Origin of the sequence: Morganella psychrotolerans (genome assembly GCF_965118875.1) — a bacterium.
Classification (GTDB): Bacteria; Pseudomonadota; Gammaproteobacteria; order Enterobacterales; family Enterobacteriaceae; genus Morganella; species Morganella psychrotolerans_C.
This window is the reverse complement of the sequence record NZ_CBCPJD010000006.1, coordinates 1-57,671: the sequence shown is the minus strand read 5'-3', so window position 1 is coordinate 57,671 and position 57,671 is coordinate 1. Positions and strand designations below refer to the sequence as shown.

The 57,671-nt window shown below is 49.4% G+C and carries 51 protein-coding genes (1 of these 51 running past the window's edge); 19 read left to right on the top strand and 32 right to left on the bottom strand.

Translation table 11 applies throughout. The features are described 5' to 3' along the window. From aceE to ampD, 3 genes are all read right to left on the bottom strand, one after another. Positions 1-408, bottom strand: the 5' portion of a protein-coding gene (gene aceE / locus ACMHKJ_RS07455; RefSeq protein WP_413492824.1) for a pyruvate dehydrogenase (acetyl-transferring), homodimeric type. The gene continues 2,256 nt to the left of window position 1, outside the view; the window shows 408 of its 2,664 coding nt (coding positions 1-408); its start codon is at positions 406-408; its stop codon lies off the left edge, out of view. Between the two features lie 168 nt (positions 409-576). Further along, entirely contained in the window at positions 577-1,341 is a 765-nt protein-coding gene (pdhR, locus tag ACMHKJ_RS07450) for a pyruvate dehydrogenase complex transcriptional repressor PdhR (protein ID WP_413492823.1), read from the bottom strand. Positions 1,342-1,900: 559 nt separating this feature from the next. Beyond that, positions 1,901-2,473 carry a 1,6-anhydro-N-acetylmuramyl-L-alanine amidase AmpD gene (ampD, locus tag ACMHKJ_RS07445; protein ID WP_413492822.1) on the bottom strand — a complete coding sequence of 191 codons (573 nt, stop codon included), beginning with the start codon at positions 2,471-2,473 and terminating at the stop codon, positions 1,901-1,903. 277 nt (positions 2,474-2,750) lie between these two features. Between ampD and ppdD the strand changes: the two genes are divergently transcribed. From ppdD to yacG, 6 genes are all read left to right on the top strand, one after another. Then, a complete protein-coding gene (ppdD, locus tag ACMHKJ_RS07440; protein WP_413492821.1) occupies positions 2,751-3,170 on the top strand; it encodes a prepilin peptidase-dependent pilin in 420 nt (139 codons plus the stop codon). A 26-nt stretch (positions 3,171-3,196) separates the two neighbouring features. Next, positions 3,197-4,768 (top strand): ATPase, T2SS/T4P/T4SS family, encoded by a 1,572-nt coding sequence (locus tag ACMHKJ_RS07435; protein ID WP_413492820.1) that lies wholly within the window; start codon positions 3,197-3,199, stop codon positions 4,766-4,768. Between the two features lie 27 nt (positions 4,769-4,795). Then, positions 4,796-5,995 (top strand): type II secretion system F family protein, encoded by a 1,200-nt coding sequence (locus ACMHKJ_RS07430; RefSeq protein WP_413492819.1) that lies wholly within the window; start codon positions 4,796-4,798, stop codon positions 5,993-5,995. Between the two features lie 127 nt (positions 5,996-6,122). Next, positions 6,123-6,728: a dephospho-CoA kinase gene (gene coaE, locus ACMHKJ_RS07425; protein ID WP_413492818.1), complete on the top strand. Its 606-nt coding sequence runs from the start codon at positions 6,123-6,125 to the stop codon at positions 6,726-6,728. A gap of 8 nt (positions 6,729-6,736) precedes the next feature. Beyond that, positions 6,737-7,489, top strand: a complete 753-nt coding sequence (gene zapD / locus ACMHKJ_RS07420) for a cell division protein ZapD (RefSeq protein ID WP_413492817.1) — start codon at positions 6,737-6,739, stop codon at positions 7,487-7,489. A 13-nt stretch (positions 7,490-7,502) separates the two neighbouring features. Next, complete coding sequence (gene yacG / locus ACMHKJ_RS07415; protein WP_067404620.1) at positions 7,503-7,709, top strand: DNA gyrase inhibitor YacG; 207 nt, start codon at positions 7,503-7,505, stop codon at positions 7,707-7,709. A 58-nt stretch (positions 7,710-7,767) separates the two neighbouring features. Here yacG and mutT read toward each other — a convergent pair whose 3' ends face one another. The 3 genes from mutT to secM form a co-directional block, all read right to left on the bottom strand. Continuing rightward, positions 7,768-8,160 carry an 8-oxo-dGTP diphosphatase MutT gene (gene mutT / locus ACMHKJ_RS07410; RefSeq protein ID WP_413492816.1) on the bottom strand — a complete coding sequence of 131 codons (393 nt, stop codon included), beginning with the start codon at positions 8,158-8,160 and terminating at the stop codon, positions 7,768-7,770. 76 nt (positions 8,161-8,236) lie between these two features. Next, on the bottom strand, positions 8,237-10,948 hold the full coding sequence (gene secA, locus ACMHKJ_RS07405; RefSeq protein ID WP_413492815.1) for a preprotein translocase subunit SecA: 2,712 nt from the start codon (positions 10,946-10,948) through the stop codon (positions 8,237-8,239). A 131-nt stretch (positions 10,949-11,079) separates the two neighbouring features. After that, complete coding sequence (gene secM, locus ACMHKJ_RS07400; protein ID WP_413492814.1) at positions 11,080-11,706, bottom strand: secA translation cis-regulator SecM; 627 nt, start codon at positions 11,704-11,706, stop codon at positions 11,080-11,082. Between secM and ACMHKJ_RS07395 the strand changes: the two genes are divergently transcribed. After that, positions 11,626-12,153, top strand: a complete 528-nt coding sequence (locus ACMHKJ_RS07395) for a DUF721 domain-containing protein (RefSeq protein ID WP_413492813.1) — start codon at positions 11,626-11,628, stop codon at positions 12,151-12,153. The two genes, secM and ACMHKJ_RS07395, sit on opposite strands and share 81 nt — an antisense overlap. 75 nt (positions 12,154-12,228) lie before the next feature. On the opposite strand, the gene lpxC is transcribed toward ACMHKJ_RS07395, so the two are convergent. The 21 genes from lpxC to leuO form a co-directional block, all read right to left on the bottom strand. Next, positions 12,229-13,146: a UDP-3-O-acyl-N-acetylglucosamine deacetylase gene (gene lpxC / locus ACMHKJ_RS07390; protein ID WP_067360536.1), complete on the bottom strand. Its 918-nt coding sequence runs from the start codon at positions 13,144-13,146 to the stop codon at positions 12,229-12,231. A gap of 100 nt (positions 13,147-13,246) precedes the next feature. Beyond that, positions 13,247-14,404: a cell division protein FtsZ gene (gene ftsZ, locus ACMHKJ_RS07385; RefSeq protein WP_413492812.1), complete on the bottom strand. Its 1,158-nt coding sequence runs from the start codon at positions 14,402-14,404 to the stop codon at positions 13,247-13,249. A 70-nt stretch (positions 14,405-14,474) separates the two neighbouring features. Continuing rightward, positions 14,475-15,731, bottom strand: a complete 1,257-nt coding sequence (ftsA, locus tag ACMHKJ_RS07380; protein ID WP_413492811.1) for a cell division protein FtsA — start codon at positions 15,729-15,731, stop codon at positions 14,475-14,477. After that, complete coding sequence (ftsQ, locus tag ACMHKJ_RS07375; RefSeq protein ID WP_413492810.1) at positions 15,712-16,563, bottom strand: cell division protein FtsQ; 852 nt, start codon at positions 16,561-16,563, stop codon at positions 15,712-15,714. The genes ftsA and ftsQ overlap by 20 nt, the downstream gene beginning before the upstream one ends. 1 nt (position 16,564) lies before the next feature. After that, a complete protein-coding gene (locus tag ACMHKJ_RS07370) occupies positions 16,565-17,482 on the bottom strand; it encodes a D-alanine--D-alanine ligase (protein ID WP_413492809.1) in 918 nt (305 codons plus the stop codon). 2 nt (positions 17,483-17,484) lie between these two features. Further along, complete coding sequence (gene murC / locus ACMHKJ_RS07365; protein WP_413492808.1) at positions 17,485-18,951, bottom strand: UDP-N-acetylmuramate--L-alanine ligase; 1,467 nt, start codon at positions 18,949-18,951, stop codon at positions 17,485-17,487. Between the two features lie 25 nt (positions 18,952-18,976). Next, entirely contained in the window at positions 18,977-20,050 is a 1,074-nt protein-coding gene (gene murG, locus ACMHKJ_RS07360) for an undecaprenyldiphospho-muramoylpentapeptide beta-N-acetylglucosaminyltransferase (RefSeq protein WP_413492807.1), read from the bottom strand. Next, positions 20,047-21,240 carry a cell division protein FtsW gene (gene ftsW, locus ACMHKJ_RS07355; protein ID WP_413492806.1) on the bottom strand — a complete coding sequence of 398 codons (1,194 nt, stop codon included), beginning with the start codon at positions 21,238-21,240 and terminating at the stop codon, positions 20,047-20,049. The genes murG and ftsW overlap by 4 nt, the downstream gene beginning before the upstream one ends. Then, entirely contained in the window at positions 21,237-22,553 is a 1,317-nt protein-coding gene (gene murD / locus ACMHKJ_RS07350; protein WP_413492805.1) for a UDP-N-acetylmuramoyl-L-alanine--D-glutamate ligase, read from the bottom strand. The genes ftsW and murD overlap by 4 nt, the downstream gene beginning before the upstream one ends. A 2-nt stretch (positions 22,554-22,555) precedes the next feature. After that, positions 22,556-23,638 (bottom strand): phospho-N-acetylmuramoyl-pentapeptide-transferase, encoded by a 1,083-nt coding sequence (gene mraY / locus ACMHKJ_RS07345; RefSeq protein ID WP_413483220.1) that lies wholly within the window; start codon positions 23,636-23,638, stop codon positions 22,556-22,558. Continuing rightward, positions 23,632-25,005, bottom strand: coding sequence for a UDP-N-acetylmuramoyl-tripeptide--D-alanyl-D-alanine ligase (gene murF / locus ACMHKJ_RS07340; RefSeq protein ID WP_413492804.1), 1,374 nt, complete (start codon positions 25,003-25,005; stop codon positions 23,632-23,634). The genes mraY and murF overlap by 7 nt, the downstream gene beginning before the upstream one ends. Further along, positions 25,002-26,489 carry a UDP-N-acetylmuramoyl-L-alanyl-D-glutamate--2,6-diaminopimelate ligase gene (gene murE / locus ACMHKJ_RS07335; protein ID WP_413492803.1) on the bottom strand — a complete coding sequence of 496 codons (1,488 nt, stop codon included), beginning with the start codon at positions 26,487-26,489 and terminating at the stop codon, positions 25,002-25,004. The genes murF and murE overlap by 4 nt, the downstream gene beginning before the upstream one ends. Further along, positions 26,476-28,269, bottom strand: a complete 1,794-nt coding sequence (gene ftsI, locus ACMHKJ_RS07330) for a peptidoglycan glycosyltransferase FtsI (RefSeq protein WP_413492802.1) — start codon at positions 28,267-28,269, stop codon at positions 26,476-26,478. Before ftsI ends, murE begins: the two co-directional genes overlap by 14 nt. Before the next feature lie 7 nt (positions 28,270-28,276). Further along, positions 28,277-28,594: a cell division protein FtsL gene (gene ftsL, locus ACMHKJ_RS07325; protein ID WP_067360495.1), complete on the bottom strand. Its 318-nt coding sequence runs from the start codon at positions 28,592-28,594 to the stop codon at positions 28,277-28,279. Then, entirely contained in the window at positions 28,591-29,541 is a 951-nt protein-coding gene (gene rsmH, locus ACMHKJ_RS07320) for a 16S rRNA (cytosine(1402)-N(4))-methyltransferase RsmH (protein WP_413492801.1), read from the bottom strand. Before rsmH ends, ftsL begins: the two co-directional genes overlap by 4 nt. After that, positions 29,542-30,000, bottom strand: coding sequence for a division/cell wall cluster transcriptional repressor MraZ (gene mraZ, locus ACMHKJ_RS07315; RefSeq protein ID WP_067360489.1), 459 nt, complete (start codon positions 29,998-30,000; stop codon positions 29,542-29,544). 670 nt (positions 30,001-30,670) lie between these two features. Next, entirely contained in the window at positions 30,671-31,675 is a 1,005-nt protein-coding gene (gene cra, locus ACMHKJ_RS07310) for a catabolite repressor/activator (protein WP_413492800.1), read from the bottom strand. 83 nt (positions 31,676-31,758) lie between these two features. Next, the gene (gene ilvN, locus ACMHKJ_RS07305) at positions 31,759-32,250 is read right to left on the bottom strand and encodes an acetolactate synthase small subunit (protein WP_067360484.1); all 492 of its coding nucleotides are present in this window, start codon (positions 32,248-32,250) and stop codon (positions 31,759-31,761) included. Between the two features lie 2 nt (positions 32,251-32,252). Continuing rightward, complete coding sequence (gene ilvI / locus ACMHKJ_RS07300; protein WP_413492799.1) at positions 32,253-33,974, bottom strand: acetolactate synthase 3 large subunit; 1,722 nt, start codon at positions 33,972-33,974, stop codon at positions 32,253-32,255. A gap of 285 nt (positions 33,975-34,259) precedes the next feature. Continuing rightward, on the bottom strand, positions 34,260-36,068 hold the full coding sequence (locus ACMHKJ_RS07295) for an AMP-dependent synthetase/ligase (RefSeq protein WP_413492798.1): 1,809 nt from the start codon (positions 36,066-36,068) through the stop codon (positions 34,260-34,262). Positions 36,069-36,281: 213 nt separating this feature from the next. Then, on the bottom strand, positions 36,282-37,229 hold the full coding sequence (gene leuO, locus ACMHKJ_RS07290; protein WP_413492797.1) for a transcriptional regulator LeuO: 948 nt from the start codon (positions 37,227-37,229) through the stop codon (positions 36,282-36,284). A gap of 933 nt (positions 37,230-38,162) precedes the next feature. Between leuO and leuA the strand changes: the two genes are divergently transcribed. The 8 genes from leuA (at position 38,163) to ACMHKJ_RS07250 (ending at position 48,856) form a co-directional block, all read left to right on the top strand. Next, entirely contained in the window at positions 38,163-39,749 is a 1,587-nt protein-coding gene (gene leuA / locus ACMHKJ_RS07285) for a 2-isopropylmalate synthase (protein ID WP_413492796.1), read from the top strand. A 2-nt stretch (positions 39,750-39,751) separates the two neighbouring features. Then, positions 39,752-40,867, top strand: a complete 1,116-nt coding sequence (gene leuB / locus ACMHKJ_RS07280) for a 3-isopropylmalate dehydrogenase (RefSeq protein ID WP_413492795.1) — start codon at positions 39,752-39,754, stop codon at positions 40,865-40,867. A gap of 1 nt (position 40,868) precedes the next feature. Continuing rightward, positions 40,869-42,281 (top strand): 3-isopropylmalate dehydratase large subunit, encoded by a 1,413-nt coding sequence (gene leuC, locus ACMHKJ_RS07275; protein WP_413492794.1) that lies wholly within the window; start codon positions 40,869-40,871, stop codon positions 42,279-42,281. 14 nt (positions 42,282-42,295) lie between these two features. After that, positions 42,296-42,898 carry a 3-isopropylmalate dehydratase small subunit gene (gene leuD / locus ACMHKJ_RS07270; protein WP_413492793.1) on the top strand — a complete coding sequence of 201 codons (603 nt, stop codon included), beginning with the start codon at positions 42,296-42,298 and terminating at the stop codon, positions 42,896-42,898. A gap of 369 nt (positions 42,899-43,267) precedes the next feature. Beyond that, a complete protein-coding gene (gene sgrR / locus ACMHKJ_RS07265) occupies positions 43,268-44,932 on the top strand; it encodes an HTH-type transcriptional regulator SgrR (protein WP_413492792.1) in 1,665 nt (554 codons plus the stop codon). Between the two features lie 577 nt (positions 44,933-45,509). Then, entirely contained in the window at positions 45,510-46,196 is a 687-nt protein-coding gene (gene mutH / locus ACMHKJ_RS07260; protein ID WP_413493311.1) for a DNA mismatch repair endonuclease MutH, read from the top strand. A gap of 225 nt (positions 46,197-46,421) precedes the next feature. Further along, positions 46,422-47,672: a bifunctional glucose-1-phosphatase/inositol phosphatase gene (gene agp / locus ACMHKJ_RS07255; RefSeq protein WP_413492791.1), complete on the top strand. Its 1,251-nt coding sequence runs from the start codon at positions 46,422-46,424 to the stop codon at positions 47,670-47,672. Between the two features lie 290 nt (positions 47,673-47,962). Then, entirely contained in the window at positions 47,963-48,856 is an 894-nt protein-coding gene (locus ACMHKJ_RS07250; RefSeq protein WP_413492790.1) for a RodZ family helix-turn-helix domain-containing protein, read from the top strand. 61 nt (positions 48,857-48,917) lie between these two features. On the opposite strand, the gene ACMHKJ_RS07245 is transcribed toward ACMHKJ_RS07250, so the two are convergent. Both ACMHKJ_RS07245 and ACMHKJ_RS07240 read right to left on the bottom strand, forming a co-directional pair. Further along, entirely contained in the window at positions 48,918-49,280 is a 363-nt protein-coding gene (locus ACMHKJ_RS07245; protein WP_413492789.1) for a DUF6122 family protein, read from the bottom strand. Positions 49,281-49,458: 178 nt separating this feature from the next. Further along, the gene (locus ACMHKJ_RS07240; protein WP_413492788.1) at positions 49,459-49,941 is read right to left on the bottom strand and encodes a glutathione peroxidase; all 483 of its coding nucleotides are present in this window, start codon (positions 49,939-49,941) and stop codon (positions 49,459-49,461) included. 1,083 nt (positions 49,942-51,024) lie between these two features. Here ACMHKJ_RS07240 and ACMHKJ_RS07235 point away from each other — a divergent pair. Continuing rightward, positions 51,025-51,483, top strand: a complete 459-nt coding sequence (locus ACMHKJ_RS07235) for a tetratricopeptide repeat protein (protein ID WP_413492787.1) — start codon at positions 51,025-51,027, stop codon at positions 51,481-51,483. A gap of 142 nt (positions 51,484-51,625) precedes the next feature. Here ACMHKJ_RS07235 and ACMHKJ_RS07230 read toward each other — a convergent pair whose 3' ends face one another. Both ACMHKJ_RS07230 and ACMHKJ_RS07225 read right to left on the bottom strand, forming a co-directional pair. Further along, on the bottom strand, positions 51,626-52,174 hold the full coding sequence (locus ACMHKJ_RS07230; protein ID WP_413492786.1) for a GNAT family N-acetyltransferase: 549 nt from the start codon (positions 52,172-52,174) through the stop codon (positions 51,626-51,628). Between the two features lie 155 nt (positions 52,175-52,329). Then, positions 52,330-52,824 (bottom strand): YbaK/EbsC family protein, encoded by a 495-nt coding sequence (locus tag ACMHKJ_RS07225; RefSeq protein WP_413492785.1) that lies wholly within the window; start codon positions 52,822-52,824, stop codon positions 52,330-52,332. Positions 52,825-52,923: 99 nt separating this feature from the next. Between ACMHKJ_RS07225 and ACMHKJ_RS07220 the strand changes: the two genes are divergently transcribed. The 3 genes from ACMHKJ_RS07220 to ACMHKJ_RS07210 all read left to right on the top strand — a co-directional run bounded on the left by ACMHKJ_RS07220 (position 52,924) and on the right by ACMHKJ_RS07210 (position 56,369). After that, positions 52,924-54,351 (top strand): aminotransferase-like domain-containing protein, encoded by a 1,428-nt coding sequence (locus ACMHKJ_RS07220; protein ID WP_413492784.1) that lies wholly within the window; start codon positions 52,924-52,926, stop codon positions 54,349-54,351. A 283-nt stretch (positions 54,352-54,634) separates the two neighbouring features. Further along, positions 54,635-55,507, top strand: coding sequence for a pirin family protein (locus ACMHKJ_RS07215; RefSeq protein WP_413492783.1), 873 nt, complete (start codon positions 54,635-54,637; stop codon positions 55,505-55,507). A gap of 178 nt (positions 55,508-55,685) precedes the next feature. Continuing rightward, a complete protein-coding gene (locus tag ACMHKJ_RS07210) occupies positions 55,686-56,369 on the top strand; it encodes a phosphoribosyltransferase (protein ID WP_413492782.1) in 684 nt (227 codons plus the stop codon). Positions 56,370-56,575: 206 nt separating this feature from the next. Here ACMHKJ_RS07210 and ACMHKJ_RS07205 read toward each other — a convergent pair whose 3' ends face one another. After that, on the bottom strand, positions 56,576-57,517 hold the full coding sequence (locus ACMHKJ_RS07205) for a LysR substrate-binding domain-containing protein (RefSeq protein WP_413492781.1): 942 nt from the start codon (positions 57,515-57,517) through the stop codon (positions 56,576-56,578). Positions 57,518-57,671 lie beyond the last annotated feature (154 nt).

Here is a 57,671-nt window from a genome sequence, read left to right as displayed (position 1 = left end):
ATCACCGCCGTCTTTCGCGTTCTGCGCACGGAAGAAGTGGTTAAAGCACACTTCATACATGGTTGCAGCAGACTGGTAAGATGCCATATGGCCGCCCAGATCCAGGTCTTTCTTGGATGCACGCAGAACCATCATGACCGCATTCCAGCGGATAGCAGAACGAATCCGGCGCTCCAGCTCAAGGTTGCCCGGGTAAGCTGGTTCATCCTCAACAGGAATCGTGTTGATGTAGTTACGGTTTACAGCACCTGCTGCAACACTAACACCGCCCTGACGTGCAGTATTCAGAACCTGATCGATCAGGAACTGTGCACGCTCAACACCTTCTTCACGGATGACCGATTCGATCGCCTGTAACCAGTCGCGAGTTTCGATCGGATCCACGTCATTGTTCAAAATGTCTGACATGGTGTATTCCTTATAGTTTATTTGTTTCTGATGTATTCGGAGCCTATCTTCACGTTTCACGCCATCCGTGACGGGCGACGTGAAGATAGGCCCGGCTATATATTGCCGCTGATGCTAAGGTCAGCTTACAGACGCAGCATTCGGATCTGTAAACCCCAAAAATGTTACTTATTCCATGTACTGCTGAAGACGGCGCAATGAACGTTCCCGTCGGGTATGTTCACGGCTCATATCCAGCAATACATCTTCCAGGAACGCCAGATGACGGTGGGATGCTTCCCTCGCCTTCTCCGGCGACCGTCCCATGATGGCCTGGAAAACCTGCTCCCGGTGCTCACTGACCATCGTCAGCATCTCTTTCCGGGTATAAAGAAATTCAAAATTCTGCCGGATATTTTTTTCCAGCATCGGCACCATACTGCGTAATAAATGCAGAAGCACAACATTATGTGCCGCTTCAGTCACAATCAGCTGATATTGGAGTACCGCGTGAGATTCGGTATCCACATTGCCTTCATTACTGGCATCAATAATCGCCTGATGGCTGCTGCGGATACGGATAAAATCGGCTTCAGTTCCGCGCAGTGCCGCATAATAAGCAGCAATACCCTCGAGGGCATGACGGGTTTCAAGCAGATCAAACTGGGATTCAGGATGCCCTTCAAGCAATTGGACCAACGGGTCGCTGAAGCTTTGCCAGAGATTATTCTGTACAAATGTGCCGCCGCCTTGTCTGCGCAGCAAAAAGCCTTTCGCTTCAAGTTTTTGAATTGCTTCGCGCAGTGAGGGACGTGAGACATCGAACTGTTTGGCCAGCTCGCGTTCAGGCGGAAGCTTCTCCCCCGGGCTTAAAGAGCCATCGAGGATTAAGTGTTCCAGACGCCGTTCGATCACGTCGGCTAATTTAGGTTGGCGGATTTTGCTGTAAGCCATAATTGCATCAGAACCATCGGTATGGATAAATAGTGCTTAATGGGTTTGTAGTCAATTGGTAATACCAATTCCTTTTTACAGGCACTTAAAGTAACAAAGTATTCACCTACTGTCTATAAAGACCTTGAGCTAAATCATAAAAACCTGCAAGTTTTAACAATTTATTTTAAAAATTAGCATAAATTGATAACCGATACGGCTACATGTCGCATCGCAAATGTTACGAAATTTAACGTTTAAAAATCAGATAAATACGCAAACTGAACCGTTACAGTAACCAATCAAATGAATATTTAATCTTTTATTGTGCATTTTTAGCTGTCCGAAATAAGCACCGATATCACCGGTTGTTATACTTACTTACCTGCAACGCCCGCAACTATCATTAATCAAAATATATACCCAACGTCATTCAAGATGCAGGCCGGGTGCAGCCAACGAACCTGCAGTTTGAATGAATAAGGGTATAAATCTGACAATATGTTGCCGCAGTAATGATATTAGCCGGAAATACATAAACAGGTAGTTTTTCACTTCTCCTTTTTTACCCGTCTCTGCGCTATTTTACCGGCAATGTGGCAGGCGTATCTGTCTGTACCAATGACTTCCGGTATCGATTCCAGTCAAAATACGGGCCCGGATCCGTCTTACGCCCGGGGGCAATATCACTGTGTCCGGTAATGTGACCTTTTATTTGCGGATAGTAAGATAAAAGCACCCGTGTCACCTGCGCCAGCGACTGATACTGCTCATCCGTAAACGCCTGTGTATCCGTCCCTTCCAGTTCAATTCCGACAGAAAAATCATTACACTTTTCGGCTCCCCGGTAACAGGAAAGCCCCGCATGCCAGGCGCGCTTATGAAACGGAACATACTGAACAATCTCCCCGGTACGACGGATAAGACAGTGTGCTGATACCCGCAGAGCCTGAATTTCAGCAAAAAACGGATGCGCATCCGGGTCCAGTTTTCCCTGAAAAAGCTGATCAATATACGGGCCGCCGAATTGCCCCGGCGGCAGACTGATATTGTGGATAACCAACAGACGGGGAACCGTATCTGCCGGGCGGGTATCACAGTGCGGTGAAATAACCTGCCGGGCGGCTGTCAGTCTGCCTTCCTGAATCTCCATCTGCTCTCCTGTGAATAGCGTCGGTCTGCTGAACCGGATAGTAAGTACAAATTTGTGCTGCTCAGTATACGCAACGGATCAGCCGTCAGGAATATCCTGAATTTCCCGCGCTTTTTTCTGCGGCTCAGAACGCAAAAATTTTTGCTGAATTTCATTATTACATCACAGTTTTCCATCAGCACCGAAAAAAACATATACCTCTCTTTTTTGCTGATCCGTCATTGAATAAAGTGCATCACGCTAATTAAGTAACCCGTTCACATACAAAGGAGCCAATATGAATCAACATGGATTTACCTTAATTGAAGTGATGGTCGTTATTGCCATTGTCGCTGTTCTCAGTGCAATAGCCGTTCCCGGCTATCAAAACTATATTCGCAAAGCCGCACTTATCGATGTTTTACGCACAATCACTGCATTTAAAACCGGCATTGAGCTGTGCAGTTTTGACAGCCCGTTATTTGCCGGATGCAACAGTGGTCAGGGAACGATTCCTGAGGATTCTCCGGGACGTTACCTCAGGACGATTAAAGCTGAAAACGGGGTTATCTCAGCGGAGGGAAACAGTTCACTCGCGTCACTCACACTTACCGCAACACCTGCCGGAAACAACGCAAACGGGGTCACCCGCTGGACAACTGCCTGTGAATCCTCTCAGGAAAGCCTGAAAAAACTTTGTCTCGATGTCATAAAATAACATACTGATATGAAAAGGAATTCATTATGCAACCGGGCACTGTATCTCCTGTTACCCACTTGTACGGGGAAGACCAGCTCTTATTTGCTGAGGTTCATGCTCTCTGTGAGCGGAATGAGCTGATGCTGATTGACTATAATCCGGATGCGGTCCGGATAGCCGCCGCACAACAACCCCGCAGGGATGTTGTTTCCGCCATCCGTTTCCTTGCGGGGAAACGCGTGGATATTGAATTATGGCACAGTGAAAAACTGGCCTACTGCCGGCAGAATACGCCATTGCCGGAACCGGTACTTTTTCCGGGCGTATCACCGGTGACAGGTTCTCCGGCAAACCGGCACCGGTCACAACCTGTCCCCGTCGTTGCGTTGTCACCGACCGCAGGCTCACCATCCGCAGAGCCCGCCCCCCGGCCTGATGCTGATTATTATCCCGCAGAGCAACAATCTGCGGCAGTCCGCTTTGTGAATCAGCTGGTGACACATGCCATTGCCAAACGAGCCTCTGATATCCATATAGAACCAATACAGCAAGGCTACCGGATCCGCGCGCGGATAGACGGACAACTGCATACACTGAACTCGCCACCGCCGGAAATCAGCAGTGAAATATCTATCAGACTGAAAATTATTGCAGGTCTTGATATTGCCGAAAAAAGGTTACCCCAGGATGGTCAGTTTGAATGGCTGGAAAGGGATGTCCGTTATGCCGTGCGTATCGCCACACTGCCGACTATTTATGGTGAAAAAATCGTACTTCGCCTGCTGAGCACATCACAAAACCTGGCACTGGAAAAATCCGGACTGACCACGGCACAGTTGACAACACTTCACACGCAGTTGAATGGTTCTCAGGGCATTATTCTGCTGACAGGCCCGACCGGCAGTGGTAAAACCGCCACGCTTTATGGCTGCCTGCAATATCTTAATCAAAATAACCGGAATATTTGCAGTGTTGAGGACCCGGTAGAAATTCCGCTGCGGGGGATAACGCAAACACAAATAAACCCGAAAATTGAGCTGGGTTTTGCCACTATACTGCGCGCACTTCTGCGTCAGGATCCTGACGTCATCATGGTTGGTGAGATAAGGGATAAAGCCACCGCAGAGATGGCGATTAAAGCGGCTCATACCGGGCATCTTGTACTGTCCACACTGCATACCAATTCGCCGGAAGATACCTTTTCCCGTTTACAACAACTGGGTATTGATGACTATTTTATCCGGACCTGCATCAAACTGGTTATCGCTCAGCGGTTAGTCAGGGTTCTGTGCCCCCACTGCAAAACACCGGTATCAGAGCCGGTGCCCATAACACGGCACAACGGGGAAACCCGTAATATCACCGTATGGCAGGCAAACGGATGCGGGGACTGTTTTTCCGGTTTTTACGGACGCACCGCATGCTTCGCCTTCCTGACACCAGAAAATTGCCCGCCCGCAGGGAGAGCAATGTTCTACGCGCGGGAACCAGAATGTACTGAGAATATATCCCCCGCTCTCCGCACTACTCCTGACTCCCTGTTTGATGCAGGTATCAAACTGGCGGAGGCAGGCATAACTACACTCAGTGAAATTCATTATATGCAGGATATCTGAGGAAATCTGACAAACAGGAGTGATGCTATGCGTATTTTCCGGCTTTATCACTGGTCCGGTCTGACACAACTTAATCAGATCCTGTCCGGTACTATTATCTCACGTACAGAAAATGAAGCCGTACACCAGTTAATTTCGCAGAGTATCACACCTGTTTCACTCCGTTGTCACAGGCGTATGGCATATTCACACAAAGAAAAATTGTATTTACCCCATTTCACACAACAACTGGCAACACTACTTATTTCCGGGTTGCCATTGTTAAGGGCGCTGGTATTACTTCACAATGAATGTCGCCTGCCACTCTGGAAACAGGTGATTGATGACCTGACGCGGCAATTACAACAGGGGAAAACATTCACTCAGGGAGTTAGTCTGTATCCTGATATATTTAATTCTTTTTATTGCCGGATGATTACTGTCGGTGAAGAAACAGGTAAATTACCTGAATGTTTACACCATATTTCAAAGCATATTCATGATCAGCAACATCACCGCACATCACTAATAACAGCAATCCGCTATCCTGTTACTTTATTAATAGCCAGCACACTCATGATAACACTTATGTTTCTCTTTGTTATTCCGGAATTCGCACAAATATATCAGTCATTTAATGCAGAATTACCTTTACTGACACAAAAATTGATCTTTCTCTCTGACATAATAGCTGACAACTTATTACTCCTTTTAGGTTTAATCGTTATTTTTTTATCCCTTTACCGTGTATTACGGAACAAATATACATATATAAAAACGAAAGAATCCTGCTTTTTTTTATCTTTTCCCTTTTTTGGAAACATTATTATTTATACTCAAACCGCACAAATATTTCAGATGCTGGCAATAACACAACGAGCCGGAATTACGCTGATAGCGGGTATAGACATCCTGATTATGACTACTGAACACCCGCTTTACAAACACGCCTTAACCACAATCAGAGCTGAATTACTAAGAGGACAATCATTCAGTAAATCAATTAAACAGTCCGGGCTGTTTCCTGAATTATGCTGTGAATTCATTGCGACAGGTGAAGCTACCGGAAAATTTGACCATTTTTTTACCTATACATCAGATTGGTTTAAATCTCTCGCCTTAAATCAAATTCAACATTTTTTTAAGTTACTTAAACCTGCCTTATTTCTTCTGCTGGCAATTATCGTCGCACTATTATTAATTTCCATGTATTTACCATTATTCAAACTAGGTGAAATTTTAGTCTGAACAAACTATTGTGAGTTATTAAATATCAATCCTGTGAAATACATCTGTATTAATTTATTTTTACCATAGGCGAAATTAAATTCATCAGGTACAATTTATCTATAGCTGCAATTAATACAGGAACACAATGGCTTATATCGTTGCGTTAACCGGTGGGATCGGAAGCGGAAAAAGTACCGTTGCCGATATGTTTGCCCGTCTCGGCGTCCCCGTCATTGATGCGGATATTATTGCCCGCCGGGTCGTTGAACCCGGAACGTCCGCTTTGCAAGCCATAGTCCGGCACTTTGGTCATGACATACTGACTGCGGATAATCATCTCGACAGAGCGGCCCTGCGCCGGAAAATTTTTGATAATCCTGCAGATAAAACATGGATTAACCAGTTATTACACCCGATAATCCATCAGGAAACACAGCAGCAATTGCATAATGTCACTGCACCCTATGCCCTCTGGGTTGTGCCTTTGCTGGCTGAAAATAATTTAGCACCACTTGCTGACCGTGTACTGGTTGTGGATGTATACCCACATGAGCAAATAGCCCGGACAATGCGCCGTGATGCCATCACCGCAGAGCTTGCTGAAAAAATGTTGCAGGCACAGGCATCCCGCGCACAACGCCTGGCGATTGCTGACGATATACTGACGAATCATGATAATGATGATTCCCTGATGCCCCGCGTCTGCGCATTACATGAACAATATTTAGCTTTGGCCTGTCAGCCAAAATAGGGATCACTATGAATGAAACTTGTCAGTCAGTCATTTTTGAACATCCGTTAAACGAACGAACCCGTTCATGGCTGCGTATCGAAACGTCGCTGCAACAGATGCATACACTGACACCACTGGATTCACTCCCTGCCAGCCTCGCCTTTTTTCGCGCTGCCGCTGAATTTATTGAAGTGACCGATCGCGGGGAAGTCCGCTCCGAAATATTAAAAGAGCTGGAAAAACAGCAGAAGAAACTCATGAAGTGGGCCGAAGCACCTAATGCTGATCCGGCGCTTATTCAGGGTTTATCTGATGATTTAAAACAACAGTCCGCTGCACTGAGCAACGCTCCCCGCATAGCACAACACCTGAAAGACGATAAAATTATTGCTATCGTCCGCCAGCGGCTGAGTATACCGGGTGGCTGCTGTGGTTTTGATTTACCCTACCTTCATTTGTGGCTTAATTTATCACAGGATGTGCGGGACACCACGCTTGCCGGCTGGCTGGAAGGCTTACAGCCACTGAAGAACGCACTCGGCAGCCTGTTGACACTGCTGCGCCAGTCAACCCGTTTCAATGCGGTCGAAAGTCATAACGGGTTTTATCAGGATAATGCGGAAGGTGCAGATTTACTGCGTCTGCGTATTCCGGTGGACTACCGGATCTACCCGCAGGTTTCAGGACATAAATCGCGATTTGCAATACGTTTTCTGCATATGGACAGCGAACACGGTATAATACCAACTCAGTTACCGTTTGAAATCGCCTGTTGTTAAAAGGAAATCCGTTATGTCTGAAGCCGTTATTGTCAATTGCCCCACCTGTAAAAAAGAGGTGGTCTGGGAGCCGGAGAGTGCTTATCGCCCATTTTGCTGCAAACGCTGCCAGTTAATTGATTTAGGGGAATGGGCGGCAGAAGAGAAGCGGATAGCGAGTCAGAGTGATCTTTCTGATACTGAAGCCTGGAGTGAGCCGGAAGATACATCTCCGTACTGAGGCCGGCGGGCGGCTGTTCAACAGCCGCCATCATCGGTCTGTAATACAGTTAAACGTGTTATTTCGTCAGCAATGCCACAATACCGCGGTTAGCCGGCGGAAACTCATCTGCAATAAGATCCTGCTGTTTTACCCAGCGTGTTGCCTGCCCTTCCCGTCCGTATGGTGTATTCTGCCACTCTTCAACCAGAAAAAAATAAATCGTTATCAGGCGTTCAGGAAATTCGTGCTCTACTGTCTGTAACCGAACACCCGGTGTTGCGATAATTCCCAGCTCTTCATCCAGTTCACGGACAAGTGCCTGTTCCGGTGACTCACCGTCTTCCAGCTTACCACCGGGAAATTCCCAGTATCCGCCCATATGTGAATCAGCCGGACGCTGAGCAATAAAAATGTCACCTTCCGGGTTACGGATAACACCGGCGGCAATGAATAAGTGCTGTTTTTCCATGATTACCAATCCGTTTTACTGACATAAAAAAGACGGGTTTCCCCGTCTTCCTGTTTTAACCTTTACCGGGAGCTGATTATTTCAGCGCACCGTGACATTGCTTATATTTCTTACCGGAGCCACATGGACATGGGTCGTTACGACCTACTTTACGGACACCAGAGGCAACTTCTGCTTCCTCTTTTGTCATCAGTGCCGCATTGTCATTTCCGTGGCTGAATTGCTGGCGCTGTGCCAGACGTTCTGCTTCCTCCCGGCGGCGCTGCTCCAGAATTTCCACTTCTTCCGGCATGCGAACCTGAACTTTTGAAATCGTACTAACGACTTCATATTTCAGTGATTCCAGCATGTTAGAAAACATAGAGAACGATTCGCGCTTATATTCCTGCTTAGGATCTTTCTGCGCATAACCACGCAGGTGGATACCCTGGCGCAGATAATCCATCGCCGCCAGATGCTCTTTCCACAGTGTATCCAGAGTTTGCAGCATCACGCCTTTCTCAAAGTGGCGCATCATCTCTGCACCCACAACCTCTTCTTTCGCCTTGTATACCTCAATGGCTTGCTCAAGGATACGCTCACGTAATGTTTCTTCGTGCAGCTCAGGCTCTTTATCCAGCCATTCTTTGATTGGCAGATGTAAATCAAAATCCTGTTCCAGGCGTTTTTCCAGTCCGTCGATATCCCACATTTCTTCCAGAGACTGCGGCGGAATATAAGAATCAAGCACTGTTGTATACACATCACCACGGATGCTGTCGATAGTTTCGCTGATATCCTGGCTGTCCAACAGATCATTACGCTGGGTATAAATGGCACGGCGCTGGTCACTTGCCACATCATCGTATTCAAGAAGCTGTTTACGAATGTCAAAGTTGCGGCTTTCCACTTTACGCTGTGCGTTGGCGATAGCTTTTGTCACCCACGGGTGCTCAATTGCCTCACCTTCTTTCATTCCCAGTTTACGCATCATGCCGGTTACGCGGTCTGACGCAAAAATACGCATCAGTGAATCTTCCATGGAGAGATAAAAACGGGATGACCCCGCATCCCCCTGACGACCGGAACGACCACGCAGCTGATTATCGATACGACGGGATTCATGGCGCTCAGTACCGATGATATGCAGACCACCGGAAACCAGTACGGCATCATGACGTGCCTGCCATTGCACTTTTGCAGCAGCAATATTTTCTTCTGTCGGCTCATCCAGGGCATTGAGATCGGCCTGCAAGCTCCCGCCCAGCACGATATCCGTACCACGACCTGCCATATTGGTGGCGATTGTGACGTGACCTGCACGACCGGCCTGTTCAACGATATCCGCTTCCATAGCATGGAATTTAGCGTTCAGTACGCTGTGTTCAATTTTCGCTTTTTTCAGTGCATTGGAAATAAGCTCTGATTTTTCGATAGAAATAGTACCGACCAGTACCGGCTGCCCGCCGGCTGTACGCTCACGGATATCTTCAATAATGGCAGCAAATTTATCCGCTTCATTCATATAAACCAGATCCGGTAAATCTTTACGGATCATCGGGCGGTTTGTCGGAATAACAATGGTATCGAGTTTATAAATTGAACTGAATTCAAAGGCTTCCGTATCCGCTGTACCTGTCATACCGGCCAGTTTGGTGTATAAACGGAAATAGTTCTGGAATGTGATGGACGCCAGGGTCTGGTTTTCATTCTGAATATCCACCCCTTCTTTCGCTTCCACTGCCTGATGAAGACCATCAGACCAGCGGCGGCCCTGCATGGTACGTCCGGTGTGTTCATCAACGATGATAACTTCACCTTCGCTGACAATATAATCCACATCGCGGACAAACAGAGAGTGCGCGCGCAGACCCGCCATTACATGGTGCATCAGCATAATATTGGCCGGTGAGTAGAGGGATTCCCCTTCATTCATCAGACCTGCTTCTGACAGTAATTCTTCCACCAGCACCAGACCGCGTTCAGTCAGTGTGACCTGGCGGCTTTTCTCATCCACAGAGAAGTGACCTTCACCTTTAAATGTGTCTGAGTCATCTTTTTCCTGGCGTACAAGGTGCGGGATCAGTTTATCGACTTTCATATACAGCTCAGAGCTGTCTTCTGCCGGACCGGAGATAATCAGCGGGGTACGTGCTTCATCGATTAAGATGGAGTCAACTTCATCCACCAGCGCATAGTTCAGTTTACGCTGGACACGCTCTTCCGGGCTGAACGCCATGTTGTCACGCAGGTAGTCAAAACCGTACTCATTATTAGTACCGTAAGTAATATCTGCTGCATAGGCTTCACGTTTTGCTACAGCCGGCATATTCGGCAGGTTTATACCAACCGTCATCCCTAAAAATTCAAACAGCGGACGGTTATTTTCGGCATCGCGCTGTGCCAGATAGTCATTCACGGTTACGACGTGAACCCCTTTGCCGGACAGTGCATTGAGATAGGCAGGCAGTGTTGCGGTCAGGGTTTTACCCTCACCTGTACGCATTTCTGCAATGCAGCGCTCATTGAGAACCATACCGCCGACTAACTGCACATCAAAGTGACGCATACCGAATACACGTTTACTGGCTTCACGCACAGTGGCAAACGCATCCGGTAAAATACGCTCTTCTGATTCGCCTTTTTCCAGACGTGCCCGGAATTCCTGTGTTTTTGCTTTTAATTCATCATCGCTGAGTTTTTCAAACTCAGGTTCCATGCGTGTGATTGCTTCAACTGACTTGCTCAGGCGGCGTAAAGTACGGTCATTACGGCTGCCGAAGATTTTGGTTAGTAATTTAACTAGCATATTTAAACATCTCTGTTCAGGCTCAATCAGGCCCGGTAAATAAAATGGTTATACCCTCATTCATTCAAACCACAGGTTCGTTAGCTGCATCCTGAATGACGTTCGGTATACAAAGCAGGTAAAAAAAGGAATTATACTGATTGTGAGGGACCGGCGCGGATCCCGCCCGTACGGGCTATCCACTGAACAGAAAAAGAAGGAACCGGATTATCGGCAAGGATTTCCTGTGGCATAGCTGCCGGATGGTAAACAGGCAGTGCCGGAGATTTGGTTAAAATAGCGTGCAGTGCCGCCAGCATATTCTGAGCAGAAGCGGCGTGACGGTTTTTTACCGGAAAATTATCTTCAGATGCGTCTTCCTGTCCGGAAAAGGCAAACGAGATCTGACGGATAGCATTACGCACTGCATGCTGCTGCCAGTAATTAACACTCTGTGATGTTCTGGCCGGTGATGTGGTTTGCAGAAAAATGCTGTCAAAGGCGGATAATGCCTGGCTCTGGCGGTTTTGTGTTGTCCCTGCGCCGGCTGTGGTAACATCACCACCAGTCAGTACAGCAGGCAGGCCAAAACCGGTCGCCACAATCCCTATAAAGAGATGGCACCAGAAATAACGCCTGCCAAGTTGCCGCCAAAGATTTAAAATAGTGTTTCCCTCACGAGATCCGGAGTATATGTGATGCGCGATAGTCAGCCAGTTTCCCTTGAAAGCCTGCTTGAAAAAGGCACTCAGGATAATAATACGCTTAAAAACATTCAACAGCGCGCGGTCACTTTACTGAAACTCAACCGTACAGTGATTGCGCTTTTGCCTGCACAACTGCAACAACAATGCCGTATTGCTAATTATCGCAAGCAACTGTTAATACTGGAAGTAGCAAATGCAAGCTGGATGACCCGCCTGCGTTACGAACTTCCTGCACTGCGTTCCGCATTACGTCAGCAGATTTTACCATCATTATCGTCCATCGACATCAAAATCAATCCGTCATTGATGAAATCAGAGTCAATATCATCATCAACCGGAGAAAAAAACAGCAATTTGCAGGGTGGAAGCGGAAAAAGAGAGGAACCGGGGCGTCAGTTAAGTACTGAAAGTGCCAATGCACTGAAAGCGCTGGCGCAGAGAAGCCCGGAAAAACTGAGAAAAAGACTGGAAAGATTAGCTGCACTGGCCGGAGAGAGTACCGGTGCAGCTGATAAATAGACGGTTATTTAGTCAATAACGTCAGTGACAAGAGTGTCAGTGTGAGAGCAACAAGTTGTGGTGCCATTACACTGATTATGCCAGTACAGTTGACGGCGCACGGAATGCAACCGGCATCTGAGCTTCGTCTTCAAATGTGACGAGTTCCCAGGCACTTTCTTTTGCCAGAACCGCCTGCAATAACTTGTTGTTCAGTGCATGGCCGGATTTGAATGCGGTAAACGCACCAATAATATTATGGCCGCACATAAACAGGTCACCAATTGCATCCAGCATTTTGTGACGAACGAATTCGTCTTCAAAACGCAGCCCGTCTTCGTTCAGTACGCGGTAATCGTCAACGACGATTGCGCAATCAAAACTTCCGCCCAGGCATAACCCTTTGGACTGGAGATATTCGATATCCCGCATAAACCCGAAAGTACGCGCACGGCTGATGTCTTTCACAAAGTTTTCCGCGGAAAAATTCATCGCGTAACGCTGTGTGCTGGCATCAATCGCCGGATGGTTAAAGTCGATTGTGAAATCTAAGCTGAAACCGTTAAACGGAGAGAGCTCAGCCCACTTATCGCCATCTTCAATACGGACGGTTTCTTTCAGACGAAGGAATTTCTTGGCGCTGTTCAGCTCCTCGATACCCGCATCCAGTAACAGAAACACAAACGGACTCGCGCTGCCATCCATAATAGGAATTTCAGCCGCGTCGACTTCGATAACAATGTTATCAATGCCAAGCCCCGCAAGTGCTGCATTTAAATGTTCAACCGTGGATATACGTACATTATCTTCATTTACAAGACATGTACATAACATCGTATCACGCACGGATTTCGCATCTGCCGGAAAATCGACAGGCGGATTAAGATCAGTACGGCGATAGATGACCCCGGTGTTTGCCGCAGCCGGACGCATTGTCAGCGTAACTTTTTTGCCGGTATGTAAGCCTACACCCGTAGCCTGAACAATACGCTTTAATGTTCTTTGTTTGATCATCGTGTCTGTCCCGTTTGATTAACTGTCTCACCTGCCATTATAAACTAACGGCAGGGGAGATAGTTTAGCACAAAAAGCGGAGATGCAAACCTTTTCGCAATTAATCAGCCTGCTTACGTAAAAAGGCAGGAATATCTAAATAGTCCGGCTCTTTATTACTTTGCGTTGATGAATCGTTTACAACCTGTGCGACGGATTTGCTTTCATCCATTGTTGTCATGCTGTTTTGCATCTGAGCATAACGATGTTCCATGTTATTGGTCTGGACAGCTTTATTGGTTACCAGCGTAATTTCAGGACGTTTGTCCATGCCGATACCTGTTGCCACCACAGTCACACGCAGTTCATCGTTCATTTCAGGATCCAAAGATGTCCCGATTACCACGGTCGCGTTATCCGATGCGAATGCACGGATAGTATTACCCACCGTTTCAAACTCATCCAGACGCAGGTCAAAGCCCGCTGTGATATTAACCAGCACACCACGTGCACCTGACAGGTCAATATCTTCCAGAAGCGGACTGGAGATCGCCATTTCAGCGGCCTCTTCAGCACGGTCTTCACCGCGTGCCGCACCGGAACCCATCATTGCGTAACCCATTTCTGACATTACCGTGCGGACATCCGCAAAGTCAACGTTCATCAGACCCGGGCGGGTAATCAGTTCTGCAATACCCTGTACTGCGCCACGTAATACATCATTCGCTGCACCAAATGCATCCAGCAGTGAAATACCACGACCCAGCACTTTCAGCAGCTTATCGTTCGGGATGGTAATCAGTGAGTCAACGTGTTTGGATAACTCGGTGATCCCCAGCTCAGCAAACGCCATGCGCTTTTTACCTTCGAAGTTGAACGGCTTGGTCACGACCGCAACGGTCAGAATACCCAGCTCTTTTGCAACTTCAGCCACAACCGGTGCAGCACCTGTTCCTGTACCACCGCCCATACCTGCGGCGATAAATACCATATCTGCGCCATCCAGGGCGCTGCGCAGAGCTTCACGATCTTCTTCTGCCGCATTACGGCCGACTTCCGGATTAGCACCGGCGCCCAGCCCTTTGGTAATCCCGTTACCAATCTGAATAGTCTGCCCGACGGCGGTTTTACGAAGCGCCTGAGCGTCCGTATTCACAGCGAAGAACTCAACGCCTTCAATGCGTTCGCGGACCATGTGCTCAACAGCGTTACCGCCGCCCCCACCGACGCCGATGACTTTAATCACCGCATCGTTGGTCAATTCCATCGGTTCAAACATAATCTCTCTCCGTTTTGTGCCTTTCTTTAATAGCGGCAATAGCGGCTATTATCGCCAGCCTTAATGCAAATTAAAATTCTTTTCTGAGCCAGCCCGTTAATTTTTTAAACCAACTGCCAACCGAGGCACGTTTTTCCGTCTCGGTATCGCCGACCAGGTGAGATTCTTTTCCGTAATGCAGTAACCCTACTGCTGTAGAATAATACGGTTCCTGCGCATAATCCGTTAAGCCGGTTATATTCAGCGGTTGTCCGATACGAACCTGAGTATGGAAAACCCGCTGGGCGCACTCAACTAATCCGTTAATCTGAGCCGCACCACCAGTCAGCACGATACCAGCGGCCAAATGGTGTTTGACACCCTGCTGACGTAATTGTTCCTGTACTTTCAAAATTTCATCATTAACCAGATTGAGTAATTCCGTATAACGCGGCTCAATCACTTCAGCTAATGTCTGACGCTGAAGACTGCGCGGCGGACGCCCGCCGACACTCGGGACTTCCAGCGTTTCGTCTTTACTGACCAGCGACCCTAACGCACAGCCGTGGCGGACTTTGATCGCTTCCGCGTCATTCGGCGGTGTGCCGAATGCGTAAGCGATATCCCCGGTCACCACATTCCCTGCATAAGGGATAACTTTGGTGTGACGTAACGCACCACCGGTGTAAATTGCAATATCCATTGTGCCGCCGCCGATATCGACCACACAGACGCCCAGTTCACGCTCATCTTCTGTCAGCACGGCAAAGCTTGATGCCAGTCCCGCAAAAATCAGCTGATCCACTTTCAGTCCGCAACGTTCAACGGCTTTCACAATATTTTTTGCCATATCATTATGGCAGGTAATCAAATGGACTTTTGCCTGCATCCGCACGCCGGATAATCCGACCGGGTTTTTGATACCTTCCTGATAATCGATGGCATATTCCTGCGGGATAACATGCAGGACACGGTGGTCATCACGGACACGGACAGATTTTGCCGTATGCACGACATTTTCCACATCTTCCTGTGTCACTTCTTCTTCTGAAATCGGCACCATACCGATTTCGTTCTGGCAACTGATGTGCTTACCGGACAGCGCCAGATAGACAGACGAAATCTGGCAGTCGGCCATCAGTTCTGCCTGGTCGATGGTGCGCTGAACGCATTTCACCACCGACTCCAAATCATTGACGCCGCCTTTATCCATGCCGCGTGACGGGCAGTTTCCCGCCCCGATAATGTTCACCACACCGTCCGGCAGAATTTCACCAACAAGCGCAGATACTTTGGCGGTGCCTATTTCAAGGCCGACGACTAATTTTCTATCCGTTGCTTTTATCATTGTTATTCTGCCTGCCTTCTTTACCTGTAAAGTCCTGATTTCCGTTTGCGAAAGGATCTATCTGTAATGGTGCCCAGCCAACCGCAGCGCCGCTGTCATAGCGGAGATCGACATAATCGACCCGTTTATCCTGAACCTGGGTCAGCGTCGGATACAGCTCAATAAACCGCCGTAACCGCTCTTCTGTATCCAGGCGCCCCAGTTCAACCCGGATATCATTATCCAGAACCAACTGCCAGGCATGGCGTGGTGACATTGAGGCTGATTTCAGCTTCAGTTGCGCGCCTGCCAGTTGCTGCGCTATCTCACGATACCCTTTCAATACATCCTTTTCACTGCCCTGTGCCCCGTACAGCATGGGAAAGGATTCTTTTTCAGTCAGTTGCACCGGCAGGCTGAAAACCCGTCCGGCGTCATCTATCATCTGGGCGTCGTTCCAACGTGCATAAGGCACATACTCCACCAGATGTATTTTCAGTTCGTCAGGCCACTGTTTACGCACAGTCACCTGACGTAACCACGGGATCCGCTCCAGTTGCTGCTGCACTTCACTGACATCCAGTGTCATAAAGGTGCCGGGCGTCCCGAGGGATAATACCGCTTTGCGCACATCATCATTTTTCGTGTAATGACGCTCACCGGTTAAAACCAGTTTTGACATAGGCAGACGGTCTGCATCTTTCATCCAGTTCAGCACCATCAGACCACCCCAGACCAGTGTTCCCAATACAATCAGGAAAAACAACAGGCCGGAGAGATAAGTGCCGTTACTGGGACGTGAACCGTCGAACTCCGGCTCCGGTTCACGCATATTCAGTGCAGCCTGTGACATATCAGTCCGCCAGTGCCAGGACGTTGGCCACAAACACGGAGAAACTCATGCCTGCCTCGCGTGCCGCCTGCGGCACTAAACTGTGGTTAGTCATACCCGGTGAGGTATTGACTTCCAGCAGATAAAATTGTCCGTCGCTGTCGAGCATAACATCCACACGTCCCCAGCCTTCACAGCCGACTGCTTTATACGCCGCTTTTGCTAGGTCACGGATTTCAGTTTCCCGCGCGCCTTCAAGACCCGGACAGAAATACTGCGTGTCATCCGAGATATATTTGGCTTCATAATCATAAAAAACAGCAGCAGGCTGAATGCGGATAGACGGCAGCATTTGCTCACCGAGGAACCCGACGGTAAATTCAGGGCCGCTCAGCCATTTTTCAATCAGAACATCTTTGTCATGTTTGAATGCCAGTTCCAGTGCCGGACGCAGTGTATCCGCGCTGTCTACTTTGGACATTCCCACACTGGAGCCTTCCAGGCTTGGCTTTACAATGACAGGAAAACCTAAGGGTGCAACACCCTGCTGTAATTCATCATCACTGATAACCGCAAAACGGGCGGCATTGATGGCAAAATAAGGGGCAATCGGCAGACCGGCCCCCGCCCACAGTTGCTTGGTGCGCAGTTTATCCATTGAGAGTGCGGATGCCATGACACCACTGCCGGTATAAGGAATACCGAGTTGTTCCAGACAGCCCTGTAATGTACCGTCTTCACCACCGCGGCCATGCAGCGCAATAAATACACGGGTGAAACCATCTTCTTTCAGACGGGTAACCGCGTACTCTTTTGTATCCACACCAAACGCATTAATACCGGCTTCTTTTAACCCGGCAAGTACAGCTGCACCTGACGCCAGGGAAACTTCACGCTCTGCGGATGTACCGCCCATCAGTACCGCGACTTTATCAGTCATTCTTAGTTATCCTCACTCAAAACCGGCCGCAATTTTGTGTCAGCCAATGTACGCGCTATTTTACCGATATTTCCGGCGCCCTGAACCAATATTAAATCATTATCTTCAAGAACCTGTGCTAATACGGATGAAATTTTGCCGGGATCGGTGGCTAAAATAGGATCCAGCTTGCCGCGCTGACGAATTGTCCGGCACAATGAGCGGCTGTCCGCGCCCGGAATGGCGGGTTCACCGGCAGAATACACATCCAGCATCAGCAGAACATCCACCTGATCCAGCGTATTGGCAAAATCTTCGTATAAGTCACGCGTACGGGTATAACGGTGCGGCTGGAAAATCATCACAATGCGTTTATCCGGCCAGCCTGCGCGTGCAGCTTTAATTGTTGCGTCAACTTCTGTCGGGTGATGCCCGTAGTCATCCACCAGCATCACACTGCCCGGTTTTTGGTTGACATGTTCCAGCGGGAAATTCCCGAGGAAATCAAACCGGCGACCGGTTCCCTGGAATTCACGCAGTGATGCAAGGATATCTTCATCCGCAATGCCTTCCTCAGACGCCACGGCGATCGCGGCAGTCGCGTTCAGCACATTATGACGACCCGGTGCATTCAGTTCCACATGCAAATCAGGCATATTTTCACGATAAACCGTGAAGAAACACTGAGCGCCACGCTGTTCAAAATCACCGATTCTGACATCTGCATCTTCATGAAAACCATAGGTAATTACATAACGCCCGATACGCGGAACAAGCTCACGGATAACCGGGTCATCCATGCATACCACAGCAAGACCATAAAACGGCAGGTTGTGCAGAAACGTAATGAACGTATCTTTCAGCGTTTCAAAATCGCCGTGATAAGTGTCCATGTGATCCGGTTCAATATTAGTAACGACAGCCACCATCGGTTGCAGATGCAGGAAAGAGGCATCGCTTTCATCTGCTTCCGCGATCAGGTAACGGCTTGATCCCAGACGCGCATGAACACCCGCCGCTTTAACCAGCCCGCCATTAACAAAAGTCGGGTCCAGACCGCCGCGCCCGTAAATACCGGAGATCATCGCTGTGGTTGTCGTTTTTCCGTGAGTTCCGGCAATTGCCACGCCGTGACGGAACCGCATCAGTTCTGCCAGCATTTCCGCGCGGCGGATAACCGGAATACGGGCTTCACGCGCCGCGACAAGTTCAGGATTATCCTGTGAAATCGCCGTGGAGACCACGACAACACTGGCATCTGTAATATTTTCAGGACGATGATTAAAGAAAATAGTCGCCCCCAGATAAGTCAGTTGCTTTGTCACTGCATTAGGCGCCAGGTCAGACCCGCTTATCTCATAGCCTTCATTCGCCAATACTTCCGCTATCCCGCCCATACCGGCGCCGCCGATACCGACAAAGTGGATGTGCCGGACGCGTTTCATTTCCGGAATGAAGGATCGTAATTTCGCCAGTTGCTGTATATTCACGTTAGTTCTTCGCTATATCAATTCGTTAGTGTTTTTTTGCAGCCGCAATAATTGCATCTGCCACTCGTTTGGTGGCATCGGTAATGGCCACACTATTTGCCTGCTCTGCCATTTTCAGCAGGCGCGGTCTGTCCCATTCCTGTAAGTATCCCGTCACCGCCTGCGCCGTGAATGCAGGCTGCTCAAGGATAACCGCGGCACCGGCATTTTCCAGCGGCAGCGCGTTCCTGTACTGCTGACGATCTTTATGCTGAAACGGCACAAAAACAGCGCCGAGGCCCACCGCGGAAATTTCACTGACAGTCAGTGCACCGGAGCGGCAGATAACAACATCCGCCCAGGTATAAGCATCCGCCATATCATCAATAAATTCAGTGACAGTGACATTATCCGCTGAATTGTGTTCGTTATACAGTGCCTGAGTACTTTCCATACTGCCTTTTCCCGCCTGATGGCGGATACAGACGGCATCACCCATTAATTCCGCCACTTCCGGCACTGTCTGATTCAGAATTCGTGCGCCCTGACTACCGCCGATTACCAGTATCCGGATTGGCCCTTCGCGCCCGGCAAAGCGTTGTGCCGGCGCCGGCAACACCAGCAGGTCTTCACGCACAGGGTTTCCGACTACCGGTGCGTCCGGAAATGCGCCCGGAAATGCCTGTAACACGGTTGTGGCAATTTTGGATAACCAGCCGTTGGTCAAACCCGCTACGCCGTTCTGTTCGTGCAGAATAACCGGTATCCCGCAGCGCCATGCAGCAACACCACCGGGACCGGAAACAAACCCGCCCATGCCGAGTACGGCATCGGGCTGATAGTTCTGCATAATTGTTTTCGCCTGTTTTATCGCTTTTGCAATACGAAACGGCGCGGTCAGCATGGCTTTTATACCTTTACCACGCAACCCGGTAATTTCAATAAAATCAATATCAATGCCGTGTTTCGGCACAAGCTGAGCTTCCATCCGGTCGCGTGTTCCCAACCAGCGGATCTCCCAGCCCTGAGTCTGCAAATAGTGCGCAACCGCAAGCCCCGGAAATACATGTCCGCCGCTTCCGCCGGCCATAACCATCAGACGGGGGGCTTTATTACTCATCGCGCTCTCCTTGAGAATGCCTGGGCTTTTGCCAGACGGGTTTCAAAATCAATCCGCAGCAACAACGCGATGGCTACGGTCATAATCACTAAACTGGAGCCGCCGTAACTGATAAGCGGCAGTGTCAGACCTTTGGTCGGCAACATACCGGAGGCGGCACCCACATTCACCAGCGACTGAAAACTGAACCAGATCCCGATAGCACACGCCAGAAAACCGGCAAAACGCTGGTCAAGCTGCAATGCGCGGCGACCAATCACCATGGCGCGGAATGCTACAAAAAAGACCATCAGCAGCACGAGGATCACGCCCACATACCCCAGTTCTTCCCCGAGGATGGCAAAAATAAAGTCAGTATGTGCTTCCGGCAGGTATTCCATTTTCTGGATGGAGTTACCCAGCCCCTGCCCGAGATAATCACCGCGCCCGAACGCCATCAGTGACTGTGTTAACTGATAACCGCTGCCGAACGGATCTTCCCACGGGTCAAGAAAAGAAGTTACGCGGCGCATACGGTAAGGCTCGGCAATAATCAGCGACACAACTGCCGCAGCACCAATGCCGATGATAGAGATAAACTGCCACATCTTTGCGCCTGCCAGAAACAGCAGCGCCAGTGTGGTAACAAACAGCACAACTACGGTACCTAAGTCAGGCTGTAACAGCAGTAATACCGCCAGTATAAACATCACGCCCATCGGCTTGCAGAATCCCCAGAAATTATTTCTGACCTCTTCCACTTTGCGCACCAGATAGCTTGCCAGATAGACAAACAGCGCCAGTTTGGAAACTTCCGCAGGCTGAATACGCATCGGCCCGATAGCAATCCAGCGTGATGCCCCGTTAACTGAGCTGCCCACACCGAGCACAATAATCAGCCCGGCGACTGTGCCAATCAGCAGTAATGTGCTGTAACGCTGCCACATTTCCAGCGGAAAGCGCATGACGACAACAGCAACAATAAAAGAGAAAATTAAAAACCCGCCGTCACGTTTGGCGAAATAAAACGGATCTTCCGCCAGCCGCTGCCCGACAGGCATTGAGGCGGATGTCACCATCACAAAACCGACCGCCGCCAGCCCCAGAGCAAACCACAGCAATGTCCGGTCGTACATGACAACCGTGCTGAACTCACCGTTTCGTTCGCCGATAAGCCAGTTTTTCAGACGCTGTGATCCGGGAAGTTTCATGCGCTCAGCTCCTGCGCCAGACGGGTAAATTCGCGCCCGCGCACTTCAAAATTACGGAACTGATCCAGACTGGCACAGGCGGGTGATAACAGCACCATGTCACCCGCCGCCAGTACCGGCGCTAATGTACGCATTGCCTGCTCCATTGTATCCGTCAGCACAGACACATCCGGACGCAGTTGCGCCAGTTGTGCGCCATCACGACCAAAGCAATATAAACGAATATTATCCCCGCCCAGATACGGCAGCAGCGGCGAGAAATCAGCCGATTTTCCGTCACCGCCCAGCAGCAGATGCAGACAGCCATCCACCCGTAATCCGTTCAGTGCTGCTTCCGTACTGCCGACGTTCGTCGCTTTCGAGTCATCAATCCAGCGCACGCCTGCCGCTTCATGCACCAGTTGAAAACGGTGCGCCAGCCCGCTGTAAGTGCGCAGTGCCTGCAAAGCCCCTTCACGCGGGATATTTACCGCATCCGCCAGCGCCAGTGCTGCCAGGGCATTACAATAATTGTGCTGACCGTGCAGGATCATTTCACTGCAATCGAGCAGTTTTTCACCTTGGAAATAGAGCGCCTGCTCTTCGGTATTTAACCAGTAATCACCGGTATCGCTGCCGAAACTGACATAGTCGGCAGAGTTACAATCACAACCCGGCTGTGTCAGCGCATCTTCTGCGTTATACACACATACAGGTGCATTATGATAGACGCGCAGTTTTGCTGCGCGATATTGCGCTAATCCCTGAGGGTAGCGATCCATATGGTCTTCCGTCACATTCAGCACAGTGGCAGCAGCCGCACTCAGACTAAATGTGGTTTCAAGCTGAAAGCTGGATAACTCAAGCACACACAGGTCATACTCTTCTTTCAGCAGTTCCGGTGCCGGTAAACCGATATTACCGCCCACACCTGTGCGTAACCCGGCACAGCGCCCCATCTCACCGACCAGTGAGGTGACGGTGCTTTTGCCGTTAGAGCCGGTAATCGCCACCACCGGCACTGTTACTTCGCGGGCGAATAATTCAATATCACCGATAATTTCAACACCCGTCTGCGCTGCCGCATACAGTTCCGGGGTGCTGACAGCCACACCCGGACTTGCGACAATTAAATCTGCATCCAGCAGCCATTGCGGCTCAAAACCCCCGCAGTGACACTCAATGCCGTCCGGCAGTTTATCCATGCCGGGCGGGGACGTGCGGCTGTCCATGACCCGTGGCGTGACGCCGCGAGACATAAAAAAATCCACACAGGAAAGCCCGGTTAAACCGAGCCCGACAATTACGATGTCTTTCCCCTGATAATTCGTCATGATTAACGTACCTTGAGTGTCGCCAGACCAATAAGCACTAACATCAGAGAGATAATCCAGAAACGGACAATCACCCGCGGTTCAGGCCAGCCTTTTAATTCATAATGGTGATGAATAGGTGCCATCCGGAAGATACGTTGACCGCGTAACTTGAAGGACCCGACCTGTAAAATCACCGACAGTGTTTCTGCCACAAATACGCCGCCCATAATCAGCAGCAGGAATTCCTGACGCAGCAGTACCGCAATCGTTCCCAGCGCCCCGCCAAGTGCCAGTGAGCCGACATCGCCCATGAAAACCTGCGCCGGATAGGTGTTAAACCAGAGGAAACCGAGTCCCGCCCCGACAATCGCGGTGCAGACAATCACCAGTTCCCCGGCATACGGCAGATACGGAATGCTCAGATAGTGAGCAAAATTCACGTTACCGGTCGCCCATGCCACCAGTGCAAATCCGGCGGCAACAAAGACCGTCGGCATAATCGCCAGACCATCCAGACCATCGGTTAAATTCACCGCATTGCTGGTGCCGACAATCACAAAATAAGCCAGCAGGATATACAGCACGCCCAATTGCGGCATCACATCTTTCAGGAACGGCACAACTAACTGTGTCGCCGCAGTATCTTTGCCGATGGCATACATACTGAATGCAACTGCCAGCGCCAGCACGGACTGCCAGAAATATTTCCAGCGCGCAATCAGCCCTTTAGTGTCTTTGCGCACCACTTTGCGGTAGTCATCCACAAAACCGACAACCCCGTATCCGATAAGCACCAGCAGCACACACCAGACATACGGGTTATCCAGCCGCGCCCACAACAGCACTGAAATAACGATAGAGAAGAGGATCATCATGCCGCCCATGGTCGGCGTGCCGCGCTTACTGAAGTGCGATTCAGGTCCTTCGCTGCGGACAACCTGGCCAATCTGCATTTTCTGAAGATACGCAATCACATGCGGCCCCATCCATAATGCGATAATCAGCGAGGTCAGCAGACCGACAATGGCGCGGAACGTCAGATACGAAAAGACGTTAAACGCGGTATGGAACTGCACCAGATATTCGGCCAGCCAGGTCAGCATGGGATAGTCTCCTGCAAGGCGTGCACAACTTCTTCCATTGCGGAGCTGCGTGAACCTTTAACTAAAATTGAAATGGACAGATGCTGAGTTAACAACGGGGTCAGCTCAGCGATTAAGGTTGATTTATCAGTAAAATGGCGTCCCTGACATTCGTCGCTGATATAGTGACTGAACTTACCGACACTAAAGACGGCGTCCAGTCCTGCATCGCGGGCAGCCTGCCCGACTTTACGGTGATTCGCCTGCGCGTATTCACCTAATTCTGCAATATCACCGGTGACCAGGATACGGTAGCCCGGTAACTGTGCCAGCACACGAATAGCGGCAATCAGCGAGCCGTCATTTGCATTGTAGGTATCATCCACCAACAGTTTACCCGGCGCCAGCGCAATCGGATATAAACGCCCCGGCACCGCACTGACCTGCGCCAGTCCGCTGCGGATATCGGTCAGTGTTGCGCCTGCGGACAATGCCAGCGCGGCAGCAGCAAGTGCATTAGCAATATTATGGCGGCCCGGTAACGGCAGTGTGACGGCAGTACTGCCTGCCGGTGTGTGAAGTGTAAAATCAGTCGTCAGCGGGTTTATCACCACATCTGTGGCGTAAAAATCCGCCTGCGGGTGTGGATCAACGGAAAAGCACCAGCGGGTCTGGCGGGATGTCAGATGTGACTGCCAGTGCGCAAGATCATTGCTCTCCAGATTGATGATTGCGGTACCCTCATCAGTCAGACCGGTAAAAATCTCGCCTTTTGCCTGCGCTATCGCTTCTGCAGAACCGAACTCACCAATGTGCGCGGCAAACAGATTATTAACCAACGCCGTCTGCGGACAGGTCATAGCAACCGTGTACGCAATCTCACCAATATGATTGGCACCCAGCTCAATAACCGCAAACTGATGTTTTTCTGTCAGGCGCAGTAAGGTCAGCGGCACACCGATATCATTATTGAAATTGCCGGCCGTAAACAGGGTTTCACCTGCCTGCTGTAAAATGGCTGCGGTCATTTCTTTGACGGAGGTTTTACCCGATGATCCGGTCAGCGCAACCACTTTTGCCTGACTGCGCAGCCGGTTACCTTTTGCAATCGCGCCCAGCGCAATGCGGGTATCATCTACAATAATCTGCGGGCAGTTAACCTCTGTCCGGTGATTAACCACCACGGCTGTGACGCCTTTCGCGGCCACATCCTGTATAAAATCGTGCGCATCAAAATACTCACCCGTCAATGCGATAAACAGGGCTTTACTGCCGATAGTGCGACTGTCTGTTGTGACGCTTTCAACCTGTTCTGATGCCGTATGTCCGCTGAGGATAAGCTCCCCGCCGGTCAGTTGTGCGATATCAGCAAGAGAGACGGGTATCATGCGAGCACTCCCAGCAACCGGGCGACCGTCAGGCGATCTGAGTAATCCAGACGGCGGCTGCCGACCAGTTGATAATCTTCATGACCTTTTCCTGCCACCAGCACCACGTCGTCGGCTTTCGCCTGCATCACCGCAAAAGTGACAGCTTCGGCACGTCCGGGGATAGGCAGTGCACGCGAGGTATCAACCAGACCGGACATGATGTCATTAATAATTGCCTGCGGCTCTTCGCTGCGCGGATTGTCATCTGTTATCACCACCACATCTGACTCCTGCTCGGCAATCGCGCCCATCAGCGGACGTTTGCCTTTATCGCGATCACCGCCGCAACCAAAGACACACCAGAGTTTACCTTTGGTATGCAGGCGCGCCGCGCTCAGGGCTTTTTCCAGTGCGTCCGGAGTGTGGGCGTAATCAACCACAACCGTCGGGCGATTTTCAGCACTAAATACTTCCATTCGTCCGCAAACCGGCGCTAAAGACGTTGCGCTACGCAGTAAGCTGTTCAGTTCATAACCCAATGCCAGCAGTGTTGCTGCGGCGACTAACAGGTTACTGACGTTAAACGCGCCCATTAACGGGCTGTCCAGTTCGCCGTCACCCCAGCTTGAGGTAAAGGTGATATGTGCGCCGCTGTCGTGATAATCCACCGCGGTCGCTTTCAGAAAACGCCCCTGCCAGTTTACCGGCAGACGGTCTTCCATGGTAACAGCAACTGCCTGAGGCAGATTTGCCAGCCATTTTTGCCCTGTCTCATCATCCGCATTAATAATTTTTTGTTCGCTGTGATGGGTTGAGAAGAGCAGCCATTTGGCGGCTTCGTAATTTGCCATATCGCCGTGATAATCAAGATGATCACGGCTTAAATTTGTGAAAACAGCCGCCCGGAACGGTAGCGCGGCAACACGGCTCTGCACCAGACCGTGAGAGGAAACTTCCATTGCAGCAACGGTAGCGCCTTTTGCCGCCAGTTTGGCCAGCTCAAGCTGAATATCAACGGCAGAGCCTGTGGTATTTTCTGTCGGGATAACATGACCGAGCAGCCCGTTACCGACCGTTCCCATCACCGCACTGGTTTCACCCATTGCCTGTGTCCACTGTGCCAGCAGTTGCGTAGTGGTGGTTTTACCGTTAGTGCCGGTAACCCCTATCAGTTTCAGGCGCTGCGCCGGGTGGTGGTAAAACTCACCGGCCAGGCGGGATAATTTTTCATTGAGGTGGCTCAGATACACAACCGGTACGCCGTGCAGGATTTGTACACTGCCGTCCTCTGCCGTACCTTCCGCTTCGGCTACAACCGCCGCCACACCCTGTGCAATCGCCTGAGGAATATAGTGACGTCCGTCCGACTGATGACCTTTTACCGCCAGGAACAGATCTCCGGCAGCCGCTTTGCGACTGTCTAAGGTCATATCACGTAACGCCTTCGCCGGTGCATCAACACCGAGCGGCGCGAGTAAGTCGCGCAAATTACGATCTGCCACTTGTACCCTCTTTTGGTTTTGTAGTAACCACGTCGTTAGTTTGTTCTTCCGGCGGCAACGCGTCGGGTTCCACATTCATTGTGCGCAGAACACCGCCCATGATGGCACCGAATACCGGTGCGGAGATCGCACCCCCGTAATATTTGCCGCCCTGCGGGTCATTGATAATCACAACCAGCGCAAAGCGCGGACGACTCGCCGGCGCGACACCGGCGGTATATGCGATATAACGGTTAACATATTTCCCGTCGTCGCCCACTTTTTTCGCCGTCCCGGTTTTAATCGCCACACGATACCCTTTGATGGCGGCGCGCGTTCCGCCGCCGCCGGGTAATGCCACACTTTCCATCATCTGAACCACGGTTTTCATTACCGGCTCAGGGAAGACGCGGGTGCCCGGCACCGGCGGATCGACTTTTGTGATGGAGAGCGGGCGGTAAATCCCGAAACTACCTATTGTTGCGTAAGCCCGCGCTAACTGTAACGGTGTTACCATCAGCCCGTAGCCAAAAGAAAAGGTGGCCCTTTCAAGTTCTGACCACCGTGTTTTTTTACTTGGATATATGCCACTGCTTTCTCCGACCAGCCCCAGATTGGTCGGTTTTCCCAGCCCGAAACGCGAATAGACGTCCACGAGTTCCTGAGCGGGCATCGCTAACGCAAGTCGTGAAACACCTACGTTACTCGATTTCTGTAAAATACCGGTGATGGTCAGTTCGGCATAACGCCCGACATCCTTGATTTCATGACCACTGATTCGGTACGGATAGGTATTCACCACGCTGTTAGGTTTGATGATGTTATTGTGCAGAGCACTCATTACCACCATCGGTTTTACCGTCGAGCCCGGTTCAAAAATATCGGTAATAGCGCGGTTGCGCATCGAATCTTTCGGCGTTCCCTGGAGATTGTTCGGGTTGTATGACGGGCTGTTTGCCATCGCCAGAATTTCCCCGGTATTCACATCCACCAGAATCGCAGTACCGGATTCGGCTTTATTCAGCGCCACCGCACTGCTGATTTCGCGATACACCAGTGCCTGTAAACGCTCATCAATACTGAGCGTCAGGTTATGACCCGCCTGGCTTTCCTGCGAAATCGTGTCTTCAATCACCCGTCCGCTGCGATCTTTGCGGACAGTGCGCTGTCCCGGCACCCCGGTCAGCCAGCGGTCGAAACTTTTCTCGACCCCTTCAATACCCTGGTCATCGATATTCGTGACACCAATGATATGAGCTGTAACCGAGCCTGCCGGATAGTAACGTTTTGATTCCGCCTGAAGATAAATGCCCGGCAGATTCAGTTTTTTCACATAATCGCCGATAGTCGGATTAACCTGACGGGCAAGATACACAAAGCGGCCTTTCGGGTTCGCCGTAACTTTGCGTTTAACCTGATCCAACGGGATATTGAGCGCTTCAGACAGCGCGCGCCAACGGGTGTCATCCCCTACCCCGCCTTTGTCCGCTAACTCTTTCGGATCGGCCCAGACGGCATTCACCGGCACACTGACAGCCAGCGGGCGACCCATGCGGTCACTGACCATGCCGCGTGCGGTCGGGATTTCCTGAACCCGCAGGGAGCGCATATCCCCTTCTTTGACCAGCATGTCCGGGTTGATAATCTGTAAATATGCAACCCGTATCAGCAGTGCGGCTAACGCGAGACCAATCCCGCCGCATAACAACGCAAAACGCCAGCTTATAAAACTGGCTTTTTCTTCCGGGCGCTTAATGCGGGCGCCACCCTGTGTTTTGCCTGCTGTTTTTTTGCTCTTCATGCCTTCGTCATTTTGTTACGACAATTTGTTCATTTGCAGGATCCACATGCTGCATGCTGAGACGCTCAACAGACATACGCTCCACACGGCTGTGATCCCCTAATGCGTTCTCTTCCAGAATCAGATTACGCCACTCTATATCCAGCGAATTACGTTCCAGCACAAGGTGCTCCCGCTCAGCGGTCAGCAGACGCGTTTTATGTGCCGTGATCACAACAAAAATGGCACTGATTATCACGGCGACAAATAAAATCGCAGGGATAAACCCGTGGCGCAACATGTCACGGCAGATAACGCGGGCTAAATTGTGCCGTTCCGTTGTCATTCGTTATCTACTTTCTCAGCAAAACGCAGAACAGAACTGCGCGCGCGCGGATTAACACTGATTTCCTGCTCAGACGGTTTCATTTTTCCGGCCAGTTTCAGTGACGGTGCACCGTGCGCTTTCAACTGTGCTTCTGTCAGCGGTAATCCTCGCGGTACCTGCGGACCCCGGCTCTCATTACGCATAAACTGCTTAACAATCCGGTCTTCCAGTGAATGGAAGCTGATTACCGATAAACGCCCGCCGGGTGCCAGAATACTTAATGCACCTGTCAGCGCCTGGCGAATTTCATCCAGTTCGCTGTTCACATAAATACGGATAGCCTGGAAGCTGCGTGTCGCCGGATGTTTATGTTTTTCTGTCACCGGAGAAACCGCTGCGATCAGTGACGCAAGGTGTTTTGTTCTTGTCAGCGGCTCTTCGGTCTGATTACGCTCAACGATGGCGCGGGCAATACGTTTGGAAAAACGCTCTTCACCAAAGTTTTTCAATACCCACGCAATATCTTCTTCTTTCGCTTCTGCCAGCCACTGCGCCGCAGAAATACCCCGGGTCGGGTCCATCCGCATATCCAGCGGTCCGTCACGCATAAACGAAAATCCGCGCTCCGGGTCGTCCAGTTGCGGGGAAGACACTCCTAAATCCAGCAGCACGCCGTCAATCTGACCATTCAGTCCCAGGTCATTGACATATCCGGCAATTGCGGAAAACGGGCCGTGAACGATGGAAAAACGCGGATCATCAATCAGTGCTGCGGCGGCAATCGCCTGCGGATCACGGTCTATTGCTATCAGACGACCCTGTTCACCAAGCTGCGATAAAATCAGACGGGAATGCCCGCCACGGCCAAATGTACCGTCGATATAAATTCCGTCTTTACGGATAGTTAATCCGTTGACGGCCTCGTCCAGTAAGACACTGGTATGCTGAAACTGACTCTCTGTCATTTAAAGTGATAAATCCTGTAACCGGGCTGATAAAGGTTCAGATGCCGTCTGTTCGGCAGAAATGTCATCCTGCACCTGCTGATACCAGGTTTGTTCATCCCACAATTCAAACTTATTGAACTGTCCGACTAACATAACCTCTTTGGTTAGCCGCGCATGGGTACGTAGCGTACCGGCTAACAAAAGACGTCCTGCGCTGTCCATCTGACATTCCGCGGCGTGCCCGAGCAACAACCGCTGAACCCGGCGTTCGGCAGGGATCATAGAGGATAACTGTGCCAGTTTCAGTTCGATCAGTTCCCACTCCGGTAAGGTATAAAGCAACAAACACGGCTGGTGGAGATCGATGGTGCATATCATCTTTCCCTCTGACTTTTCGGCAAGCAGCGACCGGTACCGTGTCGGTACAGTAATCCGCCCTTTACCATCAAGACTTACCAGTGTTGCACCACGAAACATTCGTTTCTCCGCCCTGTTTTTCCCGGATTTACCACATCTACCCACAATTCCCCACTTACAGAGTTTACGAATGGTACGAAAAGCTTGTCAAGCCAGAGCTGACAAGGTTTCGGATCTATCGTCGGGGAACAGGGGGGTGAGAAAATATGGTATTTTTAGCTTCAGGGAACAGAATTAAGGTAACACACTGATTCGAATCAGAAAAAAAATCACATAATACACACTCAGCTAACAGGGGTAAATTATACCGAATATGATGAAAGAAAGATGCATTTTTGCGAGCTACTACTCACTTTCAGGATAAAAATTCACCGTTGCATTATACCACTCCGGACTTGTACTCCGGAAAGTTACCCTGCTGTTATTTGTTACACTATGTAATTATTCAATTATTAAAAATTAAATGTTCATCAAATCAATTGTATAGATATAATCTTAATGAGAAAATTATATTGATCCGTAAATACCCCTACCTCAAATAAGTGTATTTACCGATTAAAAATAGCTTGCTATAAAATTTGTCAATTTCTGTCAATCAGCAAAAATGAAAAAAAATCTTAGGATTCCTCTCAAAAAGCGATTTTCAGCTATTTTTCCGGAGACTAAATAAAAATACCTATACGTTTTCGTATAGGTATCAGAGTAAACCATAAATTATGGGCCGAAATAATTACCGGCGGCTTAAACTTCCGCGGCGGCAAAGGTCACGGCGGATCCGGGTAATTCCGGCAGCCGGTTTCTGTTTTTCATCAAGACTCGCCAGCACCAGTTCCAGAACACGCTCAGCAATATCGCGGTGACGCTGAGCCACAGACAGAACCGGACACTCCAGGAAATCCAGCAGTTCATGATCACCAAAGGTCGCGATAACCAGCTGATTCGGCAAACGACCGCTGCGCGCAAGCGTTGCGTCCATCACACCCTGCAACAAGGCAAAAGAGGTGGTAAACAGCGCATCCGGCATCGGATTGCTTTCCAGCCAGGTGTTGAATGCTTTTGCTGAAGCTTCCCGCTCATAACTGCCCGCGTACAGGAAATTCACATTCCGTGCATCGCCTTCCCAGGCTTCACGGAAACCCTGCTCACGCAGGAAGCTGACAGAGAGTTCAGGCAGAGCGCCCAGATACACTACTGATTCTGCCGGGAACTGGCGCAATTCTGATGCCAGCATTTTGGCATCTTCAAAGTCATCCCCGACCACACTGATAAAATGTTCGTTTTCCAGCGCACGGTCAAGGGCGACAATCGGCAGTGAACGGTTTGCCCAGCGCTGATAGAACGGATGCTCCGGCGGCAGTGCTGTAGAGACAATAATTGCATCCACCTGACGCTGTAACAGATGCTCCACACAGCGGATTTCGTTATCCGGCTGATCTTCCGAACAGGCTATCAGCAGCTGATAACCCCGGCTCCGTGCCTGGCGTTCGAGATAATTAGCGATACGGGTATAACTGGTATTTTCCAAATCAGGAATAACCAGCCCGATAGAGCGCGTACGACCTGCACGCAGACCGGCGGCAACCGCATTCGGATGGTAATTATGCTCACGAACCACCGCCATCACTTTTTCGACAGTTTTGTCACTCACACGATATTGTTTTGCTTTTCCGTTGATGACATAACTGGCCGTCGTGCGTGACACACCGGCAAGTCGGGCGATTTCATCCAGTTTCACGTTAACCCCTTACAAATCAGGAACGGCCCTGAAAAGAGGGCCAACAAGAAGAACCCGTAGTTTACCCTTTCACCACGAATATTTCATCGCATTATTTTATCACCCCGCGACATCCCGACGATACCGGAACGGGCGATTTCAACAATTTCAGCAAAGCCGCGCACTGCATCCAGGAAGGCGTCCAGCTTTTCACTCGTCCCGGTCAGTTGCACGGTATAAAGTGTGGCGGTGACATCCACAATCTGCCCGCGGAAAATATCAGTGCTTCGTTTGATTTCATCACGCGCATAACCGCTTGCCTGTAGTTTTACCAGCATCACCTCACGCTCAATATGCGTTGCGGCGCTCAGTTCCGTCACACGGAACACATCCACCAGCTTGTTGAGCTGCTTTTCTATCTGCTCCAGTACACGGGCATCCCCTTTGGTCTGGATCGTCAGACGAAACAGTGACGGGTCGTCAGTCGGGGCGGCTGTGATACTTTCGATATTATAACCGCGCTGGGAAAAAAGCCCTGCCACACGAGATAAGGCACCCGTTTCGTTTTCTAATAAGATTGACAGAATCCTCCGCATAATCAGGTCCTCTCCGTTTTGCTTAACCACATTTCATCCATGCCGCCGTTGCGGATGTGCATCGGATAAACATGTTCTTTTTCATCCACCTGCACATCAACAAATACCAGCCGTTTTTCTTCGCGGACGATACGCAATGCCTCTGTAAGCTGCTCACGCAGTGTGGCTTTGTCGCTGATTGCGATACCTTTGTGTCCGTAAGCTTCCGCCAGTTTCACAAAATCCGGTAAGGAGTCCATATACGAGTGTGAATGACGTCCGTCATACACCATGTCCTGCCACTGTTTGACCATGCCGAGGAAGCGGTTGTTCAGATTCAGCACCAGCACCGGCAGATTAAATTGCAGCGCGGTGGAGAGCTCCTGGATATTCATCTGAATACTGCCGTCACCCGTCACGCAGACAACCATATCGTCCGGTTTTGCCAGCCGGACACCCAGTGCCGCCGGTAAACCGAATCCCATCGTGCCCAGTCCGCCGGAGTTTATCCAGTGGCGGGGCTCATCAAACGGGTAATAGAGCGCGGCAAACATCTGGTGCTGCCCGACATCAGAGGTTACATATGCGTCGCCTTCAGTCAGTTCCCACAAGGTGCGGATCACTGTCTGCGGCTTGATTTTGTCACCCTTCCCGTCTATTGCCAGACACTGCTTTTCTTTCCAGTGATCAATACGCCGCCACCAGTCACACAGTGCGTCCGGGTCCTGTCCATCCTCAAGGGATTCCAGTTGCAGCAGCATCTGTGCCAGACACAGTTTTGCATCCCCGACAATCGGGATATCGGCTTCCACCGTTTTGGAAATGGATGCCGGATCCACATCAATATGAATAATGGTTGCCTGCGGGCAATATTTTTCCAGGTTATTGGTTGTCCGGTCATCAAAGCGCACGCCAACCGCAAAAATCACATCACTGTGATGCATGGTATTGTTCGCTTCATACGTTCCGTGCATGCCTAACATCCCGACACACTGCGGATGAGTGCCGGGAAATGCACCCAGCCCCATCAGGGAGAGGGCGACCGGCAGCCGCAATTTTTCTGCCAGGGTGAAAATTTCCGGGCTGCACTGCGCGCTGACAACCCCGCCGCCGATATACATTACCGGACGCTTTGCCTGCATCAGCGTGATAAGTGCGCGTTTTATCTGCCCTTTATGTCCCGCGCCTGTCGGGTTATAAGAGCGCAGACTGACCCGGGCCGGATAGCTGTATTCATGTTTTTGCTGGACGATATCTTTAGGGAAATCTATCACCACAGGTCCCGGTCGTCCGGTTTGTGCCAGATAAAAGGCTTTTTTGATGGTAGCGGGAATATCAGCCACATCGTGGATAAGATAGCTGTGTTTCACCACCGGGCGGGAGATCCCCACCATATCGACTTCCTGAAATGCATCATTGCCGATAAGCGCACTCGCGACCTGCCCTGACAGCACAACCAGCGGCACAGAATCCATGTAGGCAGTGGCAATTCCGGTAATCGCATTGGTCGCACCGGGACCGGATGTCACCAGCACCACGCCGGTTTTACCGGTGGCGCGGGCATAACCGTCCGCCATGTGAACCGCCGCCTGCTCGTGGCGGACAAGAATGTGTCCGATGCCGCCCACCGTGTGCAGCGCGTCATAAATATCCAGCACCGCGCCGCCCGGATAGCCGAAAACATGCGCCACGCCTTCATCAATAAGCGAGCGCACGATCATCTCTGCCCCTGTCAACCTCTCCATAAATACTCTCCTGCCCGTGATTGCGGGTTATAACTGCAAGTGATGTGTTTGTCTGTTTTTTAGTTATCTGAGGATTAACATAACGACAAACTGACAGTGCTGGCAAATGCGTTTTTTCCGCCGCCAATACCGCCCGGAAAGAGGAATAAGGGAAATGTTGTGATCCGCAGACGATCATACCGGACACCGCTGTATCGCAAAGCAGAGTTCACTGAGAGGAGAGGAAAAACCAACGGGATATAAAAATGGCACCGCGTATAAAACACGCGGTGCCATTTAAGAAGATTACTCGGTATACATGGATTCAATTTCCTGATGATAACGCTGCGCAATCACTTTACGGCGTAATTTCAGGGTCGGCGTGAGTTCGCCAAGCTCCATAGAGAAGTTCTGTGGCAGCAGTGTAAAGCGTTTGACCTGATGGAATGCGGCAATATTTTTTTGCAGCTCTTTCAGGCGGCTCTCAAACAGTGCCACAATCTGGCTGTTTTTCAGTAACTCCATGCGATCAAGGTACTTGAGGTTCAGTGCGCGGGCGTGCTCTTCCAGGGTATCAAAACACGGGACAATCAGTGCTGACACAAATTTGCGTGCATCCGCCACAATGGCAATGTGCTCGATAAAACGATCCTGACCCAGCGTACCTTCCAGCATCTGCGGCGCAATGTATTTGCCGTTGGAGGTTTTCATCAGATCTTTGAGGCGCTCAGTGATAAACAGATTGCCCTGCTCATCCAGTTCGCCGGCATCCCCGGTACGCAACCAGCCATCTTCCGTAAAGGCCTGACGCGTCTCTTCCGGTTTATTGTAATAACCGCGCATTACGACCGGCCCGCGAACCTGAATCTCATTTTTCTCACCGATACGCACGTCCACATCCGGCAGCGGCACACCAATCGAGCCGAGGCGGTAGCCGGTATTTTCCCAGCAGGAGACGGTGGCGCAGGTTTCAGTCATGCCGTAGCCGTATTTGATATTAATGCCGATGGCCAGGAAGAAAAGAATAATTTCATCATCCAGCCGGGCGCCTGCCGCCGGTAAAAAGCGGATATTACCACCCAGAACATCGCGTAATTTGCTCAGTACACGCTGACGGGCAAAACTATCACAGCGCGCTGCCAGCCATGACAATGGTTTTCCCTGCTGTTGTGCATCCAGCGTTTTCTTACCGGTACGTACCGCCCAGTGGAACAGTGCCCGCTTATACCAGGGGGCCTGCGCCACTTTTTTGTAGATACCGCTGAATACTTTTTCATAGAAACGGGGAACTGCACACATCACAGTTGGTTTCACTGAAATCAGTGCTTCGCGGACTAAGTTAGTGTCGCTGAGGTAAACATTGAGCGCCCCGGTGTGCATCACATAAAAACTCCAGGCGCGCTCGAACACATGGGTCAGCGGCAGAAAACTGAGCGAGGTATCATTTTCATTCAGTGTCAGGCGCTCATCATGCAGATAGAGCTGAGCCGCAACATTGCGGTAATCCAGCATCACGCCTTTCGGCTCGCCGGTGGTGCCGGAGGTATAAATAAGAGTGAAGAGGTCGTCGAGTGAACAATCCGCAATTCGCTGACTCAGTTCCTGAGCAGATGCACTGACATCCCGGTCCATAAACTGGCGCAGGGTACAGACGGCAGGATGCGACGGTATGGCGGCCGTTTCCGGATCCATAATAATGATTTTCGCCAATGTCGGGCACTGTTCCAACAGTAACAGAGCAATTTCCGCCTGCTTTTGTCCGTCGACAAACAGAATGCGCGTCTGCGCATCATTAATAATATAGGCAGCCTGCTCATCATTGCTGGTGGCATACAGCGGCACAACAATGGCGCGGCACTGTAACACAGCCAGATCAACCAGCGTCCACAGGGCGCTGTTGTGTGAAAATATAGCAATATTTTCCTGTATACTCACACCTTCCGCCAGCAGCGCGTGTGCCAGATTTTCACTGAACGCGCCAACCTGCTGCCAGGTATAATCCGTATTCTGTCCCTGTTCACACCACTGACGCAGTGCAATTTTGTCGCCCCGTTGTTGTTTCTGCTGTTGCAGCCGCGTCACTAAATGATAGTGATGCAAATTTATATTTGTCACACGCGTTTCCTTTACTGTGCCGCCATACTGCGCGGTTCCACGTTATGGAATTACTTTCAGCTTACAGGTGTAAGCTGAGATTTTCAGCAAGTGTAGCTTGTTGTCTGCGGGAACAAAAGCAAATTTAGTTATCTTTGCAATAGCGGGATCACAAAAAAATCCTCCGGCAGGAAAACCGGCCCACCGGGAGGATATCGTGACTTAAATGAGTGATTAAATACTGTGAGTGAACTGGCTCAGCAGCGCTTTCATCCATTGATGGCCTTTATCCCGCGCACAGGCTTCATGCCAGATAAGAAATGCCGGACGGCTGACTTTATCCCACGGCAGTTGCACTTCCTGGATAGGCAACAGAGAAGAATAAAGCTGGATAAGCCACTTAGGTGCAATCGCGACCAATTCTGTTTTAGAGACAATATTCAGCACGCTGATTAAATTCGTTCCCTGATAAACAATAGCTCGCAGCAATTCATTGTTTTCGTAATAGGGTGCGCTGAATGAATCAATTAAATCGAGGGCGACAACCGCATGCTGCTCAGTGAAAATTTGCTTCTCAGAAATTGAATATTGTACGCGGGGATGATGGCGGGCAGCAACCAGTGATAATTGATCGTTAAATAATAAGTGATGGTTATAATTTGGTTTATCGAAACGATTATAACTGAGAGCAAAATCCGTTTCCTGATATTTCAGGTCATGCTCAATATTTTTACTCATATATGACTGAATATTGATATTAATTTTTTTACTGTGCAGTTTAACCTGTTCAATGATTTTATCCGTTAAGCGAATATCTAACGGGCTGGATATTGACAGGTTAAATGTCCGCTCACTGGTTGCCGGGTCAAATCCGGCGCCCGGTAACTCATTGTGTACCAATTGCAGCGCCTGTCTTACCGGACCGAATAACTGTTTTGCTCTGGCAGTAGGCTGGATACCCCGCCCGTAACGGACAAATAATTCGTCATTAAACATTACTTTAAGTCTTGATACTGCATTACTGACAGCAGGTTGTGACATGCCTAAAAGTTCAGCAGCCCGGGTGACATTCTGCATTTGCATTACCGCATCAAACACGGTCAATAAATTAAGGTCTACATTACGCAGGTTTGTCTCACCGGATTCTTCTTTTACATCTGCCACTGAGGTGTATTCAGTCATCTTAAACTCCAATAAATTATTATAATGATTTCAATATGAATCATGTCATTAATAGAAATGACAAATAAACACCAAATTGAAATCCATTATCTCAATTGATTATTAATTTAATAATTGAGTCTCTTCCTTGTACGGTTCTGAATACGCTGATGCGCATCATCATCACGATGCATACTATTTAAATATTTAAAGGCAGTAACTTATTCATATTAGTAATAAACCAACACTGCTTTATTCATTTAATTTTCACGCAGAGAGATAATAAAACAAAGATTGTATTTATTCATAATAAAATTGTCTTTTATCAGCATAAAAAATTCAATTTTGCATGTTAACGTAATTAAAAATATACCCAACGTCATTCAGGATGCAGCCAACGAACCTGCAGTTTGAATGAATACGGGTATAAACCGTTTAATGAATATCGCCTGCGACCCCCGGTACGAAAGCACTGCCGGTTACCCGCATTCCCTGCTTACTCAATTGATTCAGATTATCTGTAAAAAAATCGTGCTGAAATATTAGCCCAATCATTGAGCTAGCTTATAGATGAAAACGCTGATTAATTTTTATAAATTAGTCGATATCGCTGCATTGTGCCCTTTTTTTCTCTGTTTGCTGATATCTCCTGCGAAAGGCCTGTGTTGACATCCCTTTTCATATTCAGTATCAATAGTACATCGCACGACACGGCACCACACCGGATAGTGCTCATCACTCATCAGATATCAACAAAGAAGGTCATTATTATGTCATCCACTTTCCGCCTAAACCGTCTGCTAATTATCGCCTTAACTGCGCGTGGCGGGCTGGTGGCTGAAAGTATGAGGTAAACTTTCTCCCTGAGAGCTGAAGAACCCGCGCAAATGTCGCGGGTTTTTTTATACCTGCAAACCGAAAAACAGAACAAATAAGAATAAAGAGGATCACAACATGAGCGATAACGTCATCATTTTTGATACCACACTGCGTGACGGGGAGCAGGCGTTACAGGCCAGTCTCAGTGTCAAAGAAAAATTACAGATTGCATTTCAGCTCGAGCGCATGGGCGTGGATATTATTGAGGCGGGCTTTCCGGTCTCCTCCCCGGGCGATTTTCAGTCTGTTCAGACTATCGCCCGTGAGATTAAAAACAGCCGGATAGCCGCGTTATCACGCTGTGTTATCGGGGATATTGATGCCGCTGCTGAATCATTGAAAGTCGCTGAAGCATTCAGATTACATATGGTTCTGGCAACCTCCGGGATCCACGTAAAAACCAAATTACGCAAAACCTTTGCAGACATCATTGATATGGCGGTCGGCTCCATCAAACATGCCCGCCGTTTTACCGATGACGTCGAATTCTCCTGCGAAGATGCCGGGCGCACTGATATTGATGATTTATGCCGCATTGTGGAAGCCGCAATTAACGCCGGCGCCACCACGGTCAATATCCCGGACACGGTCGGTTACACCACGCCGTATCAGTTCGGCGGGATCATCAGTGAATTATTCAATCGCGTACCCAATATTGATAAAACCATCATTTCAGTCCATTGCCACGATGATTTGGGGATGTCTGTTGCAAACTCCATCACTGCCGTTCAGGCGGGCGCACGTCAGATAGAGGGCACAATCAACGGATTAGGTGAACGCGCCGGTAACTGCGCACTGGAAGAAGTGGTCATGGCAATAAAAGTGCGCGAAAAAATGTTAGGCGTGCGCACAGGGATCAACCACAAAGAAATCTACCGCACCAGCCAGTTAGTCAGCCAGTTATGCAACACCCCTGTGCCGCCGAACAAGGCCGTAGTCGGCAGCAATGCTTTCTCTCATTCCTCCGGCATTCACCAGGACGGCGTGATTAAAAACCGCGAAACCTACGAAATCATGACGCCCGCCAGCATCGGGTTAAAAGACAATTTAATCAACCTGACCTCCCGCTCCGGACGCGCAGCGGTAAAACACCGCATGGCAGAAATGGGTTATCAGGAAGCGGATTATAACCTGGATGAATTGTATACCGACTTCCTGCGCCTGGCGGACAAAAAAGGTCAGGTGTTTGATTACGATCTGGAAGCGCTGGTGTTTATGAAACAACAGCATGCAGAGCCTGAACACTTCTCTCTGGCATTCCTCAATACCCAGTCAGGCACCGGCGTGAAAGCCTCTGCAACAGTCAGAATGCAGGCGGGCGATAACATTATATCTGAATCCGCACAGGGGAATGGCCCGGTTGATGCCGCTTATGAAGCCATCCGCCGGATAGCCGGTTATTCCCTGACACTCGCCTCGTATCAGCTGACCGCCAAAGGTCAGGGAACGGACGCGCTGGGACAGGTCAATATTGTAGTGGAGCACGAAGGCCGCAAATACCACGGCATGGGACTGGCTACCGATATTGTGGAGTCATCCGCGCAGGCTATCATTCATGCTATTAACAGCATCTGGCGGGCCGGTCAGGTCAAAGAAGAAAAACAACGAATTCAGTCAGATGACGCAACCAATAACAATACAGAAACTAAGGAAGCGGTGTAACTATGTCGGAACATAACGCAAAAAAAACATCAGAAAAATACCATATTGCTGTTTTACCGGGCGACGGAATCGGCCCTGAAATTATGGCACAGGCTTACAAAGTACTGGATGCAGTACGCGGGCGCTTTAATCTGACCATCTCCACCAGTGAATATGATGTCGGCGGTATCGCCATCGACAATCACGGACACCCGCTGCCACCTGCCACGCTCAAAGGCTGTGAACAGGCTGATGCCGTTCTGTTCGGCTCTGTCGGTGGTCCGAAATGGGAAAAACTGCCGCCGGATTCACAGCCGGAGCGTGGCGCATTGCTGCCATTACGTGCTCACTTTAAATTATTCAGTAACCTGCGCCCTGCCAGACTCTATCCGGCGCTGGAAGCATTCTGCCCGCTGCGCAGTGATATCGCCGCTCGTGGTTTTGACATCCTGTGTGTCCGCGAACTGACCGGCGGGATCTACTTCGGTCAGCCGAAAGGTCGCGAAGGAGAAGGGAAATATGAGCGGGCTTATGATACCGAGGTGTATCACCGCTATGAAATTGAGCGTATCGCCCATATTGCCTTTGCATCCGCGCAAAAACGCCGCAAACAGGTGACCTCTATCGACAAAGCCAATGTACTGCAAAGTTCGGTGTTATGGCGCGAAGTGGTCACTGAAATCGCGCAGCAATATCCGGATGTCGCGCTGTCACACATGTATATCGATAACGCCGCCATGCAGATGGTGAAAGATCCGTCCCAGTTTGATGTCATTCTCTGCTCAAACCTTTTCGGCGATATTATTTCTGATGAGTGCGCCATGATCACCGGCTCCATGGGCATGCTGCCATCTGCCAGTCTGAATGCGGAAAAATTCGGGTTGTATGAACCGGCGGGCGGCTCCGCGCCGGATATCGCCGGACAGAACATAGCCAATCCGGTCGCACAAATTTTATCTGCTGCTATGATGCTGCGTTTCAGTCTGGGACAGACTGCTGCGGCAGACAGCATAGAGAATGCGGTCAATAACGCCCTGAACGCCGATTACCGGACAAGAGATGTCGCGGGCAACGGCAAAAGCGTCACCACAAATGAGATGGGCGATATCATCGCGCGATTAATTACAGAAGGGGCTTAAAATGCGCACAGGCAAAACCTTATACCAGAAGTTATATGATGCCCATGTGGTTCGTGAAGCAGAAAACGAAACCCCGATCCTGTATATCGACCGCCATCTGGTGCATGAAGTGACCTCTCCACAAGCGTTTGACGGATTACGGGCGAAAAACCGCCCTGTGCGCCGCCCGGAAAAAACCTTTGCCACCATGGATCACAATGTGTCGACGCAAACCAAAGATATCAATGCCTGCGGTGACATGGCACGCATTCAGATGCAGGAGCTGATGAAAAACTGTGAGGCATTTGGTGTCCGTCTCTATGATTTAAACCATCCGTTTCAGGGCATTGTCCATGTTATGGGACCGGAACAGGGCATTACCCTGCCGGGCATGACCATTGTCTGCGGAGATTCCCACACCGCGACCCACGGCGCGTTCGGCTCCCTGGCATTCGGGATCGGCACATCCGAAGTTGAACATGTATTAGCAACCCAGACACTGAAACAGGCGCGGGCAAAAACCCTGAAAATAGAAGTGCGGGGCCAGGTCTCACCCGGTGTCACAGCAAAAGACATTGTGCTGGCAATCATCGGGCGTACCGGCAGCGCAGGAGGGACGGGCTATATCGCAGAATTTTGTGGTGATGCCATCGAAGCACTCTCCATGGAAGGCCGCATGACCGTCTGTAATATGGCGATTGAAATGGGCGCGAAAGCCGGAATGATTGCCCCGGATCAAACCACATTTGATTATATAAAAGGTCGTCAGTTTGCACCGAAAGAGTCTGATTGGGATGCCGCCATTGCATACTGGGCAACACTGAAAACGGACGCAGACGCGCAGTTTGATGCTGAAATTATTATTGAGGCCGCTGATATCGCCCCGCAGGTCACCTGGGGCACCAATCCGGGTCAGGTCATTGCTATCAACGAGTCGATACCGGCACCGGACAGTTTCACCGATCCTGTCGAGCGGGCATCAGCTGAAAAAGCACTGGCCTATATGAACCTCACACCAGGCGAAAAATTAACCGATATAAAAATCGACAAAGTGTTTATTGGTTCCTGTACCAACTCACGGATTGAAGATTTACGCGCAGCCGCCGCCGTTGCCAAAGGTCGCAAAGTGGCGCAGGGCGTACAAGCGATAGTGGTTCCCGGCTCCGGTCCGGTGAAATTGCAGGCGGAAGCGGAAGGTCTGGACAAAATATTTACCGAGGCCGGGTTTGAGTGGCGTTTACCGGGCTGCTCCATGTGCCTGGCGATGAACAACGATCGCCTGGAACCGGGTGAGCGCTGTGCCTCCACCAGCAACCGTAACTTTGAAGGACGCCAGGGTCGCGGCGGGCGGACACATTTAGTCAGCCCGGCAATGGCAGCAGCCGCTGCTGTCACCGGCAGTTTCGCCGATATCCGCACCATTGAAACGCACTGAGCGGGGAAGAAATAATGGAAAAATTTATTGTACACCAGGGTATTGTCGCCCCGCTGGATACGGCAAATGTCGATACGGATGCCATCATTCCGAAACAATTTCTGCAGAAAGTCACCCGCAGCGGCTTCGGGCAGCATTTATTTAATGACTGGCGTTTTCTCGATGACGACGGACAAGTGCCAAACCCGGATTTTGTCCTTAATTTTCCGCGTTATCAGGGCGCATCGATTTTACTGGCACGGGAAAACTTCGGCTGCGGCTCCTCCCGTGAGCACGCGCCGTGGGCATTAACGGATTACGGCTTCAGCGTCGTGATAGCACCAAGCTTTGCCGATATCTTTTACGGCAATTCATTTAACAACCAATTATTGCCGGTGAAATTACCCGAAGCGGCAATTAATGAACTGTTTACATGGGTGCAAAGCACGGAAGGCGCAGAAATAACCGTTGATCTGGAAAAAGAGACTGTTTTTGCCAACGGCAAAGCTTATCCGTTCTCTGTGGATACCTTCCGTCGCCACTGCATGATGAACGGACTGGACAGCATCGGACTGACCTTGCAACACGACAGTATGATTTCCCGTTTTGAAGCACAGCAACCTGAGTTCTTGCGTTAATCTCCACCATTGAACCCCTGCCATCATCCCCTTTTGTGATGGCAGCTTTTTCCCGTTTAATTCCGTTTTAAATCCCTGACATAAAAAAAACCAGCCTTGCGGCTGGCGGTTAATATATACCCGACGTCATTCAAGATGCAGGAAGGCGGCAAGGAAAGATAGACGGGGAGCATACATCAGTATGTGACCTGCCTAGCTGATCGCAGCCAACGAACCTGTAGTTTGAATGAATAAGGGTATAACCATTACTCAAGAATGGGGAGTGAGTCAGGTATCACACTGACATCATGAGCTGCTTTAATGATAAGGAGTATGGATCTAATATAAGGAAATATAAATGGATGAAAAAATCACCGGAGTTCCCCTTTTATGAGCACACCCCGCCTGCAACATCAATTCATCCGCCTGTGGCAGCACCATCAGGGACAAAGTACTGATATCACCCTTCAGGAACTTGCCGCGATCCTGCACTGCTCACGCCGCCATGTCCGCTCACTGCTCAATAATATGCAGAGCGCAGGCTGGCTTCACTGGCAGGCGGAAGCAGGACGGGGTAAGCGCTCACATCTCAGCTTTCTGCAAAGTGGTCGTGAATTACAGCACGCCCGCGCCGAACTGTTGATTGAACAGGATAATATCGAAAAACTGGTTGAGATGGTCAATGATAAAGATGCCATGCGCCAAATGGTGCTGTCCCAGCTGGAGCGCAGCTTCCGGCAGGGAAAAAGTCTGCTGCGCATTATCTATTACCGGCCATTTTATAATTTACTGCCCGGTTCTCCGCTGCGCCGCTCGGAAGTGCATCTGCTCAGCCAGATTTTTAATGGTCTGACTGCAATAAATGAGGAAAACGGGGAAGTTATTCCTGCGCTGGCGCATCACTGGCAACAAACCGGCGATAAACAATGGCGTTTCTGGCTGCGCCCCGCGATCTTTTTCCACCACGGGCGGGAATTGCAGATGGTGGATATTATCTCCTCCTTTGAACGCCTGCGTGACCGGCATCCGCTTTTCAGTCATATCCGCACTGTCCGCTCAGATAGCCCTCATATCATTGATATCACGCTGAGTGATGAAGATCAGTGGTTTCCGGTACTCACCGGCAGCCCGCATGCGGCGATCCTGCCGCATGAATGGCAGGAACTGCCGGATTTTGCCCGCCATCCGGTTGGTACAGGACCCTATCAGGTCGTCTGTAACAATGACCGGAAACTGACTATCCGCGCCTTTGACCATTATTATGGCTACCGCGCGCTGCTGGATGAAGTGTCTGTCATCGTCGTACCGGAACTGGAAGAGAAAATGATCTGCACCACGCTGCACATCGGCAACGACAGAACGCAGAGCGATTCCCTCGACAGCCGCATGGAAGAAGGCTGTTACTTTCTCCTTCATGACAAACGTTCAGAGAAAGGAAAACGGGAAGATATCCGCTGCTGGCTCAACAGCCTGATGACGCCCGTCAATCTGCTGTATCATTGCGACCCGCTCTATCAGCGCCACTGGCGACCCGCATACGGTCTGCTGCTGCGCTGGCATCACAGCAAACTGATCGCACCCTGTGAAAAGCCGGCGGATCTCACCGAACTGACACTGACCTATTATCATGACCACCATGAATACCATGCTATCGGCAAGTTATTACAGAAACTGCTGGCTGAGCACGGTGTCACTCTGCACATTGTTATCACCGATTATGACACCTGGTTTCACGGTAACAGCGACAGTGATTTCTGGCTTGCCACCGCAAACTTCTATAAACCGCTGGAATTTTCCATCTTTGCCACCCTGTATGAACTTCCTCTGCTGCACCGCTGTCTGGCAGACGATTTTCGCACGCCGCTGAAACACTGGCGTCAGAACACGCTGTCACTGGCACAGTGGTGCGAACAGATGGTGGATGAACAGATGCTTTACCCGTTGTTCCATCACTGGCTGGAATTGCAGGGGCAACGCAGTATGCGCGGTGTCAAAATGAATACCTTCGGCTGGTTTGATTTTAAATCTGCCTGGTTTATCCCGCCGGAGAGTTAATTCACAGAAAAAGGCAAAGTTATAAACACCCATCAACAAAAAAATGGCTTTTATTCACGTTTTCTGTGGATATAGTTGTGAAGAACGCAAGGGTAATGGGGGTATAGTTTTTATTCCCCCTCTGTTGATAAAAACTCACCACACAATCAATTTATTAAAAATCAACAAGATAATGACAAAAAGAAAGAGAATTATCTGAATTATTCACCCATGGTGATCTTCACAGACTCACGCAGAACAAAAAGTAACCACCATCATAGTTATCCACAGATTGTGGCTTATCAGTAAGCAAAAGTGCATCTCAGACGCGAAGAAGAGCGGAAGTCAAGGCTGTAAATCAAACCAGTAGTACAGTGCTTTATCACTTATCCCATAAAGCTGTGGATAACCTAGTGTGTGATCCTGTACATTGTTTGAAGATGCCCGTGTACAACCTGCCATATCTATTCTGCACACACCGGCAAAAAATTAAAATTAATAGATATATATCAATAAATTAGATAACATTTATTTTTCATTCATATCCATGTATTATTTTACCGGATACCACTGTTCAAATTTTAAGCAGCCATAAATGATGACACACACCTTTCAGCCACCGTTACCCCCTGACAGCGAAGCCGCGCTGCTTTCCCGTGCGCAATCCCTTGCGGGCGCAGCCTTTGGTGAGCTTGCCGCTATCGCAGGAATACCGGTTCCGCCGGATTTGCGTCGTGATAAAGGCTGGGTCGGGATGCTGCTGGAGTACTGGCTGGGCGCGGAAGCGGGCAGTAAAGCGGAGCAGGATTTTACCCGCATAGGCGTGGAGCTGAAAACCATTCCTGTTGACGGACACGGCACGCCGCTGGAAACCACCTTTGTCTGTGTTGCACCGCTGACCGGCAACAGCGGCGTTACCTGGGCACAGTGCCATGTGCGCCATAAGCTGTCCCGCGTCTTGTGGGTACCGGTGGAAGGTTCACGTGATATTCCTCTGGCACAGCGCCGGGTCGGCTCACCGCTGCTCTGGTCACCATCAGAAGAGGAAGAACGCCTGTTACAGTCGGACTGGGAAGAACTGATGGATATGATAGTACTGGGGAAAGTGGAACAGATCACCGCCCGTCACGGACAAGTAATGCAAATCCGTCCGAAAGCCGCAAACAGCCGGGCGCTGACCGACGCCATTGGTCCGCAGGGTCAGCCGATACAAACGCTGCCCCGGGGATTTTATCTGAAGAAAAACTTTACCGCGCCACTTCTTAAACGCTATTTTCAGTGTTAAACACAGGCAATCGGTATATACCCAACGTCATTCAGGATGCAGGCAGGCAGCAAGGGAAGATAGACGGGGAGCATATACATCAGTATGTGACCCGGCGGGCTGAGTTCAGCCAACGAACCTGCAGTTTGAATGAATAAGAGTATATTTGGGAGATTCAGCGCAGTAAATAGTATCAATTTCATCCATTATTGCTGGTTCACTAATCATTCTTCAGGAGTGTTACGGATGAAACAGACGTTACTGACTATGTCCCTTGCTGCCGCGTTACTGACGCCCGCCCTTCCCGCTTTCGCCGATACCTCAGCAGATACAATGACACTGGAACAGGTGCTGGTGATGAGCCGCCATAACCTGCGCACCCCGATTGTAAACACCGGGATCCTGACTGAAATCACGGATAAAACCTGGCCTGCATGGGATGCACAGAGCGGCTACCTGACCACCAAAGGGGGGGCACTGGAAGTCTATATGGGGCACTATTTCCGTGAATGGCTGGATGAGAACAAATTACTACCGGATACCCTGTGCCCGACAGATGCGAAAACACTAAGTGTGTACGCCAACAGTCTGCAACGCACTATCGCCACAGCCCAGTTCTTTACCGCCGGGGCATTCCCGGGATGCGCTGTCACCGTTAAGCACCAGCCTGAAATCGGCACAATGGACCCGGTATTTAACCCGATCATCACCAATGACAGCGCTGAATTTAAAATCACAGCGCTGGCTGCAATGGAAGAACATTATAAAAGTCAGGATCTGACCCCCGGCTATAATGCGCTGAATACCCTGCTCAATATTAAAAATTCAGAGCAGTGCAAAACAAATAAACTCTGCTCCCTGGCGGACGGTAAAAACAGCTTTATTATTGAAGCAGGTAAAGAGCCGGGTGTTAAAGGGCCGCTGAAAATGGCTAACTCCGCCGTAGATGCTATCGATTTACAATATTATGAAGGTTTCCCGGCGAATGATGTTGCCTGGGGTGAAATAACCACGCCGGAGCAATGGAAAAAACTGAATACCCTGAAAAACGGTTATCAGGAGAGCTTATTTACCCCGCGAATTATTGCAAAAAATGTCGCTCACCCGTTACTGAGCTATATTAATCAGCACTTTGCCGCTGCAACGCCGGAAAATGAAGCGAAATTTACCTTCCTTGCCGGACATGACTCCAATATTGCCTCACTTATCTCTGCTCTGGAATTTAAACCGTATCAGTTACCGGAACAATATGAGCACACGCCAATCGGCGGAAAACTGGTTTTCCAGCGCTGGACAGATAAACAAGATAATAAATCCTACGTTAAAATTAACTATATTTATCAGTCATCTGACCAACTGCGTAATACCAGTTACCTTTCCTTAAAAACACCACCTAAAAACGTCACACTGGAACTGAAAAATTGCCCGGTTGATAAAAATGGTTATTGCGGGTGGGAAACGTTCCAAAAAGTGATGAATGATTCACTGACACAATAAGCATTTTATTTTCATAAAAAACCCGGCAAGTTCTTACCGGGTTTTTTATTATTATTCCTGTCACGCTTCGGATAACACTGATAGATATCGATTCAGTAAGCCGTTAATATTCTATGGGCTAAAAATCATGTCCGTCATTACCTCAATAACACCGGGCTGAAGACAGGAATATTATAAATACGATGAAATACTTAAAAGCATTACCGGCGCCCCTAGTTATCATAGCGCTCGCCTTAATAAGTTCAGGTTGCAGCAAAAAAAACTATGATATTAAACCCGGTGAGAAAATTATGTATCCCTCCGGTGACGGCGTATTATTAGGTGCCTGTGAAAAATGGTCGCTGAAAGACGATCAAATAAGAAAAGCCATCTCCCTGAGCAAACCTTATGAAGCGCTGCCTTACGGTGAATACAGTCAGACACCGTGTAATATGAGCGGCACCGTGACCATCAACGGAAAAACCTGGGATTATCTGCTTAACGGCGGCGGGATTATCACATTAAGCATCGACGGCATGGTTCGTTACCGCGGTTGTGACACTGATGCCTGTAAGCCCTATCTGCTGCTGCCTTACCGCGGAAAATCCTTTGCCGTCAAAGATACTGACAGCCTGGTCACAGAAGAAGAAAGCACCGACCGCAAGCAGGGCAAACTGCTCAGTCGACAGAATATCGCGCATAAACAGACCGATCCTGCTATGGCTTCCGGTTCACCGAACGATGGCACCCTACTCAATGAAAACGGTCCGCTGTTAACCGGCAAAGAAGTGAGTGCAGAACAGCCGCAACGCCAGCCGGTAGATGGTCAGATGCGTAAACCGGAGACTCAGGCAGTACCGGCACAAAACAGCGCTAACGGACAGAAAGCCCCGTTAGGACGGCGTACCGCACCGCAAAATGCACCGGTTTATACTGATATGCAGAAAGCACCGGCTGACAGCGGGCGTATTCCGTCAGCACAAAAACCGGCAAATAACGGTCGTGTTCCCTCTGTGCCGTCAGATGTGTCCTCCGGCAAAAATCCATCCATGCCATCCGTCGATATCGGAAAACCCACTATTTCTGCACCGGAAGTCGGTATTTCTGTTCCGGTAACATCAGCGCCGAGTATTGATGTCAAAGCGCCGTCAGTCAGTCTGCCTGGTGCTGATATTTCGGTTCCGGTACTGAATAATCCGTTCTGATTATTTCATAGCGTATAAAAACGCTCTGCCCTCTTATTGTCATCAATAAAAGGGCAGATTTCTATGATAAACCCGCAAACCCCGCGCCCTGCTTCAGAGTTCCCAGATAACAATCCATTCCGTCTGTGAATAAATGGAATAAACAACCCACCGCCACCGCGCGGAGTTTCCACGACGGCATCACCAGCAGAAATAAATAGACCGCCGCTGCCCATACAGTATGAAGCGGATGAAAACCCACACTGCATCTGTCGGGGTCAAAAACCGGGTCGGCCAGCAAATGATCCGCATCCATAATCATGGTTGCTATCATAATGCACGCAGCTGCTTTCCAGTGCTGTCGCCAGAACAACCGGGCGAATAAAACCGGCACCAGAAAATGAAAACCGTAATGCAGGATATTCCTGAATATCTCAAATACCACGATAACCCCGTTTATACCCTTATTTGTATTAACTCAGACCTGAATTGACAGGTTTCACAGGCAGAACATAACTAAACCTGAGAGGCTGGTCTGAGTGAAGAACGGAAGTTACCCTCCCACGGACAATGATTTTTTTCGAAAGCACACTACAATTAAATGGCTGGAATTACCGAAACACTTAAATTTCAAGAGCAGCCAGAATTGCAGCTTCCATTTTCTCCGGGGTTGTGAACGGTGCAAAACGCTTGAGCGGTTCACCGTCACGTCCGATCAGGAACTTAGTAAAATTCCACTTGATCCGCCCACCCGGCAGACCAGGCAGCTCGTTTTTCAGATAACGAAATACCGGGTGTGCTGATATTCCGTTAACTTCTACTTTCCCGAACATCGGAAAGCTCACACCGTAGTTAATGTAGCAGGTCTGCGCGATTTCCTCAGCGCCGCCCGGTTCTTGTTTCCCGAACTGATTGCAGGGGAAACCAAGCACCACAAAGCCCTGAGCTGCGTATTTCTTGTAGAGTGCTTCAAGACTGCCGTATTGTGGCGTAAAGCCACAATGACTGGCTGTATTAACGACCAGAACCACCTTACCAGAGTAGTCAGCCATAGATATGAGCTGCCCGCCAAGACTTGTCGCTGTCAATTGATGAAAGGTGGTCATATCAGAATCCTCAAAGCAGAACCCGTCGACATTGATATTGCAACGCAGTACGTTGTTGTCGGGTCATGGGCGTGGAAAGCCAATCCGGTCCCTGATTGCATAGTAGGTCTAAAATCGTGTGCGGGTTATCTTTGCAAATTCTAAAGAAAAAAACAACAAACAGGCAAGCTTTAAGCTACCTCCCGTTGATCGAAATATTATGATATTAGCCCTATGTGTGTTTTAGTACGAAACTAAACATTTTGTCATCAGCAGACTGATAGAGCCTGCGGCAGGATCAGCGGCCCGGAACAGTTTGAAAACCAATACCTCATTTAGGGCAGTGTCTATATTTGGTGGTCAGAATCATTTCGGCTCTGTGCCTTCCGGAGTACCACAAAAAAATCCTTCATATTTTCAATATCGCAATGCCTGCCGTAAGGCGTGAACTTGTTTCACATCGGGGAAACATGATTTAGAGTGAGTTTTATATATAACCGTTCACATATAACTTTATGGTGAAATTATTTTTATCCGCAGTATGAAAATATAGAAACCATACATTTTGACGTGGAATTAACATAAACATAATATAAATACCCTGTTCTTGTCCTGTTCTTAATATGTCTCTTTCTTGTCTCCACCCCAACGTTTTTGTCTCCTTTTTGTCTCCATATAAAAAGTAAAACATCAAATTAAAATAATACAGGCACGTTGGCGTTGTATACACTTCGTCATCGCCTTGTATATTTATGCTATGTTTAATTATTTGCCTTAATAACCTCAACTCTGCGGGTTATTAAAATAAAAAACTATTATCTTCGTTTTATCCGGTTATTAAAATCGTCGATTATCACAAAACAAGCTTGCACCTTTTAACTATTTCAAGGTGGATTTTGAAGTCTATTTTGATGATATTAAAATAGAATCAGAACGATAAAGAAACCGTTGTAAACCATTTGGGTGTTTGATAGTGTAATCGTGTTTTAAAATCGTTTTGAGGAGCGTTTATGCGGATGAACAAATTATTTTCACTAACTTGCCCGCCCGTTCAACATAAAAATAAATTAGCCAAATTTATTATTTATATGGATTAATTAAAAAATGAAAAAATTATTAATGTTATTTTTTTTGTTTTCACCGGCATACGCTGGTTCTGTTGATTGCAAAGATAAGGATATAGCATTGTGTCAGAAAGCTACAAATGGCGATGCTATTGCGCAACTTAAGCTCGGGGATTTGTATGTCGATGCTAAGTTGGATTATGCTGATAAGGATTATAATAAGGCTAAATACTGGTATGATCTTTCTGCCAATCAGGGGAATGCAGATGCACAACTTAATCTCGGAATACTGTATACCTCAGGGATTCTCGGGAGCGTGGATAATGACCAGGCCAGAAAATACTGGGAAATGGCGGCAAAGCAAAATAATGCTGTGGCGCAATATAATCTCGGACAGTTGTATTTTGAAGGAAGAGGGATTAAGCAGGATAATGCTTTAGCTAAAGATTTCTTTGAAAAATCATGTAAGAACGGTTTTCCCCTCGGTTGTGATAGATAAAAACAATAAACAGTCTGATGATCCCGGCCACCGGTAGCGAACGCATGGTTAAGTGAGTAAATTCTCAATCAAAGGTGACTCATCAGCCACAGATACAAAAAAACCCGCCAAAAGCGGGTTTAGTGCATTGATTTCCGGCAGATCAGCGTGTTTCACACACCAGCCAGTAATAATGGTTATTATTGAACTCAAATTCATCCAGCACCGTCAGCCCCAGTTTCCGGGTGTGTGCCGCATAAGAGCGCGGGTTTACTTTATTAATAAATGTCACCAGGATATCAAAACGCAACGACATTTTTTCCAGTGCAAAGGCAAATAAACCTTCCAGAACACCTTTTCCGCGCACTGCTGTATCAATACAGACCGGGCCGTACTGATAGGAATTCTCCATGCTGAGAGTCTGTCCTGCGAACGAATGATCACCGAGTTTATCAATCATGTGAGCAAATAACGGCCAGGGTGACCAGAACTGCCAGGATGCCGCCATCACAAACGCCACGACATTACCGTCCTGTTTGGCGATGAACAAACCCTGCTCATTTTCAATTAAATCAGCCATTTGTTCATCACTCATCTGTGTGGTAACAAATCCGTCCGGTTTATCTTCCTCACTGATCGTCGTCAGATGATAACGTGTCAGTAATGCTTTAACCTGATCCATATCCGCCAATGTGGCGATACAATATTCCATCTCTATTCTCCGCTTTTTTATTTTATACCCTTATTCATTCAAACTACAGGTTCGTTGGCTGCACTCAGCCCGCCGGGTCACATACTTGTGTATGCTCCCCGGCGGTCGGAGCTTGCCGCCTTCCTGTATCTTGAATGACGTTGGGTATATATTATTTATTCACCGTCGGGTGAAACCGCAATATCCGCAATGCGATCAGCCCCGATCACACTGAAATAATCTTCTGCAGCCAGAGACATTGAGCGTACCAGTTCCCCGGCATTGAAATACACCCGTCCGGCACCGGTCAGGCGTTTATCGACATACAGTATCAGCGCGTCACTGAAACTGAACGGCGGCACAGCCCCCATCTGACACCCGGTCAGCGCCTGCGCTTTCTCCGGTGACGCAAAGGATGATTTTTTGCCGCCCGCCAGCCTGGCGACATTTTTGAAATTGACTTTACAGTCTCCCGGCACAATCGCCAGCACATAAACCGGATCCTGAGAAGAAATCGTCACTTCCAGCACCATAGCCTTGGCGGCCTGGCTCAGTTTATTTCCCCGGATGGCACTTATCGCCTCTGAGCGCCCTTCCTTCGGATGCTCAATCACCTCAAAAGGAACCTGATGCGAATGTAATAAATTCACGATTTTGTCAAATGTTGTCATATATACCTCACAGTAAGCCGGATAACTCCTTGATTCATAATTTACTCTCAGCATACTCTTACTGATACACACAGAACCCTGAAGAATGAGGCAGAACAGATGGCGTCCCTTCCCCGCTACCGACAGATAACAGAACAGATAAAACGGGCGGTTCAGGAAGGTGTTCTGCCGCCTGATACCCGGCTGCCGTCTGTCAGAACACTGGCAACACAGCACAATGTCAGCCTGACCACCGCCCTGAAAGCCCTGCGCACACTGGAGGATGAACACGTCGCGGTTGCCAGGCCGAAGTCCGGTTTTTTTGTCGCGCCAATTCTGCCCCTGTCACGCGAACCGGTAAAATCAGAGATACAGCCTGCTGATTTTGCACCGCTCGATGAACAGACAGAACTGCATATGTCGATGGTCGGTGAAGCCTGCCGTGTCCCGCTGGATCTGGCGAACGGCAGGCGGGAGCTGTATCCGGTGAGAAAATTGAGCCAGATTATGCGCCAGCTCAGCTACAGCAAGCCCTTTTTGCTTGGCGATTGTGTAAAAGGAACCGGTTACCCGCCGCTGAAAGAGGAAATAGCCCGGCGTGCAGTCAGTTACGGCTGCAACATTACCCCTGATACTCTGCTTATCACCAACGGCTGTATTGAGGCGCTCTCCCTCGCGCTGCGCGCAACCCTTGAGCCCGGGGATGCTGTCGCCGTGGAGTCTCCCTGCTATTTTGTCCTGCTCCAGATGCTGCGCAATCTCGATCTCCGGCTGACCGAAGTGGACGCCTGCCCGCAAGGGTATGTGGATTGTGACAAACTCACCGCACTGTTCCGCAGCAAAGCGGTAAAAGCATTTGTCACCCTGGCGAATGTGAATAATCCGCTGGGCAAAACGATCCCTGATGAAATCAAAGCCGACATCACCAGGCAGGCAGATGAAAACGGTATTATCATCATTGAGGATGATACTTTCGGTGATGCGGCATTTGGTGAGCAGCGACCGTTTCCGATGCGGGCATTCAGCCGCAATGTGATCCTGTGCAGCGGATTTTCCAAAACCATCGCGCCCGGCGTGCGGATAGGCTGGGTTCACAGCCTGCACTACATGCGGAAAATCACCTCGCTGAAATACACTTCATCAATGGGATCTCAGGTTCTGCCGCAGGCCGCTATCAGCGAACTACTGAGCAACGGCGGCTATGATGCGCACCTGCGCCGTCTGCGTCGTGAACTGGCAGTACAGATACAAAAAATCCGCAACCTTGTTCTGCGGACGTTTCCGCCGGGAACGACGGTAACAACGCCGGAAGGCGGCTATGTTCTGTGGGTGACAATGCCGGAAGGCAGCCTGAATGTCCGGACCCTGTTTCTCAATGCGCGGGCAGAAGGAATTGGTATTGCACCCGGTCATATTTTTGCGACGGACAGCCGCTACGACCGCTGTTTCCGGCTAAATGCAGGGTTCGGCTGCGATACTGAAGTGGAAACTGCCATCATGCAGCTCGCACAGTGGTGCCGGGGATCGTTACCAAACGGAGATGGATAAACACTGTTCTGTTTGTGCAACAGTGAAACCCGGATACGCGACTACTCACTCATGATTTATACCCTTATTATTTATACCCTTATTCATTCAAACTGCAGGTTCGTTGGCTGCACTCAGACAGCCGGGTCACATACTTGTGTATGCTCCCCGTCTGCCTTCCCTTGCCGCCTGCCTGCATCCTGAATGACGTTGGGTATATACCCTTATCCATTCAAGCTGCCGGTTTGTTGGCTGCATCCTGAATGACGTCGGGTATAGCGAAATAATTATGAGGAGATAAATCATGAGAAACATTATCGGTACATACCGTGCTCCGAAAGGGCATTGGGTCGGAGACGGTTTTCCTGTCAGCCAGATGTTTTCCTACAGTAACCACGGGAAACACCTGAATCCGTTTTTACTGCTCGACCGCGCGGGACCTGCGGATTTCCCGCCTTCACAAGGTGCAAACCGCGGCGTTGGCGAGCACCCGCACAGAGGTTTTGAAACCGTCACTATTGTCTATGACGGCGGCGTGGCACATCACGATTCGACCGGGAAAGGCGGCGTGATAGGTCCCGGTGATGTGCAGTGGATGACGGCCGCGTCCGGGATACTGCATCAGGAATACCATTCTGATCGTTTTATGCAGGAAGGCGGAACACTGGATATGGTGCAGTTGTGGGTAAATCTGCCTGCGGCGGCAAAATCATCTGCGCCCGGGTATCAATTACTGGAAAACAGCACGATCCCGACTGTCAATCTGCCGAATGATGCGGGGACTCTGCGGGTGATAGCCGGTGATTACGCCGGACAGCACGGACCGGCGCGAACCTTTACCGAAATGGATGCGTGGGATCTGCGCCTGCGTGCCGGGAAAACGCTTGGACTGGTTGCCAAAGCAAACCGCAACGCCGGACTTATTGTTCTGCACGGCAGCATTTATGTCGACAGCCACGCCCCGCTGAATGCCGGTGAACTGATGATCCTGGATGGGACAGACACAACTATTGTGCTCGACGCCACGGAAGATGCAGTCGTGTTGTTCCTCAGCGGTGAGCCGATTGATGAGCCGGTTGTCGGCTACGGACCGTTCGTGATGAACAGCGAACAGGAAATCCGCGATGCCGTTGATGATTTTAATAACGGCAGTTTCGGGAAAATACCTGCTGCATAATACAAATGAGGCAAATAGCCGGTTTATTCTACTCAATCAATGAGGCGAATAGACTGGTTATTTGCCTCATCTCCGGTAAAACCATACCTGCATCCCGGCAGAACTATACCCGTTTACGTTGCATATACATAAAATATGATAGCCTATAAACTCAATAATATCACAGGGATGATATACATTGGGAATCGATATTTCAGCAGAAAGGGAGATCAGATTTAATGCGGATCATGAACGCAGAATAATCACAGCAGTCAGGAAAAATCCCAAAATAACCATAATTGGTACTCATCCGGGAATAACCGTTTACAGTATTTACCAAAGAACTAAATTCGGTGATACCGATCGTGATGGTAATCCGCTGATTTACTCATTAAAAGGTATCAATAACTACACCATTACAAATAAAGAATTTTATAAATTTAAATCTTCATTCATCATTATTCTGAATAAAATTAAACAAACAATACCAGATTTAAATTATTTTTTAATTGCTATGCCATCATCGTCCGCAGTTTTAGTACAGTTTACTAAAAAAATCGCCCGCCGGTTTGGTATTCTCATGTATACAAACTGTTTTATAAAACAAACGGTAAGTGAAGTTATTACGCACTATCACACCTATGCACCAGATGTAAAACCCACTCATAGAAAAGCAATACACCGGACATTATCTGAATTACAGAGATTACCGGTAAATACTATTTTTTCAATAAAACGGGTTCCGAATAAGATAAGACATTATTTTTCTCCCCGGAAATTAAACCCTGACTTTAATTATAACCAACTTAATAATTCAGAAATTATTTTAGTTGATGATTTACTTTCAACCGGCACAACTCTCATCGCCGCCGCCGGGGAGTAAGATATGGTCGGGCAGAGCAGTATTTTTGTTCAGGAGCCGGTATACGCCCCCGGCTCTGAAAATATGAAGTATTTTGTCAGAGATACGGGTTCGTACAGGCACCGTGATGATGGTCCGGACTATAAGAGCAAAGTAATCATCAGGAGAATGGCAGCGACATTCCCCCAACAGACAAGTTGTAAAAATCCCTGATCTCAAAAGTCACTTTATTGTGACTTTTTTATTGGTTCGCACTCACCCGAAAACGGCGCCGTCTGCGGGATCCGTTCTGCCAGATAATTGAGCAGCGCCTGAACGGCGGGTAACAGCCCTTTGCGTGACGGGAAAACGGCGTGAATGATATCTTCCGGGAAATGCCGGTCAGGCAATACCCGAAGCAATTTACCGGCAGCCAGGTCACTGATAACCACACCTTCGGGCAACCGGGCAATTCCCAACCCTTTCAGGGCGGCGCGGTGCAGTGTCATTACATCCGTTGTGGCAAGCCGTGCGGTCAAATGCTTAGTGACACTGCCGCCTGCTTTATCGATCAGTGTCAGAGGATAATTGTGTTTCTGCTCGCTGTTGGCGAGGATCGGAAAACCGGCCAGTTCATCGGGATGCACAGGGGCTGCTTTACCGGCAAACAACAGCGGAGATGCCACCAGCACACGGCGTGAATAGCCGAGCACTTTCATAGTCAGCCCTGAATCATCCAGCGGTAATGCGCGCACCCGCAGCGCGAGGTCAAACCCTTCGCTTATTACATCCACCGGACGGTTAACCGCCAGGATTTGTATATCAATATCCGGATAAAGAACCATAAAATCGGTCAGTAAATCATGGACATAAACCTGTAACAAAGCCACCGGACAGGCTATTTTCAGACTGCCGCGCGGATGACTCTGTGCCGAGCAGATAATCTCCTGCGCAATCTCCGCTTCATCAACCACATTTTTGCATTGCTGATAAAATAACTGACCAATTTCAGTCACATGAAATTGTCGCGTGGAGCGATAAATCAATGAAATATTGAGTTTTTGCTCCAAATCGGCAATCCGGCGGCTCAATTTGGATTTCGGGATCCCCAGCGCCAGCCCGGCTTGTGAGAAGCCACCGTGCTCCACCACTTTCACATAATAATAAAGGTCGTTCAGATCGTATTTCATCCTGCTCCGCCGTATTGCCTGTTTGTCACTCAGTATATACCCAACACTATTCAGAATGCAGGCAGGCGGCAAGGGAAGATAGACGGGGAACATACATCAGTATATGACCCGGCTGGCTGAGAGAAGCCAACGAACCTGTAGTTTGAATGAATAA

What these genes read in the sequence shown, in the direction of transcription:
- pdhR (WP_413492823.1), bottom strand. Translation starts at nt 1,341, where the DNA reads ATGGCTTACAGCAAAATCCGCCAACCTAAATTAGCCGACGTGATCGAA.
- ampD (WP_413492822.1), bottom strand. Translation starts at nt 2,473, where the DNA reads ATGGAGATTCAGGAAGGCAGACTGACAGCCGCCCGGCAGGTTATTTCA.
- ppdD (WP_413492821.1), top strand. Translation starts at nt 2,751, where the DNA reads ATGAATCAACATGGATTTACCTTAATTGAAGTGATGGTCGTTATTGCC.
- ACMHKJ_RS07435 (WP_413492820.1), top strand. Translation starts at nt 3,197, where the DNA reads ATGCAACCGGGCACTGTATCTCCTGTTACCCACTTGTACGGGGAAGAC.
- ACMHKJ_RS07430 (WP_413492819.1), top strand. Translation starts at nt 4,796, where the DNA reads ATGCGTATTTTCCGGCTTTATCACTGGTCCGGTCTGACACAACTTAAT.
- coaE (WP_413492818.1), top strand. Translation starts at nt 6,123, where the DNA reads ATGGCTTATATCGTTGCGTTAACCGGTGGGATCGGAAGCGGAAAAAGT.
- zapD (WP_413492817.1), top strand. Translation starts at nt 6,737, where the DNA reads ATGAATGAAACTTGTCAGTCAGTCATTTTTGAACATCCGTTAAACGAA.
- yacG (WP_067404620.1), top strand. Translation starts at nt 7,503, where the DNA reads ATGTCTGAAGCCGTTATTGTCAATTGCCCCACCTGTAAAAAAGAGGTG.
- mutT (WP_413492816.1), bottom strand. Translation starts at nt 8,160, where the DNA reads ATGGAAAAACAGCACTTATTCATTGCCGCCGGTGTTATCCGTAACCCG.
- secA (WP_413492815.1), bottom strand. Translation starts at nt 10,948, where the DNA reads ATGCTAGTTAAATTACTAACCAAAATCTTCGGCAGCCGTAATGACCGT.
- ACMHKJ_RS07395 (WP_413492813.1), top strand. Translation starts at nt 11,626, where the DNA reads ATGCGCGATAGTCAGCCAGTTTCCCTTGAAAGCCTGCTTGAAAAAGGC.
- lpxC (WP_067360536.1), bottom strand. Translation starts at nt 13,146, where the DNA reads ATGATCAAACAAAGAACATTAAAGCGTATTGTTCAGGCTACGGGTGTA.
- ftsZ (WP_413492812.1), bottom strand. Translation starts at nt 14,404, where the DNA reads ATGTTTGAACCGATGGAATTGACCAACGATGCGGTGATTAAAGTCATC.
- ftsA (WP_413492811.1), bottom strand. Translation starts at nt 15,731, where the DNA reads ATGATAAAAGCAACGGATAGAAAATTAGTCGTCGGCCTTGAAATAGGC.
- ftsQ (WP_413492810.1), bottom strand. Translation starts at nt 16,563, where the DNA reads ATGTCACAGGCTGCACTGAATATGCGTGAACCGGAGCCGGAGTTCGAC.
- ACMHKJ_RS07370 (WP_413492809.1), bottom strand. Translation starts at nt 17,482, where the DNA reads ATGACTGATAAAGTCGCGGTACTGATGGGCGGTACATCCGCAGAGCGT.
- murG (WP_413492807.1), bottom strand. Translation starts at nt 20,050, where the DNA reads ATGAGTAATAAAGCCCCCCGTCTGATGGTTATGGCCGGCGGAAGCGGC.
- ftsW (WP_413492806.1), bottom strand. Translation starts at nt 21,240, where the DNA reads ATGAAACTTCCCGGATCACAGCGTCTGAAAAACTGGCTTATCGGCGAA.
- murD (WP_413492805.1), bottom strand. Translation starts at nt 22,553, where the DNA reads ATGACGAATTATCAGGGGAAAGACATCGTAATTGTCGGGCTCGGTTTA.
- mraY (WP_413483220.1), bottom strand. Translation starts at nt 23,638, where the DNA reads ATGCTGACCTGGCTGGCCGAATATCTGGTGCAGTTCCATACCGCGTTT.
- murF (WP_413492804.1), bottom strand. Translation starts at nt 25,005, where the DNA reads ATGATACCCGTCTCTCTTGCTGATATCGCACAACTGACCGGCGGGGAG.
- ftsI (WP_413492802.1), bottom strand. Translation starts at nt 28,269, where the DNA reads ATGAAGAGCAAAAAAACAGCAGGCAAAACACAGGGTGGCGCCCGCATT.
- ftsL (WP_067360495.1), bottom strand. Translation starts at nt 28,594, where the DNA reads ATGACAACGGAACGGCACAATTTAGCCCGCGTTATCTGCCGTGACATG.
- rsmH (WP_413492801.1), bottom strand. Translation starts at nt 29,541, where the DNA reads ATGACAGAGAGTCAGTTTCAGCATACCAGTGTCTTACTGGACGAGGCC.
- mraZ (WP_067360489.1), bottom strand. Translation starts at nt 30,000, where the DNA reads ATGTTTCGTGGTGCAACACTGGTAAGTCTTGATGGTAAAGGGCGGATT.
- ilvN (WP_067360484.1), bottom strand. Translation starts at nt 32,250, where the DNA reads ATGCGGAGGATTCTGTCAATCTTATTAGAAAACGAAACGGGTGCCTTA.
- ilvI (WP_413492799.1), bottom strand. Translation starts at nt 33,974, where the DNA reads ATGGAGAGGTTGACAGGGGCAGAGATGATCGTGCGCTCGCTTATTGAT.
- leuO (WP_413492797.1), bottom strand. Translation starts at nt 37,229, where the DNA reads ATGACTGAATACACCTCAGTGGCAGATGTAAAAGAAGAATCCGGTGAG.
- leuA (WP_413492796.1), top strand. Translation starts at nt 38,163, where the DNA reads ATGAGCGATAACGTCATCATTTTTGATACCACACTGCGTGACGGGGAG.
- leuB (WP_413492795.1), top strand. Translation starts at nt 39,752, where the DNA reads ATGTCGGAACATAACGCAAAAAAAACATCAGAAAAATACCATATTGCT.
- leuC (WP_413492794.1), top strand. Translation starts at nt 40,869, where the DNA reads ATGCGCACAGGCAAAACCTTATACCAGAAGTTATATGATGCCCATGTG.
- leuD (WP_413492793.1), top strand. Translation starts at nt 42,296, where the DNA reads ATGGAAAAATTTATTGTACACCAGGGTATTGTCGCCCCGCTGGATACG.
- sgrR (WP_413492792.1), top strand. Translation starts at nt 43,268, where the DNA reads ATGAGCACACCCCGCCTGCAACATCAATTCATCCGCCTGTGGCAGCAC.
- mutH (WP_413493311.1), top strand. Translation starts at nt 45,510, where the DNA reads ATGACACACACCTTTCAGCCACCGTTACCCCCTGACAGCGAAGCCGCG.
- agp (WP_413492791.1), top strand. Translation starts at nt 46,422, where the DNA reads ATGAAACAGACGTTACTGACTATGTCCCTTGCTGCCGCGTTACTGACG.
- ACMHKJ_RS07250 (WP_413492790.1), top strand. Translation starts at nt 47,963, where the DNA reads ATGTATCCCTCCGGTGACGGCGTATTATTAGGTGCCTGTGAAAAATGG.
- ACMHKJ_RS07240 (WP_413492788.1), bottom strand. Translation starts at nt 49,941, where the DNA reads ATGACCACCTTTCATCAATTGACAGCGACAAGTCTTGGCGGGCAGCTC.
- ACMHKJ_RS07235 (WP_413492787.1), top strand. Translation starts at nt 51,025, where the DNA reads ATGAAAAAATTATTAATGTTATTTTTTTTGTTTTCACCGGCATACGCT.
- ACMHKJ_RS07230 (WP_413492786.1), bottom strand. Translation starts at nt 52,174, where the DNA reads ATGGAATATTGTATCGCCACATTGGCGGATATGGATCAGGTTAAAGCA.
- ACMHKJ_RS07225 (WP_413492785.1), bottom strand. Translation starts at nt 52,824, where the DNA reads ATGACAACATTTGACAAAATCGTGAATTTATTACATTCGCATCAGGTT.
- ACMHKJ_RS07220 (WP_413492784.1), top strand. Translation starts at nt 52,924, where the DNA reads ATGGCGTCCCTTCCCCGCTACCGACAGATAACAGAACAGATAAAACGG.
- ACMHKJ_RS07215 (WP_413492783.1), top strand. Translation starts at nt 54,635, where the DNA reads ATGAGAAACATTATCGGTACATACCGTGCTCCGAAAGGGCATTGGGTC.
- ACMHKJ_RS07205 (WP_413492781.1), bottom strand. Translation starts at nt 57,517, where the DNA reads ATGAAATACGATCTGAACGACCTTTATTATTATGTGAAAGTGGTGGAG.